This is a genomic window from Rhodothermales bacterium, from assembly GCA_041391505.1.
Classification (GTDB): Bacteria; Bacteroidota; Rhodothermia; order Rhodothermales; family JAHQVL01; genus JAWKNW01.
In genome coordinates this window covers 1-57457 of sequence record JAWKNW010000031.1, presented here as the reverse complement: position 1 = coordinate 57457, position 57457 = coordinate 1, and the positions used below count along the sequence as shown (strand labels likewise).

Annotated in this window: 57 protein-coding genes (1 of these 57 cut by a window edge); 6 read left to right on the top strand and 51 right to left on the bottom strand. The window is 64.3% G+C overall.

Going from position 1 to position 57457, the window contains the following annotated elements; all coding sequences use genetic code 11:
* Positions 1-219, top strand: partial view of a WG repeat-containing protein gene (locus R2834_21475; GenBank protein MEZ4702918.1) — the 3' portion only. Its footprint begins 813 nt before the window's first position; 219 of the gene's 1032 nt are visible here — the last part of the coding sequence; its start codon lies beyond the left edge, outside the window; it ends in the stop codon at positions 217-219.
* Between the two features lie 9 nt (positions 220-228).
* Here the strand turns inward: R2834_21475 and R2834_21470 are convergent, their stop codons facing one another.
* A complete protein-coding gene (locus R2834_21470) occupies positions 229-1212 on the bottom strand; it encodes a PhoH family protein (protein MEZ4702917.1) in 984 nt (327 codons plus the stop codon).
* A gap of 203 nt (positions 1213-1415) precedes the next feature.
* Between R2834_21470 and dapF the strand changes: the two genes are divergently transcribed.
* Entirely contained in the window at positions 1416-2279 is an 864-nt protein-coding gene (gene dapF / locus R2834_21465) for a diaminopimelate epimerase (GenBank protein MEZ4702916.1), read from the top strand.
* Positions 2280-2288: 9 nt separating this feature from the next.
* Here the strand turns inward: dapF and R2834_21460 are convergent, their stop codons facing one another.
* The 37 genes from R2834_21460 to R2834_21280 form a co-directional block, all read right to left on the bottom strand.
* Positions 2289-3587, bottom strand: a complete 1299-nt coding sequence (locus tag R2834_21460; protein ID MEZ4702915.1) for a M28 family peptidase — start codon at positions 3585-3587, stop codon at positions 2289-2291.
* Positions 3584-5254, bottom strand: coding sequence for an amidohydrolase (locus tag R2834_21455; protein ID MEZ4702914.1), 1671 nt, complete (start codon positions 5252-5254; stop codon positions 3584-3586). Before R2834_21455 ends, R2834_21460 begins: the two co-directional genes overlap by 4 nt.
* A 104-nt stretch (positions 5255-5358) precedes the next feature.
* Positions 5359-7437 (bottom strand): peptidylprolyl isomerase, encoded by a 2079-nt coding sequence (locus tag R2834_21450; GenBank protein ID MEZ4702913.1) that lies wholly within the window; start codon positions 7435-7437, stop codon positions 5359-5361.
* Between the two features lie 253 nt (positions 7438-7690).
* Positions 7691-8452: a FliA/WhiG family RNA polymerase sigma factor gene (locus R2834_21445; protein ID MEZ4702912.1), complete on the bottom strand. Its 762-nt coding sequence runs from the start codon at positions 8450-8452 to the stop codon at positions 7691-7693.
* A gap of 65 nt (positions 8453-8517) precedes the next feature.
* A complete protein-coding gene (locus tag R2834_21440; GenBank protein MEZ4702911.1) occupies positions 8518-8754 on the bottom strand; it encodes a hypothetical protein in 237 nt (78 codons plus the stop codon).
* Between the two features lie 108 nt (positions 8755-8862).
* Positions 8863-9636, bottom strand: coding sequence for a P-loop NTPase (locus R2834_21435; GenBank protein MEZ4702910.1), 774 nt, complete (start codon positions 9634-9636; stop codon positions 8863-8865).
* Between the two features lie 57 nt (positions 9637-9693).
* On the bottom strand, positions 9694-11052 hold the full coding sequence (locus tag R2834_21430; protein ID MEZ4702909.1) for a flagellar biosynthesis protein FlhF: 1359 nt from the start codon (positions 11050-11052) through the stop codon (positions 9694-9696).
* A 61-nt stretch (positions 11053-11113) separates the two neighbouring features.
* On the bottom strand, positions 11114-13201 hold the full coding sequence (flhA, locus tag R2834_21425) for a flagellar biosynthesis protein FlhA (GenBank protein ID MEZ4702908.1): 2088 nt from the start codon (positions 13199-13201) through the stop codon (positions 11114-11116).
* 62 nt (positions 13202-13263) lie between these two features.
* Positions 13264-14340 carry a flagellar biosynthesis protein FlhB gene (flhB, locus tag R2834_21420; protein MEZ4702907.1) on the bottom strand — a complete coding sequence of 359 codons (1077 nt, stop codon included), beginning with the start codon at positions 14338-14340 and terminating at the stop codon, positions 13264-13266.
* A 68-nt stretch (positions 14341-14408) separates the two neighbouring features.
* Positions 14409-15185 (bottom strand): flagellar biosynthetic protein FliR, encoded by a 777-nt coding sequence (gene fliR, locus R2834_21415; GenBank protein ID MEZ4702906.1) that lies wholly within the window; start codon positions 15183-15185, stop codon positions 14409-14411.
* Between the two features lie 113 nt (positions 15186-15298).
* Positions 15299-15568, bottom strand: coding sequence for a flagellar biosynthesis protein FliQ (gene fliQ / locus R2834_21410; GenBank protein ID MEZ4702905.1), 270 nt, complete (start codon positions 15566-15568; stop codon positions 15299-15301).
* Positions 15569-15642: 74 nt separating this feature from the next.
* A complete protein-coding gene (fliP, locus tag R2834_21405; GenBank protein ID MEZ4702904.1) occupies positions 15643-16449 on the bottom strand; it encodes a flagellar type III secretion system pore protein FliP in 807 nt (268 codons plus the stop codon).
* A complete protein-coding gene (locus R2834_21400) occupies positions 16439-16993 on the bottom strand; it encodes a flagellar biosynthetic protein FliO (protein MEZ4702903.1) in 555 nt (184 codons plus the stop codon). Before R2834_21400 ends, fliP begins: the two co-directional genes overlap by 11 nt.
* 114 nt (positions 16994-17107) lie before the next feature.
* Positions 17108-18004 (bottom strand): flagellar motor switch protein FliN, encoded by an 897-nt coding sequence (gene fliN / locus R2834_21395; protein ID MEZ4702902.1) that lies wholly within the window; start codon positions 18002-18004, stop codon positions 17108-17110.
* Positions 17997-19019: a flagellar motor switch protein FliM gene (fliM, locus tag R2834_21390; GenBank protein ID MEZ4702901.1), complete on the bottom strand. Its 1023-nt coding sequence runs from the start codon at positions 19017-19019 to the stop codon at positions 17997-17999. Before fliM ends, fliN begins: the two co-directional genes overlap by 8 nt.
* A gap of 224 nt (positions 19020-19243) precedes the next feature.
* Positions 19244-19780, bottom strand: coding sequence for a flagellar basal body-associated FliL family protein (locus R2834_21385; protein MEZ4702900.1), 537 nt, complete (start codon positions 19778-19780; stop codon positions 19244-19246).
* Entirely contained in the window at positions 19732-20469 is a 738-nt protein-coding gene (locus R2834_21380; protein ID MEZ4702899.1) for a flagellar motor protein MotB, read from the bottom strand. The genes R2834_21385 and R2834_21380 overlap by 49 nt, the downstream gene beginning before the upstream one ends.
* Positions 20470-20585: 116 nt before the next feature.
* Entirely contained in the window at positions 20586-21371 is a 786-nt protein-coding gene (locus R2834_21375; GenBank protein MEZ4702898.1) for a MotA/TolQ/ExbB proton channel family protein, read from the bottom strand.
* A 182-nt stretch (positions 21372-21553) separates the two neighbouring features.
* Positions 21554-22645 (bottom strand): chemotaxis response regulator protein-glutamate methylesterase, encoded by a 1092-nt coding sequence (locus tag R2834_21370; GenBank protein MEZ4702897.1) that lies wholly within the window; start codon positions 22643-22645, stop codon positions 21554-21556.
* A gap of 126 nt (positions 22646-22771) precedes the next feature.
* The gene (locus R2834_21365) at positions 22772-25831 is read right to left on the bottom strand and encodes a chemotaxis protein CheA (GenBank protein ID MEZ4702896.1); all 3060 of its coding nucleotides are present in this window, start codon (positions 25829-25831) and stop codon (positions 22772-22774) included.
* Positions 25832-25867: 36 nt separating this feature from the next.
* Positions 25868-26647, bottom strand: coding sequence for a protein phosphatase CheZ (locus R2834_21360; GenBank protein MEZ4702895.1), 780 nt, complete (start codon positions 26645-26647; stop codon positions 25868-25870).
* 25 nt (positions 26648-26672) lie between these two features.
* Entirely contained in the window at positions 26673-27044 is a 372-nt protein-coding gene (locus R2834_21355) for a response regulator (protein MEZ4702894.1), read from the bottom strand.
* A gap of 162 nt (positions 27045-27206) precedes the next feature.
* Positions 27207-28064, bottom strand: coding sequence for a protein-glutamate O-methyltransferase CheR (locus R2834_21350; GenBank protein ID MEZ4702893.1), 858 nt, complete (start codon positions 28062-28064; stop codon positions 27207-27209).
* A gap of 10 nt (positions 28065-28074) precedes the next feature.
* Positions 28075-28524, bottom strand: coding sequence for a chemotaxis protein CheW (locus R2834_21345; protein ID MEZ4702892.1), 450 nt, complete (start codon positions 28522-28524; stop codon positions 28075-28077).
* A gap of 212 nt (positions 28525-28736) precedes the next feature.
* Entirely contained in the window at positions 28737-30008 is a 1272-nt protein-coding gene (locus R2834_21340) for a flagellar hook protein FlgE (protein MEZ4702891.1), read from the bottom strand.
* 255 nt (positions 30009-30263) lie between these two features.
* Positions 30264-30938: a flagellar hook capping FlgD N-terminal domain-containing protein gene (locus R2834_21335; GenBank protein MEZ4702890.1), complete on the bottom strand. Its 675-nt coding sequence runs from the start codon at positions 30936-30938 to the stop codon at positions 30264-30266.
* 28 nt (positions 30939-30966) lie between these two features.
* The gene (locus R2834_21330) at positions 30967-32817 is read right to left on the bottom strand and encodes a hypothetical protein (protein MEZ4702889.1); all 1851 of its coding nucleotides are present in this window, start codon (positions 32815-32817) and stop codon (positions 30967-30969) included.
* Positions 32818-32851: 34 nt separating this feature from the next.
* Positions 32852-33487: a hypothetical protein gene (locus R2834_21325; protein ID MEZ4702888.1), complete on the bottom strand. Its 636-nt coding sequence runs from the start codon at positions 33485-33487 to the stop codon at positions 32852-32854.
* Complete coding sequence (locus R2834_21320) at positions 33484-33945, bottom strand: hypothetical protein (protein MEZ4702887.1); 462 nt, start codon at positions 33943-33945, stop codon at positions 33484-33486. Before R2834_21320 ends, R2834_21325 begins: the two co-directional genes overlap by 4 nt.
* 81 nt (positions 33946-34026) lie before the next feature.
* A complete protein-coding gene (locus R2834_21315; protein ID MEZ4702886.1) occupies positions 34027-35355 on the bottom strand; it encodes a FliI/YscN family ATPase in 1329 nt (442 codons plus the stop codon).
* Between the two features lie 6 nt (positions 35356-35361).
* Positions 35362-36261, bottom strand: coding sequence for a hypothetical protein (locus R2834_21310; protein ID MEZ4702885.1), 900 nt, complete (start codon positions 36259-36261; stop codon positions 35362-35364).
* A 75-nt stretch (positions 36262-36336) separates the two neighbouring features.
* Positions 36337-37449: a flagellar motor switch protein FliG gene (gene fliG / locus R2834_21305; protein ID MEZ4702884.1), complete on the bottom strand. Its 1113-nt coding sequence runs from the start codon at positions 37447-37449 to the stop codon at positions 36337-36339.
* Positions 37450-37469: 20 nt separating this feature from the next.
* A complete protein-coding gene (gene fliF / locus R2834_21300; GenBank protein MEZ4702883.1) occupies positions 37470-39119 on the bottom strand; it encodes a flagellar basal-body MS-ring/collar protein FliF in 1650 nt (549 codons plus the stop codon).
* Between the two features lie 109 nt (positions 39120-39228).
* Positions 39229-39552, bottom strand: coding sequence for a flagellar hook-basal body complex protein FliE (gene fliE, locus R2834_21295; GenBank protein ID MEZ4702882.1), 324 nt, complete (start codon positions 39550-39552; stop codon positions 39229-39231).
* A gap of 59 nt (positions 39553-39611) precedes the next feature.
* Positions 39612-39995, bottom strand: a complete 384-nt coding sequence (locus R2834_21290; protein MEZ4702881.1) for a hypothetical protein — start codon at positions 39993-39995, stop codon at positions 39612-39614.
* A gap of 66 nt (positions 39996-40061) precedes the next feature.
* Complete coding sequence (gene flgC, locus R2834_21285; GenBank protein MEZ4702880.1) at positions 40062-40562, bottom strand: flagellar basal body rod protein FlgC; 501 nt, start codon at positions 40560-40562, stop codon at positions 40062-40064.
* Between the two features lie 32 nt (positions 40563-40594).
* Positions 40595-40963, bottom strand: coding sequence for a flagellar basal body protein (locus R2834_21280; GenBank protein ID MEZ4702879.1), 369 nt, complete (start codon positions 40961-40963; stop codon positions 40595-40597).
* Between the two features lie 796 nt (positions 40964-41759).
* On the opposite strand from R2834_21280, the gene R2834_21275 reads away from it, so the two are divergent.
* Positions 41760-43163 (top strand): sigma-54 dependent transcriptional regulator, encoded by a 1404-nt coding sequence (locus tag R2834_21275; protein MEZ4702878.1) that lies wholly within the window; start codon positions 41760-41762, stop codon positions 43161-43163.
* Between the two features lie 225 nt (positions 43164-43388).
* Positions 43389-43853 carry a response regulator gene (locus R2834_21270; protein ID MEZ4702877.1) on the top strand — a complete coding sequence of 155 codons (465 nt, stop codon included), beginning with the start codon at positions 43389-43391 and terminating at the stop codon, positions 43851-43853.
* Positions 43854-43878: 25 nt separating this feature from the next.
* On the opposite strand, the gene R2834_21265 is transcribed toward R2834_21270, so the two are convergent.
* From R2834_21265 to R2834_21250, 4 genes are all read right to left on the bottom strand, one after another.
* Complete coding sequence (locus R2834_21265) at positions 43879-44250, bottom strand: hypothetical protein (protein MEZ4702876.1); 372 nt, start codon at positions 44248-44250, stop codon at positions 43879-43881.
* A 351-nt stretch (positions 44251-44601) separates the two neighbouring features.
* On the bottom strand, positions 44602-44943 hold the full coding sequence (locus R2834_21260) for a flagellar protein FliT (protein ID MEZ4702875.1): 342 nt from the start codon (positions 44941-44943) through the stop codon (positions 44602-44604).
* 116 nt (positions 44944-45059) lie between these two features.
* The gene (gene fliD, locus R2834_21255) at positions 45060-46544 is read right to left on the bottom strand and encodes a flagellar filament capping protein FliD (protein MEZ4702874.1); all 1485 of its coding nucleotides are present in this window, start codon (positions 46542-46544) and stop codon (positions 45060-45062) included.
* A 65-nt stretch (positions 46545-46609) separates the two neighbouring features.
* Positions 46610-46900 carry a flagellar export chaperone FliS gene (locus R2834_21250; protein ID MEZ4702873.1) on the bottom strand — a complete coding sequence of 97 codons (291 nt, stop codon included), beginning with the start codon at positions 46898-46900 and terminating at the stop codon, positions 46610-46612.
* Between the two features lie 440 nt (positions 46901-47340).
* Here R2834_21250 and R2834_21245 point away from each other — a divergent pair, with 440 nt between their 5' ends.
* Both R2834_21245 and R2834_21240 read left to right on the top strand, forming a co-directional pair.
* Complete coding sequence (locus R2834_21245) at positions 47341-47847, top strand: hypothetical protein (protein ID MEZ4702872.1); 507 nt, start codon at positions 47341-47343, stop codon at positions 47845-47847.
* A 27-nt stretch (positions 47848-47874) separates the two neighbouring features.
* A complete protein-coding gene (locus R2834_21240; protein MEZ4702871.1) occupies positions 47875-49053 on the top strand; it encodes a glycosyltransferase in 1179 nt (392 codons plus the stop codon).
* A gap of 130 nt (positions 49054-49183) precedes the next feature.
* On the opposite strand, the gene R2834_21235 is transcribed toward R2834_21240, so the two are convergent.
* The 9 genes from R2834_21235 to R2834_21195 all read right to left on the bottom strand — a co-directional run.
* Positions 49184-50011, bottom strand: coding sequence for a flagellin (locus R2834_21235; GenBank protein ID MEZ4702870.1), 828 nt, complete (start codon positions 50009-50011; stop codon positions 49184-49186).
* Between the two features lie 219 nt (positions 50012-50230).
* Positions 50231-51064 carry a flagellin gene (locus R2834_21230; GenBank protein MEZ4702869.1) on the bottom strand — a complete coding sequence of 278 codons (834 nt, stop codon included), beginning with the start codon at positions 51062-51064 and terminating at the stop codon, positions 50231-50233.
* Positions 51065-51482: 418 nt separating this feature from the next.
* Positions 51483-52334 carry a tetratricopeptide repeat protein gene (locus R2834_21225; GenBank protein MEZ4702868.1) on the bottom strand — a complete coding sequence of 284 codons (852 nt, stop codon included), beginning with the start codon at positions 52332-52334 and terminating at the stop codon, positions 51483-51485.
* 13 nt (positions 52335-52347) lie between these two features.
* Positions 52348-53295, bottom strand: coding sequence for a flagellin (locus R2834_21220; protein ID MEZ4702867.1), 948 nt, complete (start codon positions 53293-53295; stop codon positions 52348-52350).
* A 46-nt stretch (positions 53296-53341) separates the two neighbouring features.
* Positions 53342-54742 carry a flagellar hook-associated protein FlgK gene (gene flgK / locus R2834_21215; protein MEZ4702866.1) on the bottom strand — a complete coding sequence of 467 codons (1401 nt, stop codon included), beginning with the start codon at positions 54740-54742 and terminating at the stop codon, positions 53342-53344.
* A gap of 44 nt (positions 54743-54786) precedes the next feature.
* On the bottom strand, positions 54787-55341 hold the full coding sequence (gene flgN / locus R2834_21210; protein ID MEZ4702865.1) for a flagellar export chaperone FlgN: 555 nt from the start codon (positions 55339-55341) through the stop codon (positions 54787-54789).
* Positions 55342-55347: 6 nt separating this feature from the next.
* Positions 55348-55710: a peptidoglycan hydrolase gene (locus tag R2834_21205; GenBank protein ID MEZ4702864.1), complete on the bottom strand. Its 363-nt coding sequence runs from the start codon at positions 55708-55710 to the stop codon at positions 55348-55350.
* 160 nt (positions 55711-55870) lie between these two features.
* A complete protein-coding gene (locus tag R2834_21200; protein ID MEZ4702863.1) occupies positions 55871-57007 on the bottom strand; it encodes a flagellar basal body P-ring protein FlgI in 1137 nt (378 codons plus the stop codon).
* Between the two features lie 48 nt (positions 57008-57055).
* Positions 57056-57457, bottom strand: a 402-nt coding sequence (locus R2834_21195; protein ID MEZ4702862.1) for a flagellar basal body L-ring protein FlgH, incomplete at its 5' end; no start/stop codon positions are given.

Here is a 57457-nt window from a genome sequence, read left to right as displayed (position 1 = left end):
GCCATCCCGTTGCAGTTCGACTTCGCGAACGACTTCTCCGAAGGGTTCGCGCTCGTGCGGTACGGCAACAAATGGGGCTACATCGGCACCGACGGCGTATACGTCATCCAGCCGCGCTTCGACCGCGCGTGGAGCTTCGAGGGCGGCCTGGCCCGCGTACAGATCGACGGAAAAACGGGCGATATCGACAAGCCCGGGATCCTGATCTGGCCGAACTGACGCCCGGCGTCAGTGCCGGCCGTTCGCCGGCCGCGCCGGTTCGCTCTCCGCGTGTTTTTCGTAGGCCTCGATGATGTCCTTGACGAGCCGGTGGCGCAACACGTCCTGCCGGCCGAAGCGGACGAACGAGATGCCTTCCACGGACTCGAGGATGTGCTGCGCCTGGACCAGACCGCTTTGCTCCAGGCTCGGCAGATCGGTCTGCGTCACGTCGCCCGTGATGATGGCGCGGCTGTTGGCCCCGAGACGCGTCAGAAACATCTTCATCTGCTGCCGCGTGGCGTTCTGCGCCTCGTCCAGGATCACGAAGGCCGAGTTGAGCGTGCGCCCGCGCATATAGGCGAGCGGCACGATCTCGACGATGTGCTGCTCCATGTAGGTGTTCAGCTTGTCGTGCGAGAGCATGTCTTCCAGCGCGTCGTAGAGCGGCCGCAGGTAGGGGTCCACCTTGTCGCGGAAGTCGCCCGGCAGAAAGCCGAGCCGTTCGCCGGCCTCCACCGCCGGGCGGCACAACACGATGCGTTTGACCTGGCGCGCCTTGAGGGCGGCCACGGCCAGCGCCACCGCCGTATAGGTCTTGCCCGTGCCGGCCGGGCCGACCGCAAACACGAGATCGTGCTCGCGCGCCACCGCGACCAGCCTTTTCTGGTTGGCCGTCTTGGCCCGGATCACCCCGCCGTTGGGGGTGAACAGCACCACGTCCTCCACCGAGGCATCCGGCAGCGACGAACCGCCGTCCGTGGAAACGGCGAGCACCGTCTCGACGTCGTTTTCGGTGAGTTGCTTGTTCCGGTTCAGCACGAGGATGAGTTCGCCGAGAACCCGTTCAACATGCTCTACATCCGTCGATGCGCCTCGCATCAGGATCTGATTGCCGCGCGCCGTGATCTGGGTGTTGGGGAAGGCCGCCTCAATCTTGCGCAGGTGGGTGTCGTTGAATCCGTACAGCAAAACAGGCTCAACGCGGTCGATGATCAGTTTTTTTTCTGTCAAATTGACGCCAGGCAAAAAGGGTAGATGGATGGGAGTCTAAACAGGGGGTACCGGGTATAACGGCGCGAGGTCTCACAGGTTTTCGAGGGGCCCCGAAAGGCCTCGCCCGGTGCAGATACTACTCCGTTTAATTTCGTTCCACAGATCGGGTTTCGGAGAGAACGAGCGCCCTCGGTCGTTTTCACCAACCCGCTGCCCGTAGCATGACTCCACGCGCGCTCGTCCTGGAATTTACGAAGATGAATGGGGCCGGCAATGATTTTATCGTTATCGATAACCGGTTCTATCATTTTAACGCCGATGAACTCTCCGACCTCGCCCGGCGGTACTGCCCCCGGCGGGTCGGCGTGGGCGCCGACGGCCTGCTGGCCTTCAGCGCGCCGGACGGCCCGGACGCCCACTATCGCATGAAATACTACAACGCCGACGGCAGCCTCGGCACCATGTGCGGCAACGGGGCGCGGTGCCTGGTCCGCTTCGCCCGGATGGCCGGCTTCGCCGACGAGACGCTGGTGTTCGAGTCGGACGCCGGCGTCTACCACGCCACCGCAGGCCCGGCCATGGACGATACGGTGCGCCTCTACGTCCGCCCCCCGGAACGCTTCAAACGGGCCGTCCGCCTCGCCTCGGAAAACGCCCGCAGCGCCGGCACCTGTCATTTTATCTGGACGGGCACCGAACACGCGGTCTGTTTCGTCGACGATGTGTCGTACGCCCCGATCGAACGCTGGGGGCCGGCCGTCCGGTACGATGCGGCGCTGCAGCCGGCGGGCGCGAACGTCAACTTCGTGCAAGTGGATGAGCGCGGCGACGAGAGCCACCCGGCGCGCATCACCGTTCGCACGCACGAGAAGGGGGTCGAGGCGGAGACGCTCGCCTGCGGCACCGGAGCCATGGCCTCGGCGGTCGTGTCGCGCCTTCAGGATCTGATCGACGTCGAGCGGGTGGAGGTGCACATGCCCGGCGGCGTGCTGGGAGTGGGCTTTGAACTCGATGGGGACGACATCAGCGGGCTCTACCTGGAAGGGCCCGCGGTGGCGGTCTTTCGCGGCACGCTGGAAGTCTGAGGGAGGCCCTCAGCGGGCATCGATGGCGCGCAGGAAGCGCTCCGACAGGGTGTAGACGGCCTGGAAATCGTCCCATTCGAGCGTGGCCGGCACGTCGTTCACGCTGTGGTAGGGCTGGGTCCCTTTGTTGGTATAGATGAAAAATCCTTCGATGCCGGCGGTCAGAAAGGGATAGTGATCGCTGTTGGGCGCGTTTGCGCGCTTGCCGATCCGGCTGATGCCCACGCCGGCGTTCGCCGCGTTCAACACGTCCAGCGCCTCGGGAAAGTCGCTGCCGCCCACGACGGTGATGCCGTCCTCGCCGGAGGCGACCATGTCCAGGTTGAGCACGAAGTCGATGGCTTCCAGCGGCACCGGCGGGTCGGCCACGAACGCGCGCGAACCGAGCAGGCCCTGCTCTTCGCCTGAAAACGCCACGAACAGCACGGTGCGGCCGAACGGCTGTTCGGCGCAGGCGCGGCTCAGGCCCAGCAGCAGCGCGGTGCCGCTCGCGTTGTCGTTGGCTCCCGGAAAAAAGACGTCCGGCCCGATGCGTCCCAGGTGGTCGTAATGCGCCATGACGACGAGGTAGCGATCCGCGGCGCGGGTTCCGGGGCACTGCGCCAGCACGTTGGCGCTCGTGGTCTCCTCATCGCGCGTCGTTTCGAGGGAATAGGCGATGCGGGGTGTCTCCGCCGGCCAGTACGAACGAAGGAGGAGGAAACCGGGGAGGGTGGTGTTCTGCGGAAAAGGGCCGTGCGACAGGTTATCCGTAAGAAAAACGACGGCGCGCGCGCCGAAATGCGCAGCGGCTTCCATGCGGTACAGCGTCGTGCGGCTCGCCGGGAGCAAACCCTCGGGCAGGGGGGAGGGCATGGCGTCGTCGAGCACCACGATCGCGTCGCGGACGTCGAGCCCCTCATAGGCATTCACGCCGGCGTCGGGCGCGTAGAGGCCCGAGCCGGCGATCACGACGCGGGCGTCGCCCGAAGCGTGCGCCGACGGGCTGGATGCGATGGGCAGAAAGCCGGCGCCGAGCGGAATCGCCGCGCCGTTGAGGGCGAAAACCGGCGCCTGACGGATCAGGTCGACGGTGAAGGAAAACGGTAGAAGATACGACCCGCCGACCGGGGCGAGGCCGGCTTCCTCGAACTGGCGCTCGATGTAGGCGGCCGCCCGACGATGACCTTCCCCCTCGTAGCCGCGTCCCTCCATCCAGGGAGCGGCGAGGGTGTCGACATCGCGCCGCGCGCGGTCGAGCACGGTCTGGGCCTGCGCCATGCAGGGCACGAGCAGGACAAGCAGGACAAAAGCGGAGCGAGGCGTCATGGCGCGGGGGCTTCGTACACGACCTTGCCGCCGACGACCGTCTTTACGATGCGGGCGTCGCGCAGGGTCTCGGGAGCAATACGGGTGAGATCGCGGTCGATCAGGACAAAATCGGCCGACATGCCGACGCGGAGCGCGCCGCGCTGTTCCTCGTCGAATGCGGCATAAGCTGCCTCGCGGGTGTAGGCGGCGAGCGCCTCTTCCACGCCGATCTTCTGCTCGGGCACCCATCCGCCGGGATGCGCCTCGTCGAGCGTGCGGCGCGTCACCGCGGCGTAGATGCCCTCCAGCGGCGTCGGAGGGGCGACGAACCAGTCGCTCCCGAAGGCGACATGCGCGCCGGCGTCGATCAGCGAGCGAAAGGCATAGGTCGTCTTGCTCCGCTCGGGCCCGATGACGCGTTCCGCCCAGCGGCCGTCGTCGATGGCGTGATACGGCTGCATGCTGGCGATCACCCTGAGCGCTGCGAAGCGCGGGATGTCCGCGGGCGCGATGTGCTGCGCGTGTTCGATCCGGAACCGGCGATCGCGCGGACCGTGGCGCGAGGCGGTGTCCTCGAAAAGGTTGAGCAGCGTATGGATGGCGCGGTCGCCGATCGCATGCACCATGACCTGGAGCCCCGCGGAGTCCGCGCCGGCGATCCAGCGGCGCAGATCGTCCTCGCTCTCGACAAAAAAGCCGCTGTCGCCGGGCGCGTCGGTGAACGGCTCGAAGAACGCGGCGGTGTGCGACCCGAGCGAGCCATCCACAAACCCCTTCAGCCCCCCGATGCGGACCCAGTCGTCGCCGCGCCCCCGGCTCGCGACGCGTTCGGCGAGGGCGGGCCAGGCGGCGAGCGGGGTGGCCGCGTAGATGCGGGTGGTGAGCCGGCCGGCGTCGCGCGCCCGCTCGAACACGTCCACATCCTGCATCGTGCCCATGTTGTACACGCCGGTGACGCCCTGGGCGTTGACGTAGGCCATCGCGGCTTCGAGCGCGCGGTCGAGCTGGGCCGGCGAGGGGTCGGGGACGACGCGCCATACGAGGTTCATGGCGTTATCCTTCAGCAGCCCGGTCGGGTTGCCGGCGTCGTCGCGGACGATCTCGCCCCCGAAGACATCCGCCGTGGCGGCGGTGACGCCGGCCGCCTCGAGCGCCCGCGTGTTGGCGAGCGCCATGTGTCCGTCGAGCCGGCTGACCCATACGGGGTGGTCTGGCGTGATCGCATCGATCCAGGCGCGCTCCGGCAGGGCGCCGCCCCAGTTTTCATGATCCCAATCGCCGCCGAGAATCCAGGTGCCGGCCTCCAGCGTGGCGGCGTAGTCGGCGATGCGGCGGGCAAAGTCCTCCGGGGAGTCGGCGTCGCGGAGCTGGACCGACGCGAGGCGCATCCCGCCCTCCAGGAAATGGACGTGGCTGTCGATGAATCCTGGCGCCAAGAACGCCCCGTGGGCATCCATCAGCGCGATGCCGGCGTCGAGGCCATCCAGCACCTCCTGCCGGCTGCCGATGGCTGCGACGACGCCCCGCTCGATGCGCATGGCCTCGGCCCACGGCGCGGCGGGGGCGGCGGTCCAGATGCGGGCGTTGACCACCGCGTAGGTGTCGGACAGGGGCGCGGCGGGGCGGGGTTGGCAGGAAGTGGCCATGAGGACGAGCAGCGCGAGCGCGAGAGGCGAGCGGGTCATGGGCGGTGGGGATGGGGCATGGCGCCGGTTGTTAAAAGGGCGTGCATCGTGCACGCCCCTGGTATCGAATCGGTTTCCGGCGGAGGCCGGCACGGGCTGCGCGCTTACTGCAGGAACAGCCGGCGGCGATCGTCGACATCGGCCTGTTCGCGGAGGGCGGTGAGCCACTGCGAGGTCACCAGCTGGCGGCGCTGCGTCAGCAATTCGTTGCGGAGCTGCTCGCGCTGGGCGTCGCCGAGGGCCGGCGGCGCGACGACTTCGGTGACCTGCACGATGAAGGCCGCGTTGGCGCCCTTGATGACGCCGGACGTTTCGCCCTGGTCCATCGCGAGCACGGTGCCCTTGAAAGCGAGGTCGTTGCCGAGTTCGCTTACGGCGCGGGTGTTGTAGGTCACCAGCGAGGCGACGCGGTGCGTGGTGCCGAGCGCGGCGGCCGCGCCTTCGAACCCGCCGGCGGCCACGGCGTCGGCGAGCTTCTTGTACTGAATCTCTTCCTTCATCGCCAGCTTGGCGCGGGGTTCGATTTCAGCCTTCACCTCCTCGAACGACCGATAGCCTTCGGGCTTGACGTCGACCAGCTGGGCCAGGATGAAGCTGTTGTCCAGCTCGACGACCTCGCTGAGCGCGCCGACCTTGCCGGCCTCCATCAGGTTGTGCAGCATGCGGCTGTTGCCGATGCCCGGGATGAACGCCTGGTCTTTCTGGACCTGGACCTCGCTGACGGTGAGGTTGCGGCGCTCGGCTTCGCCGGCGAAGTCATCCGCCTCGGTGGCAAAGTAGAGCAGGTCGTCGAGACGTTCGATGATGCTGCTTTCCGTGTCGATGCTCGGGGTGACGCGCTGGGCGTACACGGCGAGTTGCACTTCTTCGTTGCTGCGGGCAAGCACCTCGATGAGGTGGTAGCCGAAGTTGGTCTCGACCGGCCCGACCACCTGGCCGACGCGGGCGTCGAATGCCGCCTTGTCGAAGGGCTCGACCATGGCGCCCCGGCCGAACCACCCGAGATCGCCGCCCTTGCTCGCGTTCGAGTTGTCGCTGCTGTAGAGCTTCGCCATCGTGGCGAAGTCTTCACCGCGGCGGATGCGGTCGCGCACTTCGGTCGCCTGCTGGCGCGCCTGGTTCTTGGCGTTGTCGTCGCTGCCGGCGACGCGGAAGAGGATATGGCGGGCGCGGATCGACACCTCGTCGCCCGGGCGCGTGGCCTGGATCTTGATCATCCGGTACGAATCGCCCACGAGAAGCGGACCGACGATGCGGCCGGGCGTCAGGTCGTCGTACACGAGGCCGGCGATTTCCTTGTCGAGGTCGTCGGCGCGGAAGAACGCGCTGGAGTAGGGGATGTCCGAGGCGTAGCGGCTCAGGAAGAGCGAATCGTTCTCCGCCTGGGCGAAGTTCGTCTTGAGCTGCTCGAGTTCGTTCAGGATCGCGAGGGTGTCTTCCTTCGAGGGGACGCGCGGGACGCTGACGTACTTCAGGGTATAGGTTTCCTTCTGTTTGAAATCCTCCCGGTGCTCGTCGTAATAGCGGCGGACGTCGCGGTCGGCGAACGCGATCGAGTCGTCCGGCACGGCGGCGTAGCGGAGCGCGATGTAGCGGGTGTTGACCTTGCGGTTGCGGCGCTGGTATTCGTCCTCGACGTCCTGGTTGGATACGTGCACCGTCGCTTCCATCAGCTTCTGGAGCTTCTCGCGCCGGCGAACGTCGCGCAGCTGCTCCTCGAAGACCACCCAGCTCTGGCTCGCCTCGGCGTCTTCCAGATAGCTGCGGATGAGGTTGCGGTCGACGCCGCCCTGGCCGTCGCTGAAGGCCGGCGTGCTGACGACCATCGGGTGCGGGTTGTCGCCCAGGACGAGGTCGTAGAGCTCTTCGTCCGTCACCGTGATGCCCAGCCGATCCATCTCGTGCTCGATCAGGAGGCCGTCGACGAGCTGGTTGTAGACCATGTCCCGCGTATTGTCCAGCATCTGGGGCGACATGCTCTCGCCGTTATTGCGCTGGTAGATCTCGAGCTGGTTGTCGAGTACGTTGCGGTACTGCTCGTAGCTGATGGCGTCGCCGTCGACCACGATGATGTCGGTACCCGTCGACCCGACGACGTCGAACATGCCGGTATCTTGCAACATCCACAACACACCGAATGAGAGGACGAGGAAGTACAACACATACTTCGTGTTCTCCCTCATTTTGTTCATCATTCCCATAGGAGACTCTAACCGCTAATGATTGTGCGCAATCAGGCGTAGGATGCGCCTTTGCCGCATGCTGGAAAGCCGCTACGTGGGGTTTTGCTCCCGGACGCCGGCCGATTCAGGAGGCAGGCGTACAGTAGCGTCGATTTTCGAGCGGACTGATACTGCGCGGCTCCCGATTTGTTCGATCGGGGATGGCGAAACCCTGAAGAATTGGCTTTCGGGCGCTGCGGGGGGAAGCGGCGCCTCAGCTGACGAGCGATTTGCTCTGGGCCAGATGCGTGCGGAGCGTCATGAGGATCTTGCCCAGGATCTGGGAAATGCGGGCTTCGGTGAGGCTGAGCAGCTCGGCGATTTCGCGGAGCGTCAGGCTTTCGAAGTAGTAGAGGGCGAGGATCGTCTGCTCGCGTTCGGGCAGTTCCTTGATGAGGGTGCTGAGGTAGGCGTGGAGCGACGCCTTCTCGATGCGGTCGAACGCCAGCATGGCGTCGTCGTTGGGGAGCGTCTCGACGACGGTCTGTTCGCCTTCGCTGCTCGCGGTGTCGTAGAGCGAGAGCGCGAACCGGCACTGGGCGTCGGTGAGCAGGGTGTGGTAGTCCGGCAGGCTGAGCCCGAGGTATTCGGCGACTTCGTGGTCGTTCGGCTCGGCGCCGAGCGACTGCCGGAGCGTTTCGACGGCCTGCTGGGCCTCGGCGAGCTGCCGGCGGCGTTCGCGGGGGAGGGCGTCGATCGACCGGAGGTAGTCCACCAGGGCGCCCCGGATGCGGCCGTACGCGTAGGATACGAACGGGGTGCCCCGTTCCGGATCGTAGCCGTCCAGCGCCTGCAACAGCCCCAGCAGACCTACGTTTTCCAGATCCTCGCGGGAGGCGAGCGGGTGATCCGGAATGCTCAAACGGCCAACCAGTGAGCGAACCAGGGGAACGGCCGCGACAACGACCGCCTCCCGGTTCTTCGGGGTTGGTTCTGCCGCATGGAGCGCAGCGAGGCTTTGGAGATCTTGCGTCATTGGGACGTACTACGTAATCGGGTACAAGGGAAATGCGGAATCGTTTGTGGATCCTGGCCCGGCGCTCAGCTCTCGTGCACCGTTTCCGACGCCACCTTGGCGTCTTCGGTCTCGCTGGGGACGGGGACGGCGTGGAGGATGCGGTGAATCAGGCTGCCTCCGATTGTGAGCGTGAGGTAGACCATCAGTCCGAGTCCGACACTCACGAAGATCGTGCGCTCGATCGAGGCATTGTTCCAGATCAGATTCAGGAAGCTGATGACGCCGATCAGGCCGCTGAGTTGTATGAAGAGGGCTTGCATCGCTCGATGAAAAGAGGTGAAGGTAACTCGTTGAAAAAGTACAAGATGTATGCCAGTGGCCGGGGGTGTCGGGCGGCCGGCGGATCACGCCGGCGCCGCGCCGGCCGGTCAGTTGAGGCTGATCGCTTCCAGAGCGACCTGGCGCCCCTCCGACAGGTTCTGCGACATGGCGCGAAAGGCTTCCTGGACGGGGCCGGACGTGCGCACGGCAGGCTCCTGAACGGACACCGAGCGCCGGATGAGCGGGGAAAAAGGTACCCAGCCCAAGTAATTTGTTGCCCGGCCGGTGAAGTGCCTCGTGACCTTGCTGAACCGGTCCGCCACGCTCGTCGCCTCCTCCTCGGAGTCGGCGAAATTGACGACGGCGCACATCGGGTAGTCGGGGTCGTACTCCCAGATCATCCGGGCGAGGCGGTAGGCGTCGGAGATGGCCGTCGGCTCGCCGACGAGCACCAGCACGCCGAGATCCGCCCGGTCGAGGGCCCATCGCACGGCGCCTTCCGTACCGGCCGGCGCGTCGAGGATGATGTAGGCATGGTCGCGCCGCAGCTCGTTCAGCAGCGCGTCCAGCGCGCCGAAGAGCTTGGTCTGCCGCGCCTGCGGCCGGCCGGCTTCGTTGGCGCCGAGGACCAGGGTGATGCCGGATGCGGTGCGATGCAGGACCTGCTCCTTGCGGGCCGTCTGCTGCACCCATTCGAAAACGCTTCCGGCAGGCTGTTCGTTGAGCAGCAACGCACACGCTCCCTGGCCCAGATCCACATCGATGAGGGCGACCTGATGGCCCTGGGCTGCGAGCGTTTCGGCGAGGTTCACACTCAGTATGCTCTTGCCGACGCCGCCTTTGCCGCTCGTAACGGCTATGATCGTTGAACTACGCTTCATGTTATACTGGAATGGCGCGTTGAGCGTGGACACGTCCAACACGGGAGAATGGCAGGACTACATGAGATGCATCATCTCCTCGACGAACCAGCTCGGCGAGAAGGCGCCGACGCCGTCCGGGATCCGGGGGCTCGACGAGGCGAACTGGACGGGCAGTTGCATCTGCATCATCCATTCGGCGATACGTCCCCAGCTCCGCGTTTCGTCGAGGTGCGTGAGGGCCACGGCGTCGGGCTGGAGAGGCATCCGCCGGAGCACGTCCGGGTCGAAGTCCTCCAGCGCCCGCGTGGCATTGAGCACGAGGTGGACCTGGAGCGGCAGCATGGGCTCCACGATCCGTTTGAGGTACTGCAGCGTCTTCCGCGCCGACGCTTCGTGGACGGGAAGCGGGGGCGTATCGATCAGCACCTTCTCGAAGGACTGCGCGCGATCGAGCGCCTGCGTCATCTCCTCGGGGGTACGCACGCTCTGCACGGGAATGCCGAACTGACGGAAGAACTCCGTCGGGTTCAGGTAGGGCAGGGCGCGGTCGTCTTCGGGGTAGATCGAGATGACGGTGGTCTGGTGCCGGCCGAAGAAGCTCGGGTGTTTCGCCAGCTTGAGGAGCGTCGACGTCTTGCCGGCGCCGCTGGGGCCGATCATCATGAGCGGACCGTTATAGCGCTTGGGCACCGTACACTGCAGCGCGAGCCGGATTTCCTGGGCGAGCGCCCACCGCACCTTCTCCCGATCTCCATCGGGCTCGTAGCCCCGGTTGATCAGGTTGTCGAAGAGCCGGGTGACCGTCGAGGGCCGCATGCCCTGCCGCAACAGCTTGGTGTAGTAGATGTTGGCTACCCAGCGCTGTCCGGCGCCAATGATCGAGCTTTCGAAGCGGCGGTCGAGCAGGTCGAGCCGCTCGTGCAGCACGCGCAGCTGGGCCTCCAGCAGCTCCTCCAGCCGTTCGGGCAGCGCCGGCACCAGCGACTGCGCCGGCTGCGGCAGCTGCGTGCCGTTGAAGAGCGTGTTGCGCCCGGCCTCGCGGCCGGCGGCCGGGCTCGGCACGATCGCGCGCGGCTCGACCGGGATGCTGGCCGAGGGCGGCAGGTCGTAGGAAAAAAGCCCATCGCCGGAAGAAACGTCCTCGCCGGCCGGCACGAAACGGGGGGTCTCGACCTGGACGCGCTGGCGCGCCCGGTTGCGACCGTATCCGTAGCCGGCGGCGACGGGTTCGTTCAGCGCGGGCGTCGGAGCACCCTGCGTCACGCGGCGGCCGGCGTTCAGGTTGGCCGGCACGTCCACCATCACCGTGATGCGCGCCGGCGCATCGCCTTCGGCGGGAATCGATTCTAACAGCACCACGTCGTCGCCCAGCAGTCGACGCGCTTCGATCAGCGCCGCGTGGATGCTGGGGCCGGTCAGCGTTTTAACTTTCATGAAATGCGAAAACCTTGGAGTGGTAAAAAGGCCGCTCGAAGCCCGCGCGCGGGCTTGCCGGCTAGCTCATTTTTAATGACTCGAGAACCTCTACCGACACGTTGGGAATCAGGTCGTTGTAGGACAGCACCGTGATGTCGGTCAGCATCGGGGAGAGGAAGTTGAACAGCGTGGCCCGGAGCACGGGAGATGTTAGAAGCACCGGGGCATGCGCATTACTGATAAGCTTTTTGGTCAACCGATCGGCCTCCTTGACGAGGCGTTCCATTTCGGTTTGCTGTAATCCCAGGGTGCTCGGATTGAGTTCGCCCTGTTGTGCCTTTTCGAGCAACAGTTGTTCCAATTCAGGCGCCAGCACGAAGGCGTGCAGCTTGCCGTCGGTGATGGCGTACTGCCGGCTTATCGTGGCGGAGAGCGAGGCGCGGACGTACTCCGTCAGCACATCGATGTTTTTGGTCTGTGTCGCATGGTCCGCCAGCGATTCGAGGATCGTGACGAGGTCGCGGATCGGCACCGTCTCCTGCAGGAGGCGCTTCAGGACTTTCTGGATCGCGCCCACCGAGAGCACGTTCGGCAGCAGTTCCTCGACCAGCGCCGGCGACGTTTCGGCAACCTTGTCCACCAGCTTCTTCACTTCCTGCCGGTCGAGCAGGCGGTACGCGTTCTTGCGGAGGACTTCCAGGAGGTGCGTCGTGATGACGGCCGGCCCCTCGACCACCGTCAGGCCGAGCCGCTCCGCCTCGGGCAGGTTGCGCTCGGCGATCCACAACGCCGGCAGGCCGAACGTCGGGTCCTTGACCTTGATGCCGGCGGGCGGATTCTTGATGTCGTCCGGCAGGAGCGCGAGGTAATAGCCGGGCATGATCTCCCCCTCGCCGATCGGGTTGCCGCGCAGCTTGATGACGTACTGGTTGGCGCCCATGCTCACGTTGTCGCGAATGCGGACGGGCGGAATCACGATGCCGAGTTCGAGCGCGAGCTGCTGGCGCAGCATGCGGACGCGGTCGAGGAGGTCGCCCTGCTGGTTCGGGTCGACGATCGAGATCAGGGCGTAGCCGATTTCGAGTTCGAGGGGGTCGACCAGGAGCAGGTCGGTCGGGGTATCCTGCGCCTCCGCCGGCGCCGGCGTGCCGGCCAGCGTGGCCTGCTCGTCCGCCGCGCGGCGTTCCTGCAGGATGCGCTGGCGGCCCAGCAGCACCGTGGCGCCCGAGAGCAGCCAGAAGGGGAGGAGCGGCAGCCCCGGCACGAGGCCGAGCGCCGCCAGGAAGACGCCCGTGAGCAGAATCGGATGCGGTTTGTTGAAGAGCTGGGTCTTGAACTCGTTCGCCCAGTTGCTCTCGTTGCTCGCCCGGGAGACGATGAGACCGGCGGAGGTCGAGATCAGCAGCGACGGGATCTGGGAGACGAGGCCGTCGCCGATCGAGAGGAGGACGAAGTTTTCGCCGGCTTCGGGGAAAGACATGCCGAGCTGCAGCATGCCGACGACGAGGCCGCCGATGATGTTGATGCCGGTGATCACCAGCCCCGCGACGGCGTCGCCGCGGACGAACTTGCTCGCGCCGTCCATCGCGCCGTAGAAGTCGGCTTCCTTCGACACCTCCTCGCGGCGCTGACGCGCCTCGGTTTCGTCGATCAGGCCGGCGTTCAGCTCGGCGTCGATCGCCATCTGCTTACCCGGCATGGCGTCCAGGGTGAAACGCGCGCCCACCTCCGCGATACGGCCGGAGCCCTTCGTGATGACCACGAAGTTGATGATGACGAGGACCAGGAAGATGATGGCGCCGACGACGTAATTCCCCGACACCACGAATTCGCCGAAGGCCGTGATGAGCTTGCCGGCCTCGCCCTCGCTCAGGATGAGCCGGGTGGAGGCGACGTTCAGCGAGAGCCTGAACAGCGTCGTCATCAGCAGCAGGCCGGGGAAGATGGCAAATTCGAGCGGCCGGACGGCATAAAACGCCGTCAGCAGGATGCCGAGGCTGAGCGCGATATTCGTCGCCAGCAGCATGTCCAACAAAAAGCCCGGCAGCGGCACGATCATGACGAACAGAATCATGATCATGGTCGCGGCCATCATGCCTTCGCCATTGAACAACTTGAATGCAGGGGGTTCGAGCGTGGGCTGCCCGGACGGGAGTAGACGTGCCAAGGTGCGTTGCGTTGTCGTTCACCGCCTGAAAGGGGCCGGCGAACGGAGGTTGAATGGCCTGTTCATCCCACTCGGGGGATGGTCTTCTTTCGCTTTCGGTAGATCGAAGCGAGGATCGTTGCCACGGCAGGATAGAGTTCCTCCGGGATGATTTGCTCTTCGGGAACGCTGCGATACAAAGCGCGGGCCAAGGGCGGCTCCTCGATGACGGGGATGCCATTCTCAATCGCCAGTTCACGAATGCGGAGCGCGCGTTTACGGATGCCTTTCACGAGCACCTGCGGCGCCGGCGCGACGCCGGGGTCGTACCGGAGGGCGACGGCGTAGTGCGTCGGGTTGGTGATCACGACGTCGGCCTTGCTCACCGCGTGATCCAGCCGCGGCCGGCGCAGCAGCTTCATCGCCAGCTTGAACCGCTGTTTCTTGACCTTGGGGTCGCCTTCCGACTGCTTCCGCTCGTCCTTCACTTCCTGCTTGGACATCTTCAGGTTCTCCTTGAACTTGTGCCGTTCGTAGACGAAATCCAGCGCGCTCAGGAAACCGAGCATCGCGATCATCTTGAAAGACAGGCTCATGAACCACCCGGTAGCCGTCGAGAGGATGAGCGGCAGGGGCTGGGCATGCAGCAGGACGATCTGCGGCATGAGGCCGGCGATGTGGAAATAGGCGATCGGACCGACGATGGCGATCTTCAGGAACGACTTCAGAAAGTTGAAGAGGCCGGAGGCGGAGAAGATGCGCTTCGCGCCGTTGATCGGGTTGATCTTCTTGAATTTCGGGGCCAGCGGCTTGCCGGTGAAGTTCCAGCCGGACTGCACCAGGTTCAGCACCACGCCCGAGATCATCAGAATCAGCAGAAAGGGCATCACGACCCCGGTGACCTCGATGATAAGGTCGTGCAGGAGCGACTGGACCGAGGCGTTGTTGAGGTTCGTCCGGCTCGATGCGAGCAGCAGATCCCCCATAATCACTTTCATCCGTTCGAACCCCCATCCCGTTCCCATGGCCAACACGTTCATGCCGATCAGGAGCATGCCGACGGAGAGGACCTCCTGCGACTTGAACACCTGACCTTCGCTGCGCGCGGTGGCCTTTCGTTTTGATGTAGGGTCTTCTGTGCGTTCGTCTTTTTCTGCCATCGTCTACGGCGGCGATGCCGCGCTGTCGATCCGGAAAAAAGGGCGGTGTGCCGGCATGCTTTTGCCGGCTATCGGGGAGCGATCGCCTCGATCATGGACATCATGTCGTCCAGCATCTGCATGAACATCTCGGGGACGACCGGGATGAAGTGCTGGATGTAAAAAAACGTGATCGAGATGCCCACCAGGAGTTTCAGGGAGAGGCTCAGCGAAAAGATCTCGGCCTGCGGCGCGACGCGCGCGAAGATGCCGAGCGTCATGTCGACCAGGAAAATGGTAATCATGAAGGGAGAAGCGAGCCGGAGCGCCGTCATGAAGAGGCGGCCCGTCCACGTCAGCAGCATGTCGCCGGCCAGGTGCAGGTCCGCGCCGGCCAACGGCACCACGTAGAACGAGCTGTTCAGCGCCCTGAACATCTGGTGGTGCCCGTCGAGGATCAGGAAGAGGAGGAAGGTCGTCATGATCAGGAAGTTGCTGATCGGGTTCGACGCCTGGCCGTCGGCCGGGCTGATGACCTGCGAAATGCTGAACGCCATCTGCAGCCCGATGAAATCGCCGGCGAACCGGATGGCGAAAAAGATGAACCGGGCGGACATCCCCAGCACCACGCCGGTCAGCCCCTCGATGATCACATAATAGGCGAGCGCGACCGGCACCGTCGGCGTCAGGCCTTCGGGCATGGGTACGATGCCGGCCAGCGCATAGGCGAACAGCACCGCAAACAGGATCTTGACCTGCACCGGGATAAATTTCTGCTCATAAAACGGCGCCGCCATCACCAGCCCTGCGATGCGCACGAACACCAGAAAGGTGTAAAGCAAATATTCCGGATCGAGGATAGACAAGGTGGATCACGCGGTGATAGGGCGCCGGTCGGCGATGCGATACCGGGATGCCGGATGCCGGATCGTTTCAAACAAGGGGGACGATCTTGCCTGGCGCAAGCTCTCCCGGCTGCCTACCGGCTGACCTGCGGAATGAACTGCATGACGTGCGTCGTGAAGTCGGTCAGCATCTCGAGCATCCACGGTGCCAGCAGCAGCATGACCAGCGCGATGGCCAGGATTTTCGGGATGAACGAAAGGGTCATTTCCTGAATCGAGGTCATCGCCTGAAAAAGGCTCACGAGCAGACCCACGACGAGCGCCGTCCCCAGCAGGGGGGCGATGATCAGGATGGCGGTGCGGATAGCTTCCTGCACCCAGAATAGCGCGACGTCGGTGTTCATGATTGGCGATTAGCGATTACAGATTACAGATTACCGATTTGCGATTTGCGATTTGCGATTTGCGATTTGCGATTTCATGTCCCCGTATAGCCCCGGATGACGGACTCGACGATCAGGTACCAGCCATCCGACAGCACGAAGAGGAGGAGCTTGAGCGGGAGCGACACCATGATCGGGGGGAGCATCATCATGCCCATGCCCATCAGGACGCTGGCCACGACGAGGTCGACGATGAGGAACGGGAGGAAGATCATGAAGCCGATCTGAAAGGCGATCCGCAGTTCGCTGATGACATAGGCCGGGATCAGGATATGAAGCTGGACGTCGTCCGCCGAGTTGAACGTGGTGACGTTCGCCAGGTCCATGAAGAGCATGAGGTCCTTCTCGCGCGTCTGGGATAGCATGAACGCCTTCATCGGCGTGAGCGTGAGGTCGAGCGCTTGCTTCTGCGTGATCTCGCCGGCGATATAGGGGGCAAGCGCCTCGTCGTGGATCTGGGAGAGCGTCGGGTGCATGATGAAGAAGGTCAGGAACAGCGCCAGGCCGGCGATGAGCTGCGAGGGCGGGGCCTGCTGGGTGCCGAGCGCGGTGCGGAGCAGGCCGAAGACGACGATGAGCCGGGTGAAGCTGGTCGTCATGATCACAATCGCAGGCGCGACCGAGAGCACGGTGAGCAGCAGCAGGAGCTGGATCGGCAGCGCGTAGTCCTCCTCGCCGTCCGCCTGCTGGATCTGGGGGAGGATGTTGAAGGTCGGCGTGGGCGCGTTGGCTGGCGGCGCGGTCTGGGCCGAGGCCGGGCGCGGCAGCGCGAGCAGGGCCGTGAAGACGAGGAGCAGGATCGTTCCCGCTCCGCCTAGCGAGCGGAAGAAATCAGTTGCCATTGGAAGTGCGGATGGCGCGGTAGAGAAAGGTGGTGAAGTCCGGCTTGTCGGCCGGCGCGGGCGCCTCTTCGGGCGCGTCGGGGACGTCGGGAAGCCGGTCGATGAGCGCGATCTGGTTGGCGGTCACGCCGAGGAGCAGCGTCTGGCCGGCGCATCGCACGATATGCAGTTCCTGGCCCGGGCCGAGCGTATGCCGCGCGAGCGTCTCGATCGGCTGGGGCGCCGGGGGCGTCATGCCCATCTGCCGGTAGCGGAACGCCGCGAAGCCGAGGAGGCCGGCGAGCACGAGGCCGGCGAGCCACGGACCGTAGGCGAAGGGTTTAGCCGCGTCCGCTTCGTCGGGGCGCGCGGCGACCGATCCGCCGTTGTCGGTGAACAGCCGGCTGGAGTCGCGAAACGTGGGGGAGGACGGCTTGAGTTGCAGCGCCACCCAGAGGAGCATGAGGGCGGTGGCGAAAAAGAGGATGCGCTTCAGAAGCGACCGGTTGAGCGGGGGCTGGCCGGTCGCGGGAGGGCCCGGAAGGAATGGGAAGAATTTGCTCACGATCTGGCACGATGTTCATGCGGAGGAGGGCGCTGCTGCCCGAAAGGGCAGGCGCCCGAGACGCATGGGCCAGATTGCGAATACGGTGCCAGCCGGCGAGGCCGGCTGGCCTGGTTACATAAAGGCGCCGGCGCGCTGCCGCGTGGCCGCCAGGTTGGTGACGCGGACGCCGAACTGCTCGTCGATGACGACGGCTTCGCCCTCGGCGATGAGCCGGCCGTTTGCATAAATCTCGAGCGGTTCACCGACCAGTTTTTCCAGCTCGATGACGCTGCCCGTCGTGAGGCGGAGGACGTCCGACAGCGGAATGTCGCGACGGCCCAGCTCGACGGTGACGTTGAGTTCGACCTCGGCCAGCATCTGAAAATTGCCGCCGGTCCCCTCGTGAACAATGCGCTCCCTGCCCAGGTCGGGGAAGGCAGCCTGCGAAACGTCCACGGGACGCTGGGCGGGTGACGGTGATCCTAGCATAACGTCTTCTTCTAGATCGGAAGGAGGTTCAGGTAATGCGGAAAGGATCGCGTCGGACAACGAGATGACGCCGGTGAAGGTGTCGGCCTCGGTGCGGAGTTCGAAAGCAATGCGGATCAGGCTGTCGGCCAGCCGGCCGGCGGGGATTTCACCCCCCGGAGGCAACGCCTCGAAATACACTTCCGGAATCGAGATGCTGCGGCCCAGCACGTTGCGCACGGACCCGAAGGCCTGCGAAGCGAGCTCGACAAACAGGTCGGCCGAATCCGGATCGGTCGGCGATAGCTCGATACCGAGCATCGACTGCGAGAACGGGGCCAGCCAGTCTCCGGGAAACTGAATGGCAAACCCTTCGTCGCCTGAGCCCTTGCTCAGCACCGTGTACAGGGTTGCCGCATCGCTCGCGATCTCCGCCGGCGTCGCCGCTGCCGGAGCTTTCGTCGTAACGAGCGTTTCTTTTCCGAGGAGAGTGCCGACGAAGTCGCCAAGGCTTTCGGCAGCCTGATCGGCATAGTGCGCCAGGATCTGCGGGTCACTCATTTTTATTCGTCCCTGAAATATCAGTGTCTAAGATCTCAACGACGCGGACTGCGCGCTGATTGCCAGATTTGCCTGCGCTAGCCTTGAATTTCGGCAGCTCTCCTATATAGACCTTTATCGGCTCGTCGGCTCTGTTCTTAAGTAGAATCACATCGCCTTCGGACAAACCGAGCAGATCCGTTATGCTGAGCGTTGTTCTGCCGAGTTCGGCGCGCATCGACACGTCCATGGTCTGGAGCGTGAAGTTGTACTCGTCCCGCACGTCGGAGGGGACTTCCGTCGTGGCGCTCGTGAGCCACTGTTTCATGCCGGCGCGGCCGAGTACCCGCTCCAGCATGATGTAGGGGTAGCAGACGTTCATGAACGAGTGGTGTTCGTACACCCGCACCTCGAACGTCCCGATGATGGCCGGCTCGGAGCCGGGGATGATCTGCACGAATTCGGCGTTGGACTCGAACGCCGACTCACGGAACTGCATTTCGGCCACCTGCGACCACGCCTTTTCCAGCTCCTGGAACGCGCGCGCCATCACCTTGCTCATGATCCGCTGTTCGATCTGGGAGGTCTCGCGCGGTTTGCGCAGGAACCGCCCCGTGCCGCCGAACAGCTTCTCGATCGTAAAGATCACCAGCCGCGGATCCATCTCGAACACGAGCTGCTGGCCGCGATCCACCACCTCCACCACGAACAGGGCGGAGGGGTGCGCGCTCGACATCACGAATTCCGAATACAGCACCTGATCCATCGCCGTCAGCGTGATTTCGACGATGGTGCGCAGCTGGGCGGACAGGTATACGGACAGGTCGCGGGCGAACGCCTCGTGCACCTGGTTCATGACCCGCATCTGATCCTGGGAGAACAGGCGCGGTCGTTTGAAATTGTACGGGCTGACATTGCGGTGGAGATCCGCAAGCATCAGCGAATTGAGTTCATCGAGGTCCAGGTTTTTGGCCTCGTCCTCATCACTGACCCCGAGAAGGGCGTCAATCTCGTTCTGATTGAGCAGCTTGGACATGGGCGATCTGAATTGGCAATCGACGTGAACGGGGCGGTGCGCCGGACGGGGACAGGAGATGCAGGGTCCCGGTCGGCTCGTTGAGCGGGGCGCCCGATGCGCATGCCGGCGCGATCATCGAAAATCACGCCACACCACGAGGGCCCTCAAAGCGGCCCGCAGGCCGGCCGTGTGCGTCGATTGGGGAGGGACGATTCGTCCCCGAAATGAAAGAATTGCCCGTTCTACTGGAGCACGTACTGCGTGAAGTAGAGCCGGCTGACCTCGCCTTCCGTGACGATGCCGTTCACGGCCTGACGCAACTCGTCCTTGATCGTGTTGCGCTGTTCGATGGCGGCCAGCTCCTCCACGGTGCGGCGGCCGAGCAGCTTGATGATGGTGTCGCGGACGACCATCTCGCGGGACTTGATGCTCTCGAGCTGCGCCGGCTCCACCGATTCGATCCCCAGGCTCACCATCAACAGACGCCGGCCGTTCGAGTCGGCCGGGTTGACGACAATGTTCGAGAGTTCCATGAACTCCCCGTACTGGATGCCTTCCTCTTCGGCCGCTTCCTCTTCCTCGCCCTCGCCGCCGATCCCGAGGTTGTAGGCCACCTGGGCGATGGCCGGATATTTCGAATAGGACAGGAAGGCGCCGGCGCCGGCGGATACCAGCAACAGCGGCAGCAGGATCATGATAAAACCGCCGCCCTTTTTCTTCTTGTCGCCCTCTACGGCGTCAGGATTGTTTGCTCCCTGGTCTTCGGTTGGTTCTGCCATTGGTTCAAACTGATTAAGAGCTCAATACGACGATTCCGGCTGCGTCCCTCCGGCGTGCGGTTGGACGCGACAGGCTGGAATTCGCCCTTGCCGATGGCCTGGTAGTGGTCCGGCGGAAGGGCCGATCGCTGCGTGAGCAAGAACCGAACCACCGACGCCGCGCGCGACGCCGAGAGCTCCCAGTTGGAGGGAAAGGCCGATGTCCGGATGGGAATGTTGTCCGTATGGCCGATTACGGTCAGCGTGTTGCTCGAATCGGAGGCCACCGTCGCGATTTTGGCCAGCACCCGCTGCGCCGTGCTCAGCAACTGGGCGCTGCCGGAGGAAAACATGACCGAATCGGTGATCACAATGTGCACCGTCGATTCCTTGTAGTTGACCTCCACGTGGCCCTGAAGCCCTTCCTCCTCGATGAACTCCATCAACGACTCGACCCGCTCCGCCTGCTCGCGTTTTTGCTCCTCGGCGTCCTGCGGATCGTCCTGCGGGATAACCGGGATCGGCTGTGCGTTGTCGAACACGCTCTGCCGGCCCTTGAAGTAGCTCATCGCCTCCATCAAGCGGTCTTTCTTGATCTCGGACATGGCCACGATCATCACGAAGAACGTGAGCAGCAGCGTCACCATGTCGCCGTACGTCACCAGCCAGAACGGGGCTGATGGGGCAGGTTCTTCTTCGATCTCAGCCATACGATTAGCGATTAGCGATCACGGATTTGCGATCGGCGATGTGTGAAACGCGGTCCTTGCCTGCATCCCGAAGCCAACGGACTTTGCGCACGGTGCACGTTCAGGGTGCACGTTGCCTAGGCTTCTTCTGCCTGGGCCGGCGTGGCGACCTGGCTGAGTTCGCTTGGCGTCAACAGGTTTTGCAGGCGCTTCTGGATCATGCTCGGGCTGTCGCCGCGGACGATGGCGAGCACGCCGGTGCGGACCAGCTCGCGCATCCGAAGCAGGGCGGCCACCTGGAGCTTGCGTTTTTCGGCGAAAGGGAGGAAAAACAGGTTCGCGATGAGTGAGCCGAGGAACGTGGTCACGAGGGCGACGGCCATGCCGGCGCCGATCTGCGAGGGGTCCGACAGGTTGCCCATCATCTGGATCAGCCCGATCAGGGTGCCGATCATCCCGAACGCCGGCGCGTTGGCGCCGAACGAGGTGAAGAGTTTCACGGCGAACGACTTCTCGTTCAGCTCGGTTTGCAGGTTGGCCTGCATCATCTCATCGATCTCCCGCTCGTCGATGCCGTCGACGGCCATCTCGAGGCCGAACTTCAGGAAAGGGTCGTCGATCTCCTCGAGCCGGCGGTCGAGCGCCAGCAGGCCCTCACGCCGGGCGATGCGGGACAGCTCGCCGAACTCCTCGATGTATTTGCTGAGGGGAGGGAGGCTGAACGAGAAGAAGTCCTTAAAGGCCCCCGGCATCATCTTCAGCTGATCGAAGGTGTAGTTCACCATCATGCCGGCCCCTGCACCGCCCACCACGAGCATGAAGGATGCGGGATCGAAAAACGTCGCCCATCCCGTCCCCATGAAGATGGCGCCATAGACGAGCAGGAGACCTGCGCCGAGGCCGGCAACTGTTGATTTTTCCATGATGCTTCGTACGAGAGAGTGCCATCGCTGCGCGCATCACGATGCGCGCCCGGGTCCTGGTTCTGCGTTTTCACCATGCAACTGCCGGGGCCGGGGCCGCGGAGCTGACGGGGGACTCATGGACCCTGTATCGGCCGGGTAAGACGAAGGTTAATGTGAAATGCGCGTTGGAAAGCGAGCGATCAGGCCGCGTTGGCCGTCGCGCGCGCCAGGCTGCGGGTCAGCACGGGGGCGATATGGTCAAGCGCCAGCGTGGCGTCCGCGAGGCCGGCGTCGAAGACGGCCTTGGGCATGCCATAGATCACCGAACTGCCTTCATCCTGGACGAGCACCGTGCCGTTGCGGGCCTTGATGTGCCGGGCCCCTTCGAGGCCGTCGTTGCCCATGCCGGTCATGACCACGCCGACGGTCATCGACCCATAGAGGTCCGCCGCCGACGTGAAGAGCAGGTCGACGCACGGATGGTACCGCGAGGTCGCGGATTCCTTGAGCACGCGCAGATGCGGCGTCCCGTCCTTGCGGAAGATCACGCTGTCGCTGCCACCCGGCGCGATGTACACGCCGCCGGCTTTCAGCGGCGTTCCGTCCGTCGCCTCGACGACGGTGAGCGCGCTGATCGCGTTGAGGCTGTCCGCGAGCGTTTTGGTGAACTTGGGCGGCATGTGCTGCGCGATCACGATCGGAACCGGGAACGTCGCGGCGAGCATCGGGATCACCTTCTGCAGCGAAAGCGGGCCGCCCGTCGAGATGCCGATCAGGACGAGCTCGGCGCCGTTGATGCGCACGTTCGGCGCGCTGCCGGGCGTCGGTGCCGGCGCCGGCGCCGCGGCCGTCCGCGCACGCGACACGAGCGGCCGGGTATTGTGCAGGATGCTCGATCGGGCGCCGTGGATCGACTTGATCTTGGCGACGAGGTCGCGCACGATGCTGGACCGGTCGCCGCGGACGAACGAGCTTTCTTTGGTAATGAAATCCGTGGCGCCGGCTTCCAGCGCCTTGAGCGTGGTCTCCGCGCCCTCCTGGGTCAGCGAACTGAACATCAGGATGGGGCAGGAATGGACATTCATCATGCGCTGGACGGCGGAGATGCCGTCCATGTTCGGCATCATCACATCCATCGTGATGACGTCGGGCTTGAGCACGCGCGCCTGTTCGAGCGCCTCCACGCCGTCCTTCGCCGTACCGACGACGGTGATGTCGGGCTCGGCGTCGAGCAACTGGCTGAGCGTCGTTCGCATGAAGGCGGAGTCGTCGACAATCAGAAGGCGGATCATGTGCGTCTTGGGGTTGAGCGTCGGTTCATGGCCGTGCGGTGGATCGACGCCTCGCTCGGGTTGCCGGCGAAAGCGCGAGCGACCCGGGCGAGGCGTGTGCTGCCTGGCCGTCCCACGGCGTGAACGTCAGGGTTTTTCCGTCTTCGAACCCGTCTCAGGGCGTCTGCGGGGATGCTCCTGTTCGAGGCGAATCAGTTCGGCGACATCGAGGATCATGATCACCCGACCGTCGCCGAGGATCGTCGAGCCGGCGATGCCCGGAATCTTCTTGAGGTAGTTGCCGAGGGGCTTGATGACGATTTCTTTCTGGCCGACCAGGTCTTCGGTGATCAGGCCGACGCGGTGATGCGCGAGGCCGACGATGACCGCGTAGGCGGCGGAGAAGTCCGGCCGTTTCTCCAGGCCGAGGATGTCGCTGATGTACACCAGCGGCAGGATGCGCTCGCGCAGGCGAAGCACCTCGCGGCCGTTGATGCTGTCGATCTTGTGGTTCTCGAGACCGACGACTTCGATGACCGAGTGGAGCGGGATGGCGAACGTCTCCTTGCTCTGACGCACCAGCAGGCTTTGCTTGATCGCGAGCGTGAGCGGCAGCTTCAGCGTCACCGAGGAGCCCTTGCCCATCTCGGAGCTGATGCCGATCGTGCCGTTCAGCCGCGCGATGTGCGTCTTGACCACGTCCATGCCCACGCCCCGGCCCGAGATGTTGCTGATTTTCTCCGCGGTGCTGAAGCCGGGCTTGAAGATCAGGTTGAACGCCTCGTCGTCCGTCATCTCGGTGGCTTCGGCCTCCGTGATGAGTCCTTTTTCGATCGCTTTCCGCTTGACGCGGTCGACATTGATGCCGGCCCCGTCGTCGGATACTTCGATGATGATGTTGTTGCCTTCCTGGCGTGCGACCAGGCGGATCGTCCCGACCGCCGGCTTGCCGGCGGCCAGGCGCTGCTCGGGCACCTCGACGCCGTGGTCGACCGAGTTGCGCAGGAGGTGGACCAGCGGATCGCCGATCTCTTCCGTGAGCGACTTGTCCAGCTCGGTCTCGGCGCCTTCGATGACCAGCTCGATCTCCTTGTTGGTGGACCGGGCCAGGTCGCGCACGACGCGCGGGAATTTGTTGAAGATGCGCCCGATCTGCACCATGCGGGTATGCATGACGCCGGTCTGCAACTCCGTGGTGATGAAGTCCAGCTGCGCGCTGGTTTCCAGCAGGCCGCGCTGCAGGTCGTCGCTGAGCGACGAATTCAGGTCTTCGGTGATCTGGACGAGCCGGTTGCGGTTGAGCACCAGCTCGCCGACCAGGTTCATCAGGTTGTCGAGGCGGTGCACCTCGACGCGAATGGTTTCGGTGGAGCGGTCGAGGCCGCGGCTCGCGGAGGCCGCGCCCCGTGCATCCCCGCCGGCTTCGGTCCGCGCGGCGCCGCTATCGGGCGCCTCGTGCGCCTCGTCGTCGCCGGCGGTCGGCTCGGGCTCGATCGCCGCGTCGCGGCGAATGCTGGCGGCGGCGTCCGGCTTGAAGGTCCCGGAGGAGATCGCCGTAAGCTGTTTGATCAGGTGACCCTGCTTGACCACCTCCAGCTTCAGGTTCTTCACCTGGAGGGCGAGCACCTTCATCTGGTCGTAGGCCGCGAACATCACGTCCATCATCGCCGGATGGAATTCGATGTCGCCGCGACGGAGCCGGTTCAGCACATCCTCGAAATGGTGCGCGATGTGGCTGAGCTGCTGCAGGTTCAGGAAGCCGGCGGAGCCCTTCACGGTGTGCACGTCGCGGAAGATCTCGTCGACGAGCGCGCGGTCGTGGATATGGTCCTCCAGGCTCAGCAGCTTGTTGTCGAGGTTATCCAGGATCTCCGTGGCTTCGACGACAAAGCTCTCGACGATCTCCCGGAAGTCCTCGGAATGGATCTGGTGCGTCTCGTCGACGAGGACGTCTTCGAGCTCCTTTTCCTCTTCTTCTTCCGGCGCGGGCGCGGCCGGCTGCGGCGTCGCGGCCACCGGGGCCGGGGCAGTTTCGACGACGGTGAGCGCCGGGGGCTTGCTGTCTTCCGGGATCCACGCGTCGAGCGTGGCAAGCAGTTCGTCCTGGTCCACGGCCACGATCTTCCGATCGGCGACCTGCTGGACGAGCGTCTGCAGGTGCTCGAGCGCCGAGCTGAACGTATCGGTGATGACGGTCGACCAGTCGAGGTGACCGGACAGCATCTGGTGCGCCACATGCTCGAGCTTGCGCGAGAGCAGGCTGAGCTGTTCCAGGCTCAGGAAGCCGGCGGTGCTCCGCAAGTTGCCCACGACCTTGAGCATGGTCTGGAGCAGCGAGGCGTCGTTTTCGCCGCCGTTGAGGCCGAAAACATCCTGCTTGAGGTCTTCGATGGACGGTGTCGCATCCTCGACGAAGGCATCGATCACCATCTGCATGTCGCCCAGTTCCATCTGGGCGTTGGCGTCGGCGAGCATGCTGGCCGACGGCGCGTAGCTCCGTTTCGGCGCGGCGGCCGGCGCTTCGTCAGCCGGCGCGATTTCTACCTCGGCAGCCGGCGCGATTTCCGTTTCGGCAGCCGGCGCGACTTCTACCGCGGCAGCTGGCGGCGCGGCTTCCGTTTCAGCAGCCGGCGCGATTTCTACCTCGGCAGCCGGCGTAGCCTCTGCTTCGGCTTCCGCTTCGGCCGGTGCGGGCGTTTCGACTTCGGGAGCCGTGGTGGCTGCCGCTACCGGTTCGGTCACGGCTTCCGGCGCGGCCGGGGCCGCGGGTTCGGCGGTCGCCTGGGGGGCGGCAGGGGTGCCGGGGTTGGCGGAGAGCAGGTCCAGCTCGGCGATGAGCGGCGTGATGAACGGCGATTGCTCGTTCCCCGTCCGCATCCGCTCGATCAGGTCGACGAGGGCGTCGAGGGCGTTCTGGAGCGTATTCGCTGCGCTTTCAGACAGGCTGATGCCGGCGTCGCGGATCGACGTGACGGCGTTGCAGAAGCTGGCGGTGAGGACCTTGATCTGTTCGAGATCGAGCACCTCGGCCGCTCCGTTCAGGGTGAATACGGCGCGGGCGACATCGTCGTAGGCGTCGGTTGTACTCACCCCGCCGGCCAGACGGGTAAGCACCTCGCGTGCGTGCGTGAGGGTGTTAAGCGCCTCTTCTGCAAACCGATCTTCGATCGATGGCGAAACGTCGGACTTGGGGTTGTTCTCAGCCATTGTTATGTCATCTGCGTGCGAATAACAGCGCGCCGTTTACTGATTTGCGAACAGCTTGTCGATATCGCCCATCGTGGCAAAGTCGCCGGCAGAATCGAATTCGGAGCTCTCCGGCTCGGTGACTTCGCGCAGGCCGGGCAGGTCGTATCGCGCGTTCGAGTCGAACGTCGCGCCGCTCTGGAGCCGCGTGTCGAAGTCGTCTTCTTCCGATACGCGCGGGCCCAGGTTCTCCGTGAGCTTGTGAAGGCGCTCGCGGGTCGTCTGGATGAGATGGTTGACTGATGCGATCTGCTGGGAGGTGATGTCCTGCACCTGGAGGGAGAGCATGATCTGCGTCATCCCTTCCTTGAGCACGTTCACCGCTTCCATCTGGATGCCGAGACCCTTCTCGATCGCGCTCAGCGTCGATTCCTGGTTGCTGCTGTAGGTCGCGAACTCCTCGGCCAGGTCCTTCCACGAGGCGCCGAGCTTTTGCTCGACCACCTGCTGAAACTGGTTGTGCTGGTCGCGCACGTTGCTCACGTGCGTCCCCATCGAACTCATCTTCTTGCCGAGTTCATTGCATTTCATGAGGGCGAGATCCACCAGGTTGAGAATCTCGGTGGTCGCCATCTCCGTCGCCTGAGACACGCTTTCGAGCTGGGACGAGGCACTGGGCAACTTGCTCGCGCTATCCTGCAACGAGCCGTTGATGCTGTCGAGCAGGGGCGACATGTCCTTGATCAGCAAGACGACCTCCTCGATGAAGGGGACGGCGCGCTGACCCAGGACGAAGATCGATCGCAACTCGTCGAGCTTGTCCAGCATTCTCTGCATTTCCGTTGTGTTGTTCATTGCCATCTCACGAGCCGATTTTGAGAATCATGTCGATCTTATCCCGAAGAATGTCGGGCGTGAAGGGCTTGATGACGTAGTTGTTCACCTTCGCCTGCATGGCCGAAAGCACATCCTCTTTCAAGCCGCGCGTCGTAACCATCAGGATCGGAAGGTTGCCCAGGGTCTCGTGCTTGCGGATGCTCTTCGTCAGCTCCAGACCGTTCATGTTCGGCATGTTCCAGTCCGTGATAACGAAGTCGATCGCTTCGCTGCTGAGCTTCTCCATCGCTTTCTGGCCGTCCTCCGCCTCGGTCAGGTCGGTATAACCGATTTCCATCAAGGCGTTGCACACAATTCGGCGCATCGTTGGCGAATCGTCTACGACTAAAAACTTCATAGCTGTCTCGATTAACGGGGGTTCAGGCAATTCGTGATGGATCTTGTGCGATCACGGGTCGACTCCTCCGCGTTACGGCGCGGACGGTCCACCACGTGAGGGGTATCGGACGAAACGGGTTTGGAATAACTCATGATGTACTTTTTTGCGTGTGTGATCGGGTCAGGCTTCACGTCGATAGATCATGATGCCGTCCATGCGTACGGAGGCGAAGCCGTGCTCGATGCCGTACAGGTTTTCGGAGTAGCCGAGGAAGAAGCTGCCGCCCGCGTTCATGCTGTTGTAGATCGAGGAGACGGCCTGGGCCTTGGATTCGCGGTCGAAATAGATCAGCACATTCGCGCAGAAGGCGATATCGATGCCGGAGACGCTGAGCATCTCCGTCCGGTCGAACAGGTTGACCCGGCGGAAGCGGACGAGCTTCTTGATTTCCGGCGACAGGATGTAGTGGTCGCCGTCTTTCTTGAAGTACTTGGCCAGATAGGCCGGCGGCACGTTGCGGATCGCATACGCGCTGTAGATGCCTTCCTCCGCCTTGGCGAGCACTTCCGTGTTGATGTCCGTGGCGACGATCTCGAACCGTACCTGCGGGTACCGGGGCCGAAACTTCTCGTTGAGGATCAGCGCCAGGGTATAGGCCTCCTCGCCGCTCGAACACGCGGCGCTCCACAGCCGGATCGTGTTCTTGCTTTGCTTGAGACGCGCCGCGATGAGATCGGGCAGGATGTTCTGTTCCAGGATCTCGAACTGCCGGACGGCCCGAAAGAAGAAGGTCTCGTTGATCGTGATGATGTTCACGCACGCGGACAACTCCTGCGGACTGTTGCGCTTGCTCAGCAGCTCGTAATACTCCTTGAAGTGCGAGTATCCCAGTTCCAGCAGCCGCTTACCCAGACGCGTCTCCAGCAGGTATCGCTTGTTGTCCTGGAAATAGATGCCCGTGCGCGCATAGATCAACTGCCTGAATTGCTCAAACAGGTCGTCCGTGAGCGTCATGGATAAGTGGTCTAATGCGGACATAGAAGAAGCGTTAGGCGCCCGCGTGCTGCGGGACGGCGTCAAGAACGGCTTGTGTGTCGTCGCGCAGCAGCACTTCGAGATCGATCAGGGTGAGCAGGCGGTCTTCCAGACGGGCGACGCCGCGGATGTACTGCGCATCCTTGCCGGTGGCCAGTTCGGGGGGCGGTTCGATGGTGGTGCGGTCGAGGCGGATGACCTGACGCACCATGTCGATCATGAAGCCGACGACCTGCTCCTGGATTTCGATCACGACGATGCGCGTGTTTTTGTCGCGCTCGTGGCTGGGCATCCCGAACCGCTTCCTGAGATCGACCACCGGTACGATCTTGCCGCGCAGGTTGATGACGCCGACCACGAAGTCGGTGGTGTTCGGCACGCGCGTGATCTCGACGGGTCGAATGATTTCTTGCACATTGAGGATATCGACGCCAAACTCCTCGTCGCCTATCACGAAGCTCACGATTTGGAGAAGGTTCGTATGATCGTCGGTGTGTTGGCTCATAACGGTTACTCTTGAACGTCGTCCGGTCTGACAAATGGCCACGAGGCGTAATCAATGGGGGGTATCGGCAGGCCCCGGGGCCCCCTTAACGCTTCGTGGATGCCGGATCCCATAAAAAAACCCCGCTCCCTCGAAAGAGAGCGGGGCGCCGGCTGAACCGGTGGTCTGGATTAGCGCTTGAGGTTGACGATTTCCGTCAGGAGTTCGTCCGCGGTACGGATCACACGGGCGGAGGCCTGGAAGCCGCGCTGCGTCTTGATCATTTCCGCAAACTCGTTCGTGAGGTCCACGTTGCTCATTTCGAGCGCCCCGGAGACGATGTCGGCGCCGATTTCCACGCCGGCCCGGCCGCGCTTGATGCTGCCCGAGGTCTCGGTGGCGCCGTACAGGTTGTTGCCCAGCGTCTCGAGGCCCTTGATGTTGTTGGCGTTGCCCATCGCGAGCTGGTAGACCTGCACCGTCTGCCCGTTGTCGAAATTGAGTTCGAGCATGCCGTTGAGGTCGAACGTGAAGCCGACCAGCTTGCCCGAGGACGTGCCGTTCTGATCCGTCACGACGGCCGAGCTGGTCTCGCGGAACTGCGTGATGCTCGTGATGTCGATGTCGATCGTGTCGGCGCCGGTGATGTTGACGTACGCGGGGTCCCAGCCGATCGTCGGGAGGGCGAAGGCCGGGTCCGTAAGCGCGACGCCGTCGACCGACTGCAGCAGGCCGTCGGTGCCGAACTCGACCGTGAAGACCGTCGATACGCCGCCGAAAGGCGCCGTCGTCGGGTCGCCGGTGACGGTGACCTGGTACTGGTCGGGGTCGGCCCCGTCGGCGCTGATCTTCTCGAAGGAGAAGATCATCGAGTACTTGTTGCCCTGTTCGTCGTACACGACGGTGGACATGTCGTACGTGTCCGGGTTGACGCCGCCGTTGTCGGACATCGCGGCGTCGAGGTTGCCGGCGATCGAGACTTCCGACGTGTACCGCGGCGGCGACACCGCCGCGAGGTCGATCGCGATGTCCTGGACGCGGGTCATGTCCGGGAGGCCGGTCGCGGTGTCGATCGCGAAGCCCTGGACGTTGAGGCCGCTGGACGTGACCATTTCGCCGGCGCGGTTGAACGCGAAGTTGCCGGCGCGCGTCAGGAGTTCGCGCTGGCCGTCGCGGACGATGAAGAAGCCGTCGCCGTTGATGGCGAGGTCGGTGGCGTTGTTGGTCGTTTCGAGCGCACCCTGCGACCAGCTCACGTCGATCGCGTTCAGGCCGAGGCCGAGACCGACGAACGAGGGGTTGAAGGCGTTGCTCGACACTTCTTGCGCCAGCAATTCGTTGAACGCGGTACGGCTCCGCTTGAACGCAATCGTGTTGACGTTGGCGATGTTGTTGCCAACGACATCCATACGCGTCTGGTGGTTGACGAGTCCGGAGACTCCACTGCCTAAAGAACGCATCATAAGAGTATTCGAGGTGTTATAACCCGCAGCAGTGTGCGAGGGGGCCGCGGTCCGGCTAGCCGTTTTCCCGCTCGGGAATCCAGCGTGCCGGATGGGTTGATTGAACGGAAGTAGGAAAGGAGTCATGGAGCGGTCTCCATGACGGTTCTGGCATACAGGCTCAGGGCGGCTCGAGGCCGTGGATGTGCTACGAACCCTGAACCTGGATTCCGGAATAGGATCGACCCCTGCGAGAAAAGGCCGAGTTTCGGTTGGTCACGCCCCGATGACGGAGCGGACGTTGCCCATGGGGATCGATTGGTCGCCTATCCACAGCAGGATGCCGTCCTGGCTGAAGGAGACGCGATCCACATTGCCGCGCATGAGGTGCGTGGCGTTGACGGTATTGCCGGCGGCATCGGTGGCGTTCACCTTGAAGGTGTAGGTACCCGCGGGGAGGTCCGCTCCGTCCTCGCCCTTGCCGTCCCAGTTGGCGCTGCGTTCGCCCTTGCCCTGCCCGCCGGCTTCGATCGTCCGCACCTTGCGGCCGGCCTCGTCGAAGACGTCGATCGACACGCTCGCGGCGGCGTGGTCGAGTTCGTAGTGCATGGTCGTGCCTTCGGTGCCGTCGAACCGGAGCTGGTTGCCCACGGCCTCGACGTCCTTGCCGATCAGGCCGGCCGCGACGCCCGAGTTGATGCTCTGGGCGAGCAACCCGTTCAGCTGGGCGCTCTGGGCCATCCCGTCGTTCAGGTTGATGAGCTGTTCCAGCGACGAGAACTGCGCCAGCTGGGCGGCGAACTGCTGGCCGTCCATCGGATTGAGCGGGTCCTGGTTGCTCAGCTGGGTGACCAGGAGCAGCAGGAAGTCGTCCCGCCCCATCGTCTGGTTGGCTACGCCGCCGAGCGGGGTCTGCTGGGCCTGGGATGAAGTGATCTGGGTGATATCCATGGGGTGATGTTGCTGTGGTGAAAGGGGGTTATCCAACCCACACGTAGTGTCCGTCGGCGCCGGCGCGCACCTCCACGGGGGAGGGCGCCTCCACGGTCGCTGCCGAGCCGCCGCGCGTCTCGGAGCCGCCCGCCGACGGCCGGCCGGCCGTATGGTCGAATACAGATTCCTTGCCGGATTGGAAAAAGGAGAAGTCAACGTCCGCCTGATAGTGCATTTGCAGGGCATCGACGATCTGGGCGACTTGCGATTCGGCCTGGGCCCGGAGCGTCGGGTCGGAAAACCCGACCGAAACGGCTACTTTTTCCTGGTTGCGCATCACCTTGATGGTGACCATGCCGTCGCCTTCGTCGAGGCGCATCTCGAGCGTCTTCCACGTGTTGGCGTCGCCCCGCGCGGCCGACCGCTCCATGAACTGCTGAACCCAGGCGGGCGTATGCGGCGCGCGCGCCGTCCCGCCGGCGCGGTCCGCCTTGTCCATGCCCATCAGCGCGGGCGCGTCGAGGCCTTTGCCCAGCCCGGCCGCGGAGCCGGCGCTCCGGTCGACGCGCTTCTCGCGATGCGGCTCGATCGGATCCATGCCCGCACGCAGCGCCGCCTCCTGGGGCGTCGACAGCGGCGCGGCCGGCGTGTTCTGCTGATCGGCCGGCGCATAGGACGGGCCGCCGTCATCCTGCGCGGGCTGTTGCCGGCCCTCGTCCGAACGCGCGGCGCGGGGCGCCGGCGCGTCTTCCTGCGGCGCGCTGCGACGTGGCGCCAGCTCCGGAGCCGCGTCCGCCGTCGCATCCGCCCGGCGCTCCGGTCGCGGCTTCACGGCCGGTTTTTCTTCGGCGCCGGGCGCCGGCACGGAGAGCTGGAGCCCCGGTCGCTGATCGGCCAGCCGTTTCAGCAGCAGAAGGTCGTCGCCCGAGGGCGGTTTCGCGCTCGAGCCGGTAGCCGGCCCGGTCAACTCGTCGCGGATGCGAAACGAAAAAGGCGAGGCGGGCTGCGGACGCTCCGTCTGCGCGGCCGGGCGCTCGGGCACGGCGCGTGGCGCGGCTTCGGCCCGTGCATTCGGTTCGGTGTGGTGCCGCCCCGACGCGGCGGACGCATCCGCTTCGCGCGACGCCGCGACGCCGTCCGGTGCCTCAGACGGCTCTCCGCGGACCGCATCGCTCGCGGAGGCCGGCAGCCGTCCTTCCGGTCGGATGGCGGTCTGCTTGTCCTCGGCGGATGCTCCCGCCGGGGCGTGACCCGATCGGGAGGCTGGTTGTGCCTCGGAAGTCCGAATGGCCGGGTCGCCTTTTTGAGCCGGGTCGCCTTTTTGTACGGGTCCGGCGCTGCCTGCGCGGCGCGCCGGCGTCTCGGGATTGATGATCGTGGCCTCGCCGCCATGCTCCGGCATCGCGGCGACGGCCGGCTTCAGGTGCGACGCCCGCTTCTCGGTCTGATTGCCCGTCACCGGAGCCGCGAAGGGCTTCATCCGGGCGCGCGTCATGTCGTGACTCGGGATGTCGATCGTCGGAAGCGCGAACGGGGGCGCCGCCCAGGCCTCGGGCTGGGCCTCGCGGCGCGGCGCGCGCTCAGTGTGAGCCGCGGCGCCCTTGCGTTTTTCCACGCGCGGCGCGTGATCCTTTGCGATGGGCGCCGTTTCGTCGAGGGACGCCTCCACGCCGCCCTCGGGGCGGGGGCGCGACGGCATCGCCGCCTCGGGTTCGGGACGGGGCTTTTTATCGGCCTGGCGGACCTCGCCGGCCGGCTGCTCGTCGTCCGGGCCGGTGTTTTTTCGGAGCGCCTGCCCGAAGAGGGCGCCGAAGGCGTTCCGGGCACGCTTCACCGTGGAAATCCGGGGCGAGCCCTGGGGCTGTTCGGCCTCCTGGAGCGGCAAGATATTGGACATGGATGTTGGGCGTCTTGGGGTGCGGGGCGCCGGATCAGTTTCCGGGCGCCGGAGGCGGCGCGGTAGCCGCGCTCGAAAGCGCCGGCTGCGGCGTGGCGAGTTTGTTGACGAGCGCCGACGCTTTTTCAGCCGGCAGCATCTGGAGGAGACGGGTTCGGTTTCGCGCGGTCGCTTCGAGATAGATGGCCTCGATCACATCCATGTCGAGCTGGCTGAGCAGGGCGCCCAGTTCGCCGTCCTCGAGTTTAACGAGCGTGCCGCTCATCTGGCGCGCGTCGTCGAACCGTTTCTGGAGTTCCTCCCAGCGCGACTCCATCTCCGCGATCCGCTTCTGGAGGACCTTCTGGGTCTCCTGTTCGATGGCGAGACGGAAGTGGATGTCCTGCAGGGAGTCGCGCAGCGTGGCGATGGCCGGATCCGGCGCCGCCGGCGCCATCGCGCCGTAGGCCGCCGCATACAGGGCGGCGGAGTCGGCCGGCATGCCGAGCGAATCCATCAGGGCGGCGTTCATCATCGGGTCGTGCGGAAGACGGCTCTGGGCCAGGCTATCGAGCCGGGCGGCGGTCTGATCGACCATGTCGGGGGCGAGCGCCGGCATCGCCATGTAGGTGCCCACGAGGCCCAGGGCGAAGAAGACGAGGCTCAGGACTACGGCAAGTACGATTTTCATGGTGTATCAGAGGCGTTTTTGCGTCGAAAGGCGTCGAGCGCCTGTTCCTCGAGGAGTTTGTTGTCAGCGTAGTTTTCGGCCTGGACGAACCGATGTTTTTCGATGTCCCGCAAGGTCTCGAGCGCTTCTTCGGCGCTGCGCCGGTCGACCAGCTCGCGCCGGGCCTGCTGCTCCTCCCGAAGACAGTGCTTCAGGCGCTGCTGCTCCGTCTTGAGCCGGCGCTGCGCGTCGAGCCGCAGCCCGTCCGTCTGGCGCAGGGTCGAGGCGGTGACGGGCCGGTCGGACCGGGCCGCGTCGCGGTGCAGGGTGTCGAGCGCCTGCATGGCGTCGTCGACCTTTTTTTCCTGCGCCACGCGCCGCGCGATCGCGGCCGCCAGCGCCTTCTTTGCGCGCTCCGTTTCGTGCGTCCGTACCTGGAGTACACTCGACAGGGAGAAACGAAATTTCTTTCCGGCCATGGTGCGCGAAACGCGTGATTTGCGGGTTGTTTATACCTGTACCCACACTGTGCAAATGACCGGCCAAACGGGCGATGCCCGCTATCCGACGGCGCCTTCCTGCAGCGCCTGCTTCAGCACCTCGATGGGGCGGCCCCCGGAGGCGTCGTGCATGCTCTGCTGAAGGAAGCGTTTGAGCGGCGCGTGCGCCGCGATGGCGCGGTCGGTCGTTTGATCCGATCCTTTTTCGTAGGCCCCGATGCGCAGCAGGTCTTCGATCGATTGATAGGCCGAAAGCAGCTGCCGGGCGCGGGTGGCGACGGCCTGGTCCTCGCGCGACGTGATGCGAGGCATGAGGCGGCTCACGCTCTGGAGCACGTCGATGGCCGGGTAATGCCCCGATTCGGCGATCCGCCGGGAGAGGACGATGTGCCCATCCAGGATGCCGCGCACGGCATCGCTGATCGGGTCGTTCATGTCGTCGCTGTCGACGAGGACTGTAAAGATACCCGTTATTGTTCCCTGCCGGCCCGGGCCGGCGCGTTCGAGCAGGCGGGGGAGCATGGCGAAGACGCTCGGGGTATAGCCGCGCGTCGTCGGCGGCTCGCCCACGGCGAGGCCGATCTCGCGCTGGGCCATCGCGACGCGGGTGACGGAGTCCATCATCAGGAGGACGTCCTTGCCGAGATCGCGGAAAAACTCGGCGATGGCCAGCGTGACGCTGGCGGCCTTGACGCGGTGCATCGCGGCCTGATCGCCCGTGACGGCGACCACGACCGAGCGGGCCAGGCCTTCTTCGCCCAGGTTGTCGACAATAAATTCCTGCACCTCGCGGCCGCGTTCGCCGATCAGCCCGATGACGTTGACGTCGGCCCGGGCGTTGCGCGCGATCATGCCGAGCAGCGTGCTCTTGCCGACGCCGGAGCCCGAGAAAATGCCGATGCGCTGCCCCCGTCCGAGCGTGAGCATCGCGTCGATCGCGCGCACCCCCGTGTGGAGGGCGGTGTCGATCATGCGGCGTTCCATGGGGGAGGGCGGTTCGCGGTGCACCTGCTGCGCATCGTTGAGCAGAATCGGCCCTTTCTGGTCGATCGGATGCCCGTTGGCGTCGATCACGCGGCCGAGGAGGGCTTCGCCCACCTGGATCGTGAGCGGGATGGCGGAGCGCTGGACGAGGCAGCCGGCGCGAAGCCCGACGGTCACTTCCAGCGGCATGAGGATGCACGTCTGGCCGCGCAGCCCGACCACCTCGGCCTTGATGCGCCGGCTCCCGGGGTGATCGCTCTCATAGATATAACAGATCTCCCCTACAGCGGCCTGCACGGCGCTGGCTTCCACGAGGAGGCCGATGACGGACTGGACGCGTCCGAAAGTCTGGATGGCCGGCCGGATCCCTTTGATGCGTGCGCGGCTGTGCGACAGATAGGACATGGGGCCTCAGGACAGTTCGGGAGCGTCAGGATCGGTCGGCTCGGGCATTTCCTGCACCGCCGGCGCCGATGCGGCGACGCGCGCGATCCGGCTGTGGGGTTCGAGGAGCCCGAACGAATCCTTCAGGTGGTGGATCGACTCGGACACGATGCTCCGGATCATGCGCTCGGGGCATTGGGCCACCCAGTCGCCCTCGCGGAGGTCGGGCTGGGGATCCCAGACGAGTTTGGGGAAGAGGGAGGTGAGGTGCGCCACGAGGCCGCTTTCCTGGAGCCGAAGGTAATCGATCGAGTTCAGGGAGAGCCGGATCGGCGTCTCGCGGGAGAAGACTTCCATCGTCGTCAGCAGCGAATTCTCGACGAGGCCGACAACCTGTTCCGGCAGAGGCTGGTGCAGGATCGCCTCGAGGAGATCCAGCATCATCTCGAGCATGATCGGCTCGCTCTTTTCGAGCAGATCGGCCCAGAGACGCCCGATCCGGGCGGTGTCGTCGAGGAGGGCCTGTTTGTCGGCGGCGAAGCCGGCTTCCAGCTCGGCGCGCATGGCGTCGCGGCCCGCCGCGTAGCCGGCGGATCGGGCTTCCTCCACCGCCGCGGCAAGACGCGCCTCCCACTCGGCTTCCCGAAGGGCCATCTCCTCCTCAGGCGAAAGCTGTTCGACGGGTTCTTCGATCGGGGCCGCGCTGGACGGGCCGTCGTTCTGGAGGATGTCGAGGTACTTGACGGGCCGCGCGGCGTAGTCGGCATCGGCGCCCCGGATGATGCGGCGGTCGAGTTTCGACGCCTCGTCGCCCTCGGCCGGCAACACGCGGGGTTGATGAATGATGGTGCCGGTCAGGCCGGCCAGGTCGTCAAAGTCCAGGGCCTGGAACTGCGCCGTCGCTTTCTTGATGATCGGTGATGCCATGGATGACTTCGGTTTCGGGTTCAACGTTCAGGGTTCAAGGCACGGGTTGAACCGCAAGCCGGAAACCTCGACGCACTACAGCATCACTTCCTGTTGGCCGCCGCGCGACAGGCTGATTTCTTCCTGTTCCTCGAGCTGCTGGGCGATTTCGATGATGCGGCGCTGCGACTCCTCGACGTCGCTGACGCGAACCGGCCCCATGAGTTCGAGCTCTTCCCGGATGCCGTCGGCGGCGCGCTGGCTGATGTTGGCCAGCAACTTCGTCTTGAGGTTTTCCGAGGCGCCCTTGAGGCTGAGGGCCAGATCGCGCTGCTCGACTTCCACCAGGATGCGCTGCAGGTCGCGGTCGGAGATGTTCACCAGGTCGTCGAAGACGAACATGAGCGCCTTGATCGACATGGCGAGTTCGTTGTCGCGTTCGGTCAGGCCTTCGAGGATGTTCTTCTCGGCGGCGCGGCTGGTGTTGTTGAGGATCTGGGCGACCGCCTCGACGCCGCCGGCGGCGCTGAGCTCCGTGCCGAAGAGCGATCCGATCTGCTGGCGGATCACTTCCTCGACGTCGTTGAGCAGGGCCGGGGAGGTCTTGCCCATCGTGGCGAGTCGGTAGATGATTTCGTTCTGTACGTCGGCCTCGAAGTTCGAGATGATCTCGGCCGATTTGCGCGGGTTGAGGTGCGCCAGGATGAGGGCCGCCGTCTGGGGATGCTCGTTCTGGAGGAAGTTCGTGAGCTGGCCCGTTTCCACCGTCTGCAGGAGGTGAAAGGCGGAAACCTCCATGGCCGCTTCGACGCGCATCATGATCTCTTCCGCGCGGCGCGAACCGAGCGCCGCGGCGAGGGCGTCCCGGGCGAACACGACGCCGCCCTGGGCGATGAATTCCTGCGCCCATCCGAGATCGCGGAATTCGAGCAGCACCGCTTCCACGACCTCGCTGGCCGTGTTGCGCATCCGCGCGATTTCCACCGAGATCTGCTCGACTTCCTCGTCGTGCAAAAACTTGATCACCTCGCCGGCGGCTTCGGTGCCGATGGCGACGAGCAGGATCGCGGCTTTTTGCGTGCCGGAGAGATGTTTGACGATCTCCTGGACTTCCTCGGGCGAGAGCTTGTTGTCCTCGTTGGAATCCGCCGGGGGAGCTCCTGCCGGAGCGGCCTCCTTTTTCGGGGGCGTGGCTGTAGCTGTTGCCATATTCCTCGTTGCGCGACGCGTTAAGCGACCGGCGTTTTGTTGTTCTCTTTCTTCATCTTATCGGCCGTCAGCCAGTTGCGCAGCAGGTTTGCCGCTTCCTCGGGATTGGCTTTGATCGAATCGATCATATCCGAGAGCATCTTGTGCTTGGCCTTGAGGCGCGCCTTCGCTTCCGGAGAGAGGGTGCTGGTGTAGATGTCGTCGATCAGGACGAGCTCTTCCTCTTCGTCCCCTCCGCCTTTTTTCTTCGGCTTGGCGCCGCTCGTGAGCTGGGGCTGGCCGTCGGGGCCTGCCGGCGCGCCGGCCTGGTTGAGCAGCTGGCCCTGGCCCGCGCCCAGCGCGGGCTGGATGCCGGCGACTTCCTTGGCTTTCTGCGTGGCCGTCCGGATCAGCCAGAACGCGATGCCCAGCGCCAGCACCATGAGGCCGTAGCGAATGTACATCTCGATGTTTTCGCGCTTCTTCTCGTCCAGCAACTGCTGGGCCAGCTGTTCGTCCATCGTCGTGTCGAACCGGATCTGGCTGATCGCGAACCCGTCGCCGCGGTCGGCGCGCCAGCCGACCGACTCCTTCACGAGCGACTCGATCTGCCCGATCTGTTCGTCGCTGTGCGGCTCGTAGCTCGGCAGGGCCTCCTCGTCCTCGGCCGGCGGAGGGATCTTCTGGTAGTTGAGGATGACCGAGACCGAGAGGTACGCGATATCGCCCACCGATTTTTCGATGGTCTGCACGGTCCGGCTCACCTCGTAATTTTTTACCGAGCTGTTGGCGGTATCTACATCGCCCTCCTCCTGGAGCTTCTCTTCGGCGATGACCGTCTGGCTCTCGGGGTCGATCTGGTTGTTTTCGGTGACCGACCGGGAGAAGTCGAGTTCGAGGTTCAGCCGGATGATCGCGTTGCCGGGGCCCAGCATCTGGTCGAGCAGGGTCTGCGCCTTGCTCGAAAGGTGCTGCTCCTTTTCCTGCTGGAGCCGCAGCTGGGTGGAGGTAAGCCGGGTGTCGTTGTCGTCGCCCTCGGGATTCGACAGCATGTTGCCGGCTGTGTCGATGATGTTGACGTCGCCGGCTTCAAGCCCTTCCACCGCGCCGGCCACGAGGGCCGTGATGCCCTGGATGTGCGCTTCGGAGAGCCGGGCGCCGGGTTTGAGCTGCAGCACGACGGACGAGGTCGCCTCGTTCTGGGATTCCCGGAAGGGCGAACGCTCCGGGATGACGAGATGGACGCGCGCGGCCTCCACCTGGTCGATGCTCGATATCGTACGCGCGAGTTCGCCCTCCAGCGCTCTTCGGAGGTTCAGCTTCTGCATGAAGTCCGTCATCCCGAGCGTGCTCTGATCGAAGATCTCGTAGCCGGTCACGCCGTCCGAGATGATGCCTTCCCGGGCGAGGCGCAGCCGGAGGTCGTACACCATGTCGCTCGGCACGTAAATGGCCGTGCCACCATCCTTGAGGCGGTATTCGATGCTTTCGTTCTGGAGGACCTCCACGACCTGGCTGGCGGCCGTTTCGGGCAGGTTGCCGAAGAGCAGCACGTAGTTCGCCTGCTGGAACCAGTAGGCCAGGCCCACCATGGCCGCGACCGTGCCGAGGACGACCGTACCGATGGCGATGCGCTGACCGATGGAGAGCCGGCCGAAGAAAGCGGCTATGTTTCTGAAGAAAGTATCCATCTACTCCTGTCTGACGCGTCGCGCGTTTCGCGCAGCCTGCCCCGGGGTACGTTCGGGGGCACGCCGCGCGAAACGCGAAACGTGGCACAAAAAGCGTTGAATGACGCGGTTAGATTTGCATGCGGAACAGTTCGTGGTAGGCGTCCACCATCTTGTTGCGGACTTCGACCATGAGCTGGAAGGACAGCCGCGCCTGGTTCATCGAGATCATCACCTCGTGCAGGTTTTCCTGCTCGCCGGCGATGAACGACTCCAGCTGCTTGTCCGACGCCGTCTGGGCGTCGTTCACCTGGTTGATCGCGTCGTTGAGCGCGCTGGCGAAACGATGGCCGGACGCGCCTTCGTCGGGCGTCTGGATGCGGGGGAGGGCGCCGGCCTGGTCGGTGCCGAAGAGGCGGGCGTCATGCAGGCGTTGCAGTTGGGCGACGAGCATCGGGCTGTACGGGAAATGCGGTTGAAAGGGAGCCGGGCGTAGCGGCCCGGCCGAAAGGGTTAGCCCCGGAGATCGACGCGGGCGCCGACGGCGCCGGGGTCGACCTTGCGGGAGGCGGATTTCTGGTCGTAGAGGCGCAGGGCGAGCCCGGGCGCTTCGGGGAAATAGCGCAGGATCATCTGCTGCTCGTCCGGCGAGAGGTCCGGCGTATGATCCGGGGCCGCGGTCCGGTCCAGCGCGCCATCCAGGGCGGTACCGAACGCGCTCTCGGCGGCATCGCCGGGGCGGACGCGCGGGCCGGGGGCCGGCGCCTCGGCGGGCGGTGTGCCCGCACCCTTCGCCGCCTCGGTCGCGTCGAGATCGGCGTCGGGGCCCACACGGGGCGGCTGGCGCTGGTCGAATTCAGGACTGGTCGGTCGATAGGGAGGGATGCCGTGGTTCATACGATTGCTCGCTAGTCGGTTCACAGATGCGGGCGGAGGCGTTGCCGTTCCGGTTCAGGGGCGGCTTCAGATCTCCAGCGTCCTCTTGATCATTTCCTTGGACGTTTGAAAGGCCGAGAGATTGGCGTCGTAAATCCGGTTGGCCGAGATCAGGCGCGCCATCTCCTCGACGACGTTGACGTCGGGGTAGCTGACATAGCCGTTTTCATCGGCGTGCGGATGCGTCGGGTCGTATTCGGTGCGGTAGACCGGGTCGTCCTCGATCGTCGTCGTCGGGCCCATTTCGACTTCATGGAGCCGGCGGCGGAGCGAGGTGCCGTTGAAGTGCTGGTTGTTCGGCGTCGCCATGTCGCTCTGCATCTTGTTGAGCAGGTTGTCGAACCGGCGGTACCGTTCGTCGGGCACTTCATGGACGGGACGCTTCAGGGCATATTGCGTGCCGTCCGCCTTCCGCGTCGTCGTGGCGTTGGCGATGTTGTCCGTCGCGGCGCTGATCGCCAGGCGCTGGGATTCGAGGCCCCGACCGACGGTCTGGAAGACGGTGAACGTGTGTTTATTGATAAGCATGGCCGTCAGGCGTTTGGGCTGGAAGAGAGGGATCAGGAGCGGCCGGTGATGCCCATGCGGATCATCTCGAAGTGATCGTGCAGGGCCTTGGCGCTGAACTGGTCGCGCATCTGGACGTCGGCGAGGTTCATCAACTCGTCTTCGATGATGGGGACATCCTCATGGACTTCCATGCGTGGCTTCACGTCGAGCACGTCGCGCAATCCGGGGATGGCGTGACGCACTTCTTGCAGTTTCTCTTCGAACTTGACCGACAACCGCTGATACCCCGGGGTGTCCAGATTCGCGAGGTTGCTCGAGAGGGCCTTGAGCCGCCAGCTATACGCCTGCATGGCGTTGCGAAGCAGCTGGACGCGGTTCGTGTCCATGCTCGGCGATTCGATGGTGTTAACAGGTTCCATGGCGGACAGCCTTTCGTGGATGTGCAGTGTTGGTTGAGGGCCGTTTGTTCAACCTTCGTGCCACGTCGGGGGGTGGAGAAAGGGATGCCGGCGCCGGGTCCGCCAGGATGCCGGCTTTCGGGAGGATGGGGCGGGCGAATAGGAATTGCAGCCTGAGTATCGGCGGGATTCGGCCGATCTTAAACGGGTTATGCGGGCTTTTTTGCGCAGAAAAAAAACACGCGTCGGGGAAATTCTTGCCGGCGTTTCGGGCGTCTCGCGGGCCGCTTCCGGCCGGCGCCGCGGCATCCCGCCAGCGTGCCGGCAGCGCCCTCACGGCATTTCGGGCAGAGGGCCCACGTTTTTGTTCGGGATCGGAACATATGCCCCCGAAGCTATTTTCATCCACCCTCTTCCGGAGCTCGCCGAGCCGCATGTCTCTCGTCATCATTTTGACACACCTTCGGCAGGTTTCCGTGATTTGTTCATTTCGTTGTGACGGTATTTTAGCAATCGCGAACCATCTCAGGTGCGGGCAACAGGAGGCCCGCGAGACGGAGCGGAATACGCCGGCCCGCCGCCCGGAGGCGGCCTCGATGATCCCGGCCGGCGACGATCCATCGTTCCGACAGCGCCGACCCTTGCTACCGTTGCGGTACAGGTTTTGTCGGCTCGCGTTTGCAGGCTGATTAAGCACGTCTAGTTTGGCGGGAAGCCCGGCTCCCGTTTCACTTCTCATTAGCGGAATGTGATCGTCGCCTTAAGGCGCGGCGCCCGCAATCCATAGCCTTTCATATAAGCCCACGGCAGTACGTAGATGGAGCAACAGGCACAAATACTCTTCGTCGATGACGAGCAGCTCTTGCATGGCCTTTTTGAGCGGCTGTTTTCGCGCCATGGCATGCGGGTAAAAAGCTGTTCGGATGCGGCCCAGGCGATGGCCGAACTCAAGCGGCAACCTTACGACCTCGTCGTAACGGATTTCATGATGCCCGATGTCGACGGCCTCGAACTGCTGGCCCATATCCGCCAGGAGTATCCCCGCACCAAGGTGATCATGGTCACCTCGCACTACAACGTGCAGCACGCCGTGAGGACGATGCAGAACGGTGCGATCGACTACATCCCCAAACCGTTTTCGACCACCGAGCTGGTGGAGCGCGTCCAGCAGAGCCTCGCGAAGGTCCGCGTCGAAGAGGAGGACGAGGACGACGTAGCACCGCGCTCGAAGAAGGGGGCGGCAAGCCGCAACAAGCCCCGCGTGGTCCGCTACATCGGCGAGCACCCGACCATCCGCAACCTCAAGAAACTGATGCCGCGCGTCAGCCAGAACAAGGCGCCGGTGTTTATCCAGGGCGAGAGCGGCACGGGTAAGGAGATCCTCGCCAAGCTCATCCACCAGATGAGCGACCGGGCGAACGGGCCGTACGTCACCCTCAACTGCGCCAACCTGCCGCGCGAACTGGTCGAGAGCCATCTCTTCGGGCACCGCAAGGGCGCCTTCACCGGCGCGATCGACGACATGACGGGCGCCTTTGAAGTGGCGAACGGCGGTACGCTCCTGCTGGACGAAATCACCGAAATCGACCTGGTCGTGCAGGCCAAGCTGCTGCGTGTGCTCCAGGAGAACGAGTTTCAGAAGATCGGCTCGTCGGAAGTCAAGAAAGTGGATGTGCGCGTGATCGCCACGAGCAACCGCAACCTGAACGAGGCGATCCGGGTGGGCATCTTCCGGGAAGACCTCTTCCACCGCCTTTCGGTCTTCCCGCTCACGGTGCCGGCGCTCCGGGATCGGCTCTCCGATGTGCCGCTGCTGACCACCTTCTTCATCGAGCGCTACTGCCAGCTCTACGACCTGCCCGAGAAAACCGCCAGCGACGACCTGATGGCCAAACTGCAGGCCTTCCCGTGGCCGGGCAACGTGCGCCAGCTCGAGAACTTCGTCCAGCGCGGCGTGATTCTTTCCGCCGAGCGCACCGTCGTGGAGGTCGAGGATGTGTACAGCGACTTCTTCGAAGACGCCACGCCGCACGAAGAGAACGTCCTCGCCGGCCCGCAGGGCATTCCCCAGACGATCGAGGACATGGAGCGGATCATGATCATGAAAGCGCTGGCGGATACGAACAACAACCAGCAACGCGCCGCGGAGAAACTCGGGATCAGCGCCCGGACCATCCGCAACAAGCTGCGCCGCTACCGGGAAAGCGGCTTCATGAGCTGAGGCGCGCCCGGCGATCGGGCAGGGGAGGCAACGGCTCCCGAACAGGATATGCACAAGGCGCTGCCGGCAATCGGCGGCGCCTTGTGGCGTTTTATCCCGGCCGGCCGGCGTGTAAGGGAATACGCCCGCATCCTCCCGGGGTTAAGGCGCGGGCCGAACGGTCGATACAGAAGAGACCAGAATAACCGATTGCGAGATCGTTCCCCCCTAACACCCCTACGCATCATGGCAGAAGAAGCGCAAAAACAGGAAAAGGAACCCAAACTGCAAAGCGTGCTGATCATCGACGACGATCGCACCTTCAGGGAGGTCGTCAGCCACCTGCTCAAGCAGCTGAACTACGAGGTGTATACCGCGGAAGACGGTGCGCAGGGGTACGAAGCGGCGGCCAAACACATCCCCGACGTCATCCTGTGCGACGTGCACATGAAGGGGATGCATGGGTATGCGACCACCGAAGCGATCAAGGAGAACCCCGATCTGAACAGCATTCCGATCGTGATGGTGACGGGTTCCGCTTCGCGGCTGGGTGAGATGCGCGGGCGCAATTCGGGCGCGGACTATTACCTGGCCAAGCCGGTGCGCGCCAGCGAGTTGACGGAAGTGCTCAACAAGGCCATGAAGGACCGTGCTGGCTCCGCCGTCGACGAGCGTATGGGCGCTCGCTCGAAGGATTTTATTATGGGATGATCGCCGGCGCGAGGGCCGGCGGACCTCAGTCGGGTTCGACCTGGCCGGTCAGGTCGCCGGCGAGACGCTGGGCGATCCGTTCGATAACCGAAGGGTTCTGGTAGAACTGCGTCTGCAGACGCGCCTTGATTTCCTGCATGCGATCGTCCGACAGGGTGCTTTCGGAATCGAAGGCCTTGCGGGCCATATCCAGATCCTGCAGCTTGCGCTGTTCTTCCTCGAGCGCCCGGCGGCCGGCCTCCGAGATCGCCACGCTGTCGCGATGGGGCGTCTCGTCGCGTTCGCTACCCGGACGCGCCGGCGGACGCGATTCTTTTTCCGTTTTCTCGATCTTCCGGTGCTTGTTGAGCGGATTCGAGTGGGAGAGGCCCCCTTTGGTGATATCCCCGATATTCATGTTGGCATGTCGCTTTGCTACGAGCCTGCCAGGCAGCATCGGGCTGCCCAGGTATCGACCGGAAACGCCAGGAAGCGGTGCTGTTGCGCGGATGCTTTTTCCGGCTCAGCGAAAAACTTTCCAGGCCAGGTGGCTCTAAATAACGCCTGTTCCGGTTCAGGGTACGATTTGAGCCCGTGAGGGCTCTTTCCTGGTGGTAAGATGCATAAGATATGCCATAAACCGGTGCACCTGCCACTCTTTCAGGAAGCGGGGGCATGCGCCGGAGGGCCTCTTAGCCTGTAGTCTGTCTGAACCGGGGATGGGGGCGTCCTGGATGAGGCGATCTGCGCGACGGACCGCGCGCGGCGATCATCCCGTGAGGCGAGGATTCAGCCGGGGAGGGGGGATGGGGCCCGAGGTGTAGCTGCGCTGGGCTTTTTTCTGATGCTGGAGCGCCTGGATCTGGGTCTCCATGAGGGATTCGCGATTCGAAAGCGCGGCGCTGATGGCCTCTTCCTGCCGCTCCAGCTTGGTGAGCAGCGCCTTGCAGGCCGGCGTCGAAAGCGAGCCGGTGGTGTGCTGCTCGGTCAGCGATTCGATGAGTTGACCCCGCTGGTCGAAGAGGAGAAAGAACCGGTCGAGCTCGTCTTCTTCCAGGGCCTCGAGAATCCGCCGGCCGAGCGCCAGCATCTGGTGAAGCGTGTAAGTCATGAACGGAATGGCGTATGAAACTCAGCCGCCGCGCCGTGCGCGTGGCGGTCCGGGAACAGGCGCCGGCGCATGGATCCATGCATCCGGCTCCGCCGGCCCGGGGCTGTGGACAGGGTTTAGCGGCCGATGGCCGACAGACTGGCGGCCTGGCCCTGATAGATCTGGAGGGCTTCCTGGAGCCGCGCGAATTCCGCCCGCAGGCGTTCCTCGCGACGGGCGAGGCGGTCTTCCTCGTCCGCGATGTCGTGATTCAGGTTCCGGATGCGGTCGTCCATGTTCCGCTGCCGCTGATTCACGAAGCCGTTGAAGCCGAGATACTGATCGAGCCGGGTCGAGAGCCGCGTGGCGACGCCGTCTTCGCCGGCAAAAAACGAGCGGACAGTGTCCGGGTCGGCCTCGACGGCGGCGATCAGCTTCTCCGGGTCCTCGAGCTTGAGGGACCCGTCCGAGTTGACCTTGATGCCCAGGTCGGTGATCTGCTTCACGCTGTCCGTCGGCTGATCGGGGACGATCCGCACGATGTCCTCGCGCATGCTGAAGCGGAGCGACGTGAAGGTCGTGTCGCCGGCAAAGGCGCCGCGTTCGCCCGTATCGCCGTTGACGCGGCCTTTGGACTTGACGTAGCTCAGGATGTCGTTGTATTTCTGGATGAAGTCGTTCACCTCATCCTCGATGCCGGAGGCGTCGGGCGTGACGGTGAAGCCCTCGGGGTCGGTCGTGACCTTGCGCAGGGTGAACGTGACGCCGTCGAGCGCGTCGCTCACCTGATTGCCATCCCGGTAAATGGTCAGCCCGTCGAGCACGAACTTGCTGTTCAGCTCGGACGTGTCCTCGCTGGTGCCGATGTCGGTGGCATAACCGCCTACGTCGCCGGCGGCCAGCGCGTTGTTGCTGATGCCGATCTGGGCCAGGAGGCCGTCGGGGTCGGCCGAGAACGAGAGGCGGTTCGTGTAGCCCGTATCGCCCGCGCGAAGCGACAGGCGCGCGGTGCCCGAGGTCTCGTTCAGGACGGAGGCGAACGCCCGGTCGTCCCGCTCGATGGCGTCGCTGTCGACCGCGCTCAGCATGGCGTTGTTGATCGCCGAGGAGACCTGCGTGAGCACCTCCTCGTCGGTGCTGCCCGTGATGTTGACCGACACAGCCACGTCGACGCGGTTGTTCGGGTCGAGGTCCGTCGGGCTGGCCACGCTGATCGTGAACGACTTCGTGCCGCTGCCGATCGCGCCCACGATCGAGGTGTCGGCGGACGTATGCTTGTTGGACAGCCGGGTGTCCACGCTGGCCAGCCGGTTGACCGTGAGCGAATGCGAACCGAAGGCGGCCGCGTCCGACGTCGTGGCCGAAAAGCCCGACGAGCTGTCGAGCGTGATCGTACGGCCGTCGAACGGATGCGAGATCGGGTCGGTGAGGCGCTCCAGGATGCTGTCCAGCGCCGAGAGGCGGCTGTCCAGGTCGCTCAGGACGCTTTTCCGGGTTTCATGCGCCGTTTTTTCGTCCTCCATCCGAAACTTGGTTTCGCTTTCCAGGAGGATGATATTCGAGATCAGGACCTCGTAGGGGTCCGTCTGGCGAAAGGCTTGAAGCGCGGAACTCGTCAACATGGCGGTATACGGTCAGAGGATGTATCGGGCGGAATAGATGCGCGGCGGACACATCGGGAAACCGGTCAGGCCGGCGTCTGCGCGGTCGCGTTGACCAGCAGCCCCTGCCTCCAGGTCGCCCGTAGATCTTCGAGCATTTCCGTGACGACATCGAGGTCGCCGGAGATGCTCGCTCGCATGCAGTATTCGTAGATCTGGGAAAGCCGAATGGCCAGATCGCCGCCTTCCTCGAAGTTCAGCGAGGAGATCAGTTCGATCAGGATTTTTCGGAGCTTGACGCGGTCCCGCGTGTGGCACGCGAGGATCGCCAGATCGTAAAGCTTTGCAACCAGCTGAGCAGGAGAGGCGGATAGCACATCTTGCCTCTGATACTGAGCGGATGCCTGCTGCCTGTACATATTCAGTACCCGTTAGGATGATAAGTGGCTGGTGTGCGCGGAATGGCGTCGTGGCGGCTGTTTCCCCGGCGCGCGGTCGTTCTCGTGGGGAAGAATCTTCATGAGGTACGCGTATTTTCTTCCGTACTGCGGCATGGCCCCGCGCACACACTAGACATGCTATCGGCTCCGAAACCAGCCCCTTAAATGAGGTCGGTCACGTTTCTTCAGGCCGCCACGACGTTTCCGCCCCGCGCCCGCCGCACGCGGCGGCGGGGGAGGGGGAATTTGGCACGTTAACGGCTTCCAGGCTCCATCAACTGCTCAGGTTTATCCCTTCGGTCGACCGACGGTGGACCCCGTGTCGGGTCCGTTCCTGGGTACGCAACGTCTATATCACACTAGCCTGAAGGAGCACCATGGAGGATCGTTCGAAGGAAGCATTTGGACACTTCAACGAGGCGCAGAACGCCCTTGAAAGCGGGGATCTCGACCGCGCACGTGAGCTGTTCGAGCGGCTCGATTACGAGACCATTGAACGGGTCGAGCCGGACGACGCTCTGGCTGCACGGGTTCTTGCGCTCCACCTGAGCATCGTTCAGGAGCGGTTCCGCGACGCGATGTATCACGCCGACGCTGCGCTCGACCTCGCCGAGAACGAGCCGCTCATCCACCATCTGGGCGGCCTGGCGCTATGGGCCGAGGGGCACCACCGCAGCGGCGCCGAAATGCTGGTTTATGCCGCCGAGCTGCTCGACGGCGCCGGCGATGCGGAAAAACCGTTCAACTTCGAAGTCGACCCCGCGCAGGTGTATTACTACGCCGCCGAGGCGTGCCACACCTTCGAGAACGAGACCGCGGCGGAGGACTTCTACCAGAAGTCCATGCAGTATGCCAACGAGATGAACGGCATGCCGTCCCTTTGACGGACGACGCCGCGCAAGCACGAGAAGATGAAGCTATCTATACCTACACAAGGACCGTCCGGCAGCCAGGCCGGCCCCCGCCTGTCGCTCTGCATGATCGTCAAGAACGAGGCCAAGACGCTGGAGAAGTGTCTTTCGCTGGCCCGGCCTCATGTCGACGAGATCGTCGTGGTGGACACCGGCTCGACGGACGGGACGCAGGACATCGCGCGCCGGTATGCGGATGTCTATGACGAGATCGAGTGGCCCGGCTCCTTCGCCGTGGCGCGCAACCACAGTCTGGACCTCGCCACGTCGGAGTACATCCTCATCCTGGATGGCGACGAGTACATCGAGAAGCCCGACGCCTGGAAGCGGATTCGCGAAAGCCTTGGCCTGCTGGACTATGCGGCGATGTTGCTGCCGGTCAAGAACCTCCTCGGCGACACGAACGTGGTCGAAGCCGATGTGTTCTGGCAGGAGCGCATCCTGCGCAACCACCCGGATATCCGGTATTTCGGCAGCGTCCACAACCAGGTCATGGAGGCCATTGCGGCGCACGCAAAGCAGACGGGCCGGCAGGTGGTGCGCCTCGACGCCGAGATCGTCCATACGGGCTATGCCCTGCCCGAGGCCGAGATGGTGAAGAAGTACAAGACGCGCCTGGATCTGCTCCGGCAGGAGTACGAGAACCCCCGGTCGGACATCTACCGCGCCTACTACGGCTACCAGCTCGGGCTGATCTATTTCATCATGCGGCGCAACGAGGAAGCGGCGCAACTCTTCGCCAGCATCGACTACGCGAAGCTGACGCCCGAAAACGCGTATTACACGCGGCTCCTCGGGGCGCAGACCGAGATGCGGCTGAACCGCTACGCCGACGCGCTCGTGCATTGCAACGAGATGCTCGCGCTGAATCCGCGGGAGCCGGTCGGCTTCTACCTGACCGGCGTCGCGCTCATGCGCGCCGAGCAGATCGAGGACGGCATGCTCATGCTGCTGCAATCGTACCACGTGAACGAGCAGACCGACGGGTACGTCCGGTTCGTCTTCAACACCCGCATTCTGCTGCGGCATCTGACGGTCGCGTGCCGGAGCATCGGCCTGGAGCAACATGCCCGGGCGTTCGAGTCCATCGGCATGGCGGAAACGTTCGATCCCGAAGAGGTCAAATCGTATATCCTGGCGCTTCAAAGCGCGTTCGCACGGGCGAGCGTGCCGGCCTGAATTTGCTTGACCCCGAAAAACAAGAACACCCCTCCGAATGATCGGAGGGGTGTTCTCGGCAGGCCGGTGGGCCTGCCGACCCACGGGAGCATGTATGCCAGAACCGTCCCGTTTCTGGGTATTTTTTACCTTAGAGCAGGGACAGTACTACCTGCGGGCCGAGGTTCGCCTGCGAAACAGCGGCGACACCGGTCTGCTGCAGGATCTGCAGCTTGACGATCTCGATCTGTTCTTTGGCAAAGTCAGCGTCCATGATGCGGCTACGAGCGGCATCCTGGTTGATCATGTTCACGTTGAGGTTCTCCTCCTTGAAGGAGAGCGCCAGCTGGTTGTCACCCAGGCTGCCCAGCGTGCTCGCGATCGTGTTGATGGCGGAATCGATACCAGCCAGCGACCCGGTGGCCGAGTTGGCCGAGGAAACGCTGAGGGACGTCGAACCGACACCCAGCGCTCCAGCGGACAGCGCGCCAACCGTCACCTGGAAGGTGTCCGTGCTGCCGGCGCCAACCTGGAACTGGAAGCTGCCCGTCGTGAACACGGAGACGCCGTTGAACGTGGTGCTGCTGATGATCGAGTTGATTTCCGTCGAGAGCGCATGCAGCTGATTGTTGATCAGCGTACGCTCGAAGCTGCCAAGCGTGTCGTTGGCGCCCTGGATCACCTTTTCCTTCATGGTCATCAGGATTTCCTGAATGGTGCCCAGGCTGCCTTCGGCAATGCCCAACATACTTTTCGCATCACCAATATTCGCCAGCGCTGCCGCCTGGCCGCGAACCCGCGACTCGAGCTTCATGCCGATCGAAAAACCAGCCGAATCGTCTTCGGCACGGTTTATGCGATTACCGGTTGCGAGTCGCAGCTGACGCGTGCCAAGTTCGGCGTTCGACTTCTGCAGCTCGAACAGCGATTGCATCGACTGAATGTTGGTGTTAATGCGAGTCAAATCTCCAAAAGCCATGATCCTTCCTCCGTTTGTGTTGGTTATTGGCGTGGAGTGAGAAGGGTTCGGGGTGGTGGTGCGAGCACTGCCCCGAACTCGCTTATTTTATGTACTTGGGTCCTGGTGCTTCCTTCGGCCGGCCACGGTTTGCGAGTATGGCGATGGCGTCTGGAAGCGGGTCCCTGGGGTTGATTTCTGAGTCGGCGGCCCGAAGGCCGCCTTTCTCGTTTCATCCGACTACTGGAGCAGCTGGAGGATCGACTGGGGCGCCACGTTGGCGTTGACCAGTGCGCTCACGCCGGTCTGCTGCAGGATCTGCAGCTTGGCGATTTCCATCTGTTCCTTGGCGAAATCCGCGTCCGAGATGCGGCTCTTCGCCGATTCGTTGTTGATGATCGAGGTCGAAAGGTTTTCTTCCTTGAAGCTGAGCGCGAGCTGGGAGTTACCCAGGCCGGCCATGATGCTCGCGATCGTCTGGATGCCGCGGTCGATGCCGCCCAGAGACGATGCGGCCGAGGTGGCCGAACGTACGCTCAGGCTCGTCGAGGCTACGCCCAGACCGTTCGCCGAGATGGCGCCAACCGTCACCTGGAAGAGGTGATTGCTGGTCGGTCCGACCATGAAGGTCAGCGCGCTCGAGGTGAAGATGCCCCGGCTCAGGAACAATGCGCTGCTGATGACGGAGTTGATTTCCGTCGACAGGCTGTTCAGCTGGGTTTTGACCAGGGCTCGCTCTTCGCTTCCAAGCGTGTCGTTCGCGCCCTGGATGACTTTTTCCTTCATCGTGGCCAGGATGTCCATGATGGTGTTGAGGGCGCCTTCCGCAACGGTCAGCATGCTCTTCGCATCGCCGATGTTGGCAAGCGCCTGGGCCTGGCCCCGCAGACGGGCTCCGAGTTTCTTCGAGATCGAATACCCCGCAGCGTCGTCCTCCGCACGATTGATTCGGCTGCCGCTGGCCAGCCGAAGCTGACGGACACCGAGGCTCATGTTGGTGCGGTTCAACTGATTCAACGCGCCAAGAGACTGGACGTTGGTGTTAATTCGAGACAGATCTCCAAATGCTCCCATGGTGTTTTTTCTGGGTTGGTTTATGGTTCGGTTCTGGCATGTAAGATCATTCTAGAGCCTGTATCGTCGGGCGCTGAGGTGCCTTAAGGCGATGCTTACAAAAATGATTGAGCAGATGCGGAAGTCCTCGCGCCGCCCCCGATAGCCGGCGGGATTCGGGGCGCGTCTCCCCCGGTTCGCGTCACGCCATAGCGTGCCCTCCAGCGGCAAGCAGGAGCGGGAAGGGCGTTCCCTGGCCCCGCATCCACGCCGGCGCCCGCGAGGCGCTCAGGCCGGCTTCCTGAGGCTGCAAGACCCTAGGCGCTCCAGGCGGTGCGGTCACGAAAAAAGGCCGACGCACATGGTGCGCCGGCCTTGCCGGTTGCTGCTCGGGCCGGGGGAGGGTCCCCGGACCGTTATCCTGCGTTCGGTCCGTCGTTCAGGAGTTCGCGCGCGCGTTCATGTCCAGCGCCCCCGGCGCCGTGAGGCGGCGCGCCTCCTCGATCTTGCCCTCGCGGATGCACAGGGCCACCAGACGCCGGCGCAGGAGCTGATTCCGGGGATCCTGCGTGTAGGCGTTGCGATACAGCGGCAGCGCCTGCTGCGTCCAGCCCTGCTGGACGAGCGTCTGCAACAGCGCGTCGTTGAATTCGAGCGTATGCGTCGCCATCAGGATGGCCGCCACGCGGCCGGCCTCGTCGGGCTGGTTGCGGTAGAGCGTGAGCCGGAAATAATCCTCGAGCAACCCGATGGGCATCGTCGTCAACCCGCTCGGGAAGGCCTCGTCGATCAGGCGGGCGACGTCGTCCCAGCCTTTGAGCCGCCAGGCGCAGGCCGCGCCGCAAAGCTTCCATTCCTGTTCCGTCAGGGCATGGTCCCAGGCCGCGGGCCGGGCCGGCGGTTTGACCGCCAGGAAGTGCGCGAACGCCTCGTCGAAGAGCTGCTGGGCCATCAGGGCATCGACGATGATGCGGTGCGAGGCCCATTGCTTGCCGTATTGCGCGATGGACTGCTCCGCGTGCCGGCGTGCCTTCCGGTAGTCGCCGGCCTGATGAAACGAAGCCGCCAGCGCCATATGGAGGGCCGCCTGCTCTTCGTTGGGCAACGTGCTCTGGTCGCCCAGGATCACCCGCAGCGACAGGCTCCTCGGATCCGCCTCGCGATGCATGATGGCCGGCAACACCTCGTTCGCGGCCGCCGGCAGCCTCGCGGGTTCCGGCAGCGCCAGCGCGGGGAGGCGATACGCCGACAGAAACGATTGATTCGAGGACAGGGAAAAAGAAGAAGCCATGTTCGTTCGGCGTTTAGATGTAGTTGAGAAGCGAGAGGTCGAGTACGCGGCTGGCGACCTGCAGCGAATTCTGCAAGTCGGCCTGCGCCTTCTGGAGCGTAATGATCGTCTCGGCAAAATCGGCGTCCTCGATCGTGGAGCGGTGTTGCGCCACGGTCACGCCGGCATCGATCAGCTGGTTTTCCGCCAGCGTCAGTTTGTTGCCCTTCGTCCCCACCTCGGCCGCGAGCTCCACGATATGGTCCATGGCGCCCTTGACCACCTCCACATTCTGGGCGATCGCCACCGTGTCGTTGGCGCGCAGGGCGTCGGACAGGTTCTGCAGCGCCTCCGTCAGGGTGTAGTCCGCCGTGCCGTCGCCGTCGCGATCGACGTTGAAGACCTGCGTGCCGCTGACCGCGACGTCCAGCGTCGTTTCGGGGCCGATGGCCCGGGGCCGCGGCTGGTCGTTCCCGTAGTAGACGACGCCCGCGCCGTCCGCCGTCGGGTCGATGGGGTCGACGGCAAACGGCTTTACCGTCGACCGCGTGCCGGCGTAGAGGTATTCGTCGTCCACCTGCTCGTTGAGCAGGTCGATCGTGCTCTCCTTCAGCGTGTCGATGAGCGTCGCGATGGCGTCGCGCTCGCCCTGGTCGAGCGTCTCGTTCGCCGCGCCCACGCTGCTCTGATAGGCCTCCGAAAACAGGTTCGAGAGGCCCTCGAGGTTGGCCTGCGTATGATCGATCCAGCTCCGGGCGACCGACATCGTCCGTTCGTACTGGTCGTACCGGTTCTGCAATTGCTCGAACTGGCGCGCCCGGGCGTACCCCGCGGCGTCGTCGGAGGCGCGGTTGATCCGAAGGCCCGACGCGAGCTGCTCCTGGGCCACCGATAGTTCGCGCTGTTTGTTGAGCAGCGTCCCCTGAAAGGCCACGCTCGAAAGGCTCATCGCGCGGGATACCGCGCTGGATTCCATGCTCATGACGTACGAATGGTTGAGATGAAGTGGTGGAGCGGCGAGACAGCCGTCACGGGAGCGACAACAGCGTATCCATCATCGACTGGGCCGTGCTGAGCACGCGCGCCGCCGCCGCGAACGTTTGCTGGTAGAGGATCAGGTTGGACAGCTCCTCGTTGATCGAAACGGCCGAGACGCCGCGTTCGAGGGCGCCGAGGTAGTTGACGACCGCCAGGTGCCCCTCGTACTGATCGTTGGCGCGCTGGACCTGGGCGCCGATCTCGCTGGTCATGTTGATGGCGTGTTCCTCGAACGACACATCCCCGAGCGGGGCCTGGTCCACGGTGCGTTCCGCCAGGATGGCGAGCGCGGTGTCGTTGTCGCTGAGGACCGTCGGGTCCGGGTCGTCCGACGCGGCGATCGATCGGGGATCGGCGATATCGGTGGACAGCGCGATGGTGCCGGCGGTCACGCCGGCCGGATCGAAAAAGTTGAGTCCGGTATTCCCGTCGAGCCCGAAGCCGTTGCTGTGGAGTGTGTTGATGCGATCCACGAGGGTGCTCGCGAGGTCGTCCAGCTGCTGGCGCGCGTCGGGATAGGCGACGGTCAGGGCGCGCATCAGCGCACCGAGCCGGCCGTCGTCGCCGGGCGTCGGGTTGAAGGAGATGCCGGAGCTTTCGAACGTCAGCGTCGGGAGCACGCCGGTCGTGTCGAGATCAAGGTGTTCCACCGTGTCGCCCTGGACGACGACCATGCCGCCGATCGTGACGTTATACATGCCCTGGTCGTCGAGCTGGATCTGCAGGGGCGCCATCTCGGAGAGTTCTTTCACGAGCTGGTCCCGGCGGTCCTCGCCGGCCAGATCGGGCGCGTTGGCCGCGCGGCCCGTGGCGATGCGCTGGTTGAGCCGGCCGATTTCGTCGAGCCGGAAGTTGAAGTCGACGACCGTCTGCGAGAGCTGGGCGATGCTGTCGTCCTGGAGCCGGTCGATGTCCGTCGAGATGCGGTTCAGGGTCAGCGTCAGGCTCTGGGCCCGGTTGATGAGCGCCACGCGCGCCGAAAGGCTCGTTGGTGTGTCGGCCACATCGCTCCATCCGTCCCAGAACCGGCTGAGCTGGTTCGTCAGCGAGGCGTCGCTGTTGACGGGGAAGAGGTTTTCGAGGGCGCTGAGGATGCGGGCCTCTTCATCCGAGGCGCCGAGGCCGGCGTTGGCCTCCCAGGTCGCCGCGGCGAGGACCTGATCCCGCACCCGGTCAATGTCGCCGATCGAAACGCCGATGCCGGTCGACGTGCCCATCGGGGTGACGACCTGCACGCCCGGGCTGGCGATGGACGCCGATTCGAGGGAGACCCGCCGGCGGGAGAAGCCTTCCGTGTTTTCGTTGGCGATGTTCTGGCCGATCGTGTTGATGACGGCGCTCGTCGTGCGGAAGGATCTCCGCGTGAGCTCGATAAGCTGATTGATGCTCATGATTACCTTGGGCTGGAAAAAAACGGAGCTGCGCGATTCAGGCGCTAGCCCATCCGGTTGACGATGGGGCGGGATTTGCCGCCGATGGTCGTCTTGCCCCGCGGCGTATACAGGGACACCGGCTCGGGCTGGTGCACGGACTGGACGGTCTGGATGAGTTCTTTGCCGAGGTGCAGCGCATACTGAAGCGTATAGGCCAGTTCTTCGCTTTTCTCTTTCGTTTCCGCCGCCAGCTCCATTAGCGAAGTGCGGCTTGCTCGGAGCCGCTGCGCCGTTTCGTGGTCGCCGATCTCGCGTTCGAGGTGGTCAGCGACGGCCCGGATCGTAGCGGGCTGCCCCTCCCAGCCGATGGTGGCGGCGATGCCGGCGAGCATCGCTTCCTGCTCCTCATGGAGCCGCGTGAGGACGTGCAGCCGCTCGTTGGCCGAGATCGTCGACTCCCGCACCTCGGCCGATTCCCGGGCGCGCAGGGCTACCATTTGCGATTCGATGCTCGCTTCGAGCGCCTGCAGGGCGCTGCGCTCTTCGTCGAGTTTTTCGGCGAGCCACCGCGCCTGCTCGGGCAGTGAAGGGGCTTCGGGAGGATGGGGCGTTTCCATGGTCGTTTACGGTTCAACGGGCGGCGCAGCCGGCTCCGGGGCATCCCCGGAGGGATCCACGGCGCCCATCTGACGCTGCCACTGCGTGAGAAGGAGATCGGAGAGGCCGAACGTCTTTTGCTCGACCAGGTGCTCGGTCAGGATGTCGGTCAGCATCGAGCGCTGGGTGTCGCCGTAGGCTTTCATCCACCCGGGCGCCTCGTCGCCGCTGAGGCCGGTCTTGAACAGCGGGTCGGTCAGCGTCTTGACGAATTGCTGGACCAGCACCTGTTCGAAGGCCTTCGCCGCCTCCTCAGGGTCGGCGGACTTCCGGAGCAGATCCGGGTTGAGCCCGGCGCCCGGCGTATCGGAAAGGGGAGAGATGGACACGGGGAAAGGGTTCAAGGTTCAAGGTTCAAGGTTGTCAGGTTTAAGGGCTTGTAGATGAGGGTCTTGGAGATAGGGGAGACGTGGGAGATAGCCGCTCACGGAGAATGGCGCTGCCCCACAGCCTTCAGATCCCTTAATCCTTGAACCTCAAACCTTGAACCTATAGAATGATCAGCTCGCCCTGGAGGGCGCCGGCGCGTTCGATGGCCTGGAAGATGCCGATGACGTCGCGGGCCGTGAGGCCGAGGTCGTTCAGGGCGGCGGCGAGCTGGTTGACGTCGGCGTTGGGCGCCAGGACGACCGATCGGGTGCCGCTTTCCTCGATATTGGCGGTGCCGGCCGCGCCCTGGACGGTTTCGCCCTGGGCGAGCGGATTCGGCTGCGAGACGAACGGGTCCGCCTGCGTGGAGATGACGATGCTGCCGTAGGTCAGCATCACCTCGCTGATGCGGACGTTGCCGCCGGCGACGATGATGCCCGACCGCTCGTTCACCACCAGCCGCGCCGGCACGTCGACGGCGATGCGGAGGTCTTCGAGCGACGCCATCAGCGCCGGCACGCCCGTCACGTTCTGCGGCATCGCCACGCGGACGAGGCCGGCGTGCTCCACCGTCGCGGCGCCGGCGTAGAGGCCGTTGATCACGTCGGCCACGCGCGTGGCGTTGGTGAAGTCGGGCTCCTTGACGATCAGGCCGATGTCGGTCCGGTTCGCGAAATTCAGCGGCACCTGCCGGGATACGAGCGCGCCGTTGGGGATGCGCCCCGTATTGGTATGGTTGATCTTGACGGACGAGCCGAGGCTCGACGCCAGCACGGCGCCCGTGGACACCGGACCCTGCGCCGTCGCGAAGACCTCGCCCGTGACCGGGTTCTGGAGCGGCGTCTGGATCAGGATTCCGCCGGAGAGCGACGTCGCGTCGCCGATGGCGGACACGGTCGCGTCGATCAGGCTTCCCGGACTGCTGAACGGATCGAGCGTGGTCGTCACGATGACCGCCGCCGCGTTGCGCGAGGCCAGCTGCTCGGGGTCGACGGTGATGCCGAACCGCTGCAGCATGTTCGCGATGCTCCGGATCGTATGCGGCGACCCGCGTTCGCCGCGGGCGCGGTCGCCGGTCCGGTCGAGGCCCACCACCAGGCCGTAGCCGGTCAGCTGCGTGGGGGACTTGGACTCGATCGAGACGAGATCCTTGAGCCGCACTTCGCCGGCGTTCTGCGCGAACGCGGGGCTCGCCAGCAGGGCGAGCACGGCGAACATCGCCCAGAGATCCGCCGTGCAGGCTTTGCTGCGGCTCATTCTGATGGTCGTTTCCATGCCAGATCCGTGATTGTAGAGGATGAAGCCTTAATTGGATATGCCCACGTAGGCCGCCGCGCCGATGGCGACGATGGTCGCCAGCCCGGTCAGCGCGCCGGGGCCGAGCAGGGCGCGTTTGACGCCGCCGGCGCGCTTGTACACGATGTTCGCGTTAGCAAGCTGATAGGAGAGGACGGAGTTGTCGCCCTGGATGTCGAACGGTCGGACCATGCCGCGCACCTCCATGAGATGCGTCTCGCCGTTGACGTTCAGGCTGCGTTCGCCCTGCACGACGAGGTTGCCCGAAAGCGAGTCGACCGCCACGATGATGGCGGTCATGTTGCCCCGGAGGAGATCCGACTGGACGCTCCCGTTGCGCCGCTCGGCGTCGTTCTGGAACGTGGCGTTGAGCCCGAACTGGCCGTTCAGCGCCGTCCCGCCGTCGAGTCC

Coding starts and splice junctions, on each gene's coding strand:
- dapF (MEZ4702916.1), top strand. CDS start 1,416: ATGACTCCACGCGCGCTCGTCCTGGAATTTACGAAGATGAATGGGGCC.
- R2834_21460 (MEZ4702915.1), bottom strand. CDS start 3,587: ATGACGCCTCGCTCCGCTTTTGTCCTGCTTGTCCTGCTCGTGCCCTGC.
- R2834_21455 (MEZ4702914.1), bottom strand. CDS start 5,254: ATGACCCGCTCGCCTCTCGCGCTCGCGCTGCTCGTCCTCATGGCCACT.
- R2834_21450 (MEZ4702913.1), bottom strand. CDS start 7,437: ATGAGGGAGAACACGAAGTATGTGTTGTACTTCCTCGTCCTCTCATTC.
- R2834_21445 (MEZ4702912.1), bottom strand. CDS start 8,452: ATGACGCAAGATCTCCAAAGCCTCGCTGCGCTCCATGCGGCAGAACCA.
- R2834_21440 (MEZ4702911.1), bottom strand. CDS start 8,754: ATGCAAGCCCTCTTCATACAACTCAGCGGCCTGATCGGCGTCATCAGC.
- R2834_21435 (MEZ4702910.1), bottom strand. CDS start 9,636: ATGAAGCGTAGTTCAACGATCATAGCCGTTACGAGCGGCAAAGGCGGC.
- R2834_21430 (MEZ4702909.1), bottom strand. CDS start 11,052: ATGAAAGTTAAAACGCTGACCGGCCCCAGCATCCACGCGGCGCTGATC.
- flhB (MEZ4702907.1), bottom strand. CDS start 14,340: ATGGCAGAAAAAGACGAACGCACAGAAGACCCTACATCAAAACGAAAG.
- fliQ (MEZ4702905.1), bottom strand. CDS start 15,568: ATGAACACCGACGTCGCGCTATTCTGGGTGCAGGAAGCTATCCGCACC.
- fliP (MEZ4702904.1), bottom strand. CDS start 16,449: ATGGCAACTGATTTCTTCCGCTCGCTAGGCGGAGCGGGAACGATCCTG.
- fliN (MEZ4702902.1), bottom strand. CDS start 18,004: ATGAGTGACCCGCAGATCCTGGCGCACTATGCCGATCAGGCTGCCGAA.
- fliM (MEZ4702901.1), bottom strand. CDS start 19,019: ATGTCCAAGCTGCTCAATCAGAACGAGATTGACGCCCTTCTCGGGGTC.
- R2834_21385 (MEZ4702900.1), bottom strand. CDS start 19,780: ATGGCAGAACCAACCGAAGACCAGGGAGCAAACAATCCTGACGCCGTA.
- R2834_21380 (MEZ4702899.1), bottom strand. CDS start 20,469: ATGGCTGAGATCGAAGAAGAACCTGCCCCATCAGCCCCGTTCTGGCTG.
- R2834_21375 (MEZ4702898.1), bottom strand. CDS start 21,371: ATGGAAAAATCAACAGTTGCCGGCCTCGGCGCAGGTCTCCTGCTCGTC.
- R2834_21370 (MEZ4702897.1), bottom strand. CDS start 22,645: ATGATCCGCCTTCTGATTGTCGACGACTCCGCCTTCATGCGAACGACG.
- R2834_21365 (MEZ4702896.1), bottom strand. CDS start 25,831: ATGGCTGAGAACAACCCCAAGTCCGACGTTTCGCCATCGATCGAAGAT.
- R2834_21360 (MEZ4702895.1), bottom strand. CDS start 26,647: ATGCAGAGAATGCTGGACAAGCTCGACGAGTTGCGATCGATCTTCGTC.
- R2834_21355 (MEZ4702894.1), bottom strand. CDS start 27,044: ATGAAGTTTTTAGTCGTAGACGATTCGCCAACGATGCGCCGAATTGTG.
- R2834_21350 (MEZ4702893.1), bottom strand. CDS start 28,064: ATGTCCGCATTAGACCACTTATCCATGACGCTCACGGACGACCTGTTT.
- R2834_21340 (MEZ4702891.1), bottom strand. CDS start 30,008: ATGATGCGTTCTTTAGGCAGTGGAGTCTCCGGACTCGTCAACCACCAG.
- R2834_21335 (MEZ4702890.1), bottom strand. CDS start 30,938: ATGGATATCACCCAGATCACTTCATCCCAGGCCCAGCAGACCCCGCTC.
- R2834_21330 (MEZ4702889.1), bottom strand. CDS start 32,817: ATGTCCAATATCTTGCCGCTCCAGGAGGCCGAACAGCCCCAGGGCTCG.
- R2834_21325 (MEZ4702888.1), bottom strand. CDS start 33,487: ATGAAAATCGTACTTGCCGTAGTCCTGAGCCTCGTCTTCTTCGCCCTG.
- R2834_21320 (MEZ4702887.1), bottom strand. CDS start 33,945: ATGGCCGGAAAGAAATTTCGTTTCTCCCTGTCGAGTGTACTCCAGGTA.
- R2834_21315 (MEZ4702886.1), bottom strand. CDS start 35,355: ATGTCCTATCTGTCGCACAGCCGCGCACGCATCAAAGGGATCCGGCCG.
- R2834_21310 (MEZ4702885.1), bottom strand. CDS start 36,261: ATGGCATCACCGATCATCAAGAAAGCGACGGCGCAGTTCCAGGCCCTG.
- fliG (MEZ4702884.1), bottom strand. CDS start 37,449: ATGGCAACAGCTACAGCCACGCCCCCGAAAAAGGAGGCCGCTCCGGCA.
- fliF (MEZ4702883.1), bottom strand. CDS start 39,119: ATGGATACTTTCTTCAGAAACATAGCCGCTTTCTTCGGCCGGCTCTCC.
- fliE (MEZ4702882.1), bottom strand. CDS start 39,552: ATGCTCGTCGCCCAACTGCAACGCCTGCATGACGCCCGCCTCTTCGGC.
- R2834_21290 (MEZ4702881.1), bottom strand. CDS start 39,995: ATGAACCACGGCATCCCTCCCTATCGACCGACCAGTCCTGAATTCGAC.
- flgC (MEZ4702880.1), bottom strand. CDS start 40,562: ATGCTTATCAATAAACACACGTTCACCGTCTTCCAGACCGTCGGTCGG.
- R2834_21280 (MEZ4702879.1), bottom strand. CDS start 40,963: ATGGAACCTGTTAACACCATCGAATCGCCGAGCATGGACACGAACCGC.
- R2834_21275 (MEZ4702878.1), top strand. CDS start 41,760: ATGGAGCAACAGGCACAAATACTCTTCGTCGATGACGAGCAGCTCTTG.
- R2834_21270 (MEZ4702877.1), top strand. CDS start 43,389: ATGGCAGAAGAAGCGCAAAAACAGGAAAAGGAACCCAAACTGCAAAGC.
- R2834_21265 (MEZ4702876.1), bottom strand. CDS start 44,250: ATGAATATCGGGGATATCACCAAAGGGGGCCTCTCCCACTCGAATCCG.
- R2834_21260 (MEZ4702875.1), bottom strand. CDS start 44,943: ATGACTTACACGCTTCACCAGATGCTGGCGCTCGGCCGGCGGATTCTC.
- fliD (MEZ4702874.1), bottom strand. CDS start 46,544: ATGTTGACGAGTTCCGCGCTTCAAGCCTTTCGCCAGACGGACCCCTAC.
- R2834_21245 (MEZ4702872.1), top strand. CDS start 47,341: ATGGAGGATCGTTCGAAGGAAGCATTTGGACACTTCAACGAGGCGCAG.
- R2834_21240 (MEZ4702871.1), top strand. CDS start 47,875: ATGAAGCTATCTATACCTACACAAGGACCGTCCGGCAGCCAGGCCGGC.
- R2834_21235 (MEZ4702870.1), bottom strand. CDS start 50,011: ATGGCTTTTGGAGATTTGACTCGCATTAACACCAACATTCAGTCGATG.
- R2834_21230 (MEZ4702869.1), bottom strand. CDS start 51,064: ATGGGAGCATTTGGAGATCTGTCTCGAATTAACACCAACGTCCAGTCT.
- R2834_21225 (MEZ4702868.1), bottom strand. CDS start 52,334: ATGGCTTCTTCTTTTTCCCTGTCCTCGAATCAATCGTTTCTGTCGGCG.
- R2834_21220 (MEZ4702867.1), bottom strand. CDS start 53,295: ATGAGCATGGAATCCAGCGCGGTATCCCGCGCGATGAGCCTTTCGAGC.
- flgK (MEZ4702866.1), bottom strand. CDS start 54,742: ATGAGCATCAATCAGCTTATCGAGCTCACGCGGAGATCCTTCCGCACG.
- flgN (MEZ4702865.1), bottom strand. CDS start 55,341: ATGGAAACGCCCCATCCTCCCGAAGCCCCTTCACTGCCCGAGCAGGCG.
- R2834_21200 (MEZ4702863.1), bottom strand. CDS start 57,007: ATGAGCCGCAGCAAAGCCTGCACGGCGGATCTCTGGGCGATGTTCGCC.